63 protein-coding genes and 1 tRNA gene (1 of these 64 cut by a window edge) are annotated in these 54603 nt (G+C 69.0%); 58 read left to right on the top strand and 6 right to left on the bottom strand.

Annotation, left to right across the window (positions count from 1 at the left end; all coding sequences use genetic code 11):
• Window positions 1-8: 8 nt before the first annotated feature.
• A complete protein-coding gene (locus tag ACY1JX_RS07800) occupies window positions 9-566 on the bottom strand; it encodes a DUF4190 domain-containing protein (RefSeq protein WP_462565764.1) in 558 nt (185 codons plus the stop codon).
• The gene (locus ACY1JX_RS07795) at window positions 563-1594 is read right to left on the bottom strand and encodes an adenosine deaminase (RefSeq protein WP_181754395.1); all 1032 of its coding nucleotides are present in this window, start codon (window positions 1592-1594) and stop codon (window positions 563-565) included. The genes ACY1JX_RS07800 and ACY1JX_RS07795 overlap by 4 nt, the downstream gene beginning before the upstream one ends.
• Window positions 1595-1731: 137 nt before the next feature.
• On the opposite strand from ACY1JX_RS07795, the gene ACY1JX_RS07790 reads away from it, so the two are divergent.
• The 11 genes from ACY1JX_RS07790 to ACY1JX_RS07740 all read left to right on the top strand — a co-directional run bounded on the left by ACY1JX_RS07790 (window position 1732) and on the right by ACY1JX_RS07740 (window position 14676).
• Window positions 1732-1804, top strand: a tRNA-Trp gene (locus ACY1JX_RS07790).
• Window positions 1805-1846: 42 nt separating this feature from the next.
• Window positions 1847-2068: a preprotein translocase subunit SecE gene (secE, locus tag ACY1JX_RS07785; protein ID WP_181754397.1), complete on the top strand. Its 222-nt coding sequence runs from the start codon at window positions 1847-1849 to the stop codon at window positions 2066-2068.
• Window positions 2069-2087: 19 nt separating this feature from the next.
• Window positions 2088-2912: a transcription termination/antitermination protein NusG gene (nusG, locus tag ACY1JX_RS07780; RefSeq protein WP_462565763.1), complete on the top strand. Its 825-nt coding sequence runs from the start codon at window positions 2088-2090 to the stop codon at window positions 2910-2912.
• 83 nt (window positions 2913-2995) lie between these two features.
• A complete protein-coding gene (gene rplK, locus ACY1JX_RS07775; protein ID WP_181754402.1) occupies window positions 2996-3427 on the top strand; it encodes a 50S ribosomal protein L11 in 432 nt (143 codons plus the stop codon).
• Window positions 3428-3536: 109 nt separating this feature from the next.
• Window positions 3537-4253, top strand: a complete 717-nt coding sequence (rplA, locus tag ACY1JX_RS07770; RefSeq protein WP_181754404.1) for a 50S ribosomal protein L1 — start codon at window positions 3537-3539, stop codon at window positions 4251-4253.
• Between the two features lie 93 nt (window positions 4254-4346).
• Window positions 4347-4703: a YidH family protein gene (locus ACY1JX_RS07765; protein ID WP_462565762.1), complete on the top strand. Its 357-nt coding sequence runs from the start codon at window positions 4347-4349 to the stop codon at window positions 4701-4703.
• Window positions 4704-4761: 58 nt separating this feature from the next.
• The gene (locus ACY1JX_RS07760) at window positions 4762-5583 is read left to right on the top strand and encodes an SCO4651 family lipoprotein (RefSeq protein WP_462565761.1); all 822 of its coding nucleotides are present in this window, start codon (window positions 4762-4764) and stop codon (window positions 5581-5583) included.
• A 216-nt stretch (window positions 5584-5799) separates the two neighbouring features.
• Entirely contained in the window at window positions 5800-6435 is a 636-nt protein-coding gene (gene rplJ / locus ACY1JX_RS07755; protein WP_181754410.1) for a 50S ribosomal protein L10, read from the top strand.
• Between the two features lie 56 nt (window positions 6436-6491).
• Window positions 6492-6884 carry a 50S ribosomal protein L7/L12 gene (gene rplL, locus ACY1JX_RS07750; RefSeq protein WP_181754411.1) on the top strand — a complete coding sequence of 131 codons (393 nt, stop codon included), beginning with the start codon at window positions 6492-6494 and terminating at the stop codon, window positions 6882-6884.
• Between the two features lie 365 nt (window positions 6885-7249).
• Window positions 7250-10792 carry a DNA-directed RNA polymerase subunit beta gene (gene rpoB, locus ACY1JX_RS07745; RefSeq protein WP_462565760.1) on the top strand — a complete coding sequence of 1181 codons (3543 nt, stop codon included), beginning with the start codon at window positions 7250-7252 and terminating at the stop codon, window positions 10790-10792.
• A 59-nt stretch (window positions 10793-10851) separates the two neighbouring features.
• Window positions 10852-14676 (top strand): DNA-directed RNA polymerase subunit beta', encoded by a 3825-nt coding sequence (locus ACY1JX_RS07740; protein WP_181754416.1) that lies wholly within the window; start codon window positions 10852-10854, stop codon window positions 14674-14676.
• 72 nt (window positions 14677-14748) lie between these two features.
• Here ACY1JX_RS07740 and ACY1JX_RS07735 read toward each other — a convergent pair whose 3' ends face one another.
• Together ACY1JX_RS07735 and ACY1JX_RS07730 are read right to left on the bottom strand one after the other, a co-directional pair.
• On the bottom strand, window positions 14749-15903 hold the full coding sequence (locus ACY1JX_RS07735) for an acyltransferase family protein (protein ID WP_462565759.1): 1155 nt from the start codon (window positions 15901-15903) through the stop codon (window positions 14749-14751).
• A 57-nt stretch (window positions 15904-15960) separates the two neighbouring features.
• On the bottom strand, window positions 15961-17070 hold the full coding sequence (locus ACY1JX_RS07730) for a hypothetical protein (protein ID WP_462565758.1): 1110 nt from the start codon (window positions 17068-17070) through the stop codon (window positions 15961-15963).
• A gap of 81 nt (window positions 17071-17151) precedes the next feature.
• Here ACY1JX_RS07730 and ACY1JX_RS07725 point away from each other — a divergent pair, with 81 nt between their 5' ends.
• From ACY1JX_RS07725 to ACY1JX_RS07565, 33 genes are all read left to right on the top strand, one after another.
• On the top strand, window positions 17152-17901 hold the full coding sequence (locus ACY1JX_RS07725; protein ID WP_462565757.1) for a GntR family transcriptional regulator: 750 nt from the start codon (window positions 17152-17154) through the stop codon (window positions 17899-17901).
• Window positions 17898-20732: an FAD-binding and (Fe-S)-binding domain-containing protein gene (locus ACY1JX_RS07720; protein ID WP_462565756.1), complete on the top strand. Its 2835-nt coding sequence runs from the start codon at window positions 17898-17900 to the stop codon at window positions 20730-20732. Before ACY1JX_RS07725 ends, ACY1JX_RS07720 begins: the two co-directional genes overlap by 4 nt.
• A 104-nt stretch (window positions 20733-20836) precedes the next feature.
• Window positions 20837-21568 (top strand): maleylpyruvate isomerase family mycothiol-dependent enzyme, encoded by a 732-nt coding sequence (locus ACY1JX_RS07715; RefSeq protein ID WP_462565755.1) that lies wholly within the window; start codon window positions 20837-20839, stop codon window positions 21566-21568.
• A 231-nt stretch (window positions 21569-21799) separates the two neighbouring features.
• On the top strand, window positions 21800-22174 hold the full coding sequence (gene rpsL / locus ACY1JX_RS07710; RefSeq protein WP_019143662.1) for a 30S ribosomal protein S12: 375 nt from the start codon (window positions 21800-21802) through the stop codon (window positions 22172-22174).
• A complete protein-coding gene (gene rpsG, locus ACY1JX_RS07705) occupies window positions 22174-22644 on the top strand; it encodes a 30S ribosomal protein S7 (RefSeq protein WP_078699135.1) in 471 nt (156 codons plus the stop codon). The genes rpsL and rpsG overlap by 1 nt, the downstream gene beginning before the upstream one ends.
• A 114-nt stretch (window positions 22645-22758) precedes the next feature.
• On the top strand, window positions 22759-24819 hold the full coding sequence (fusA, locus tag ACY1JX_RS07700) for an elongation factor G (RefSeq protein WP_194956400.1): 2061 nt from the start codon (window positions 22759-22761) through the stop codon (window positions 24817-24819).
• A gap of 103 nt (window positions 24820-24922) precedes the next feature.
• Complete coding sequence (gene tuf / locus ACY1JX_RS07695; RefSeq protein WP_286927698.1) at window positions 24923-26116, top strand: elongation factor Tu; 1194 nt, start codon at window positions 24923-24925, stop codon at window positions 26114-26116.
• Between the two features lie 104 nt (window positions 26117-26220).
• Entirely contained in the window at window positions 26221-27129 is a 909-nt protein-coding gene (locus tag ACY1JX_RS07690) for a cation diffusion facilitator family transporter (protein ID WP_462565754.1), read from the top strand.
• 340 nt (window positions 27130-27469) lie between these two features.
• Window positions 27470-27778, top strand: a complete 309-nt coding sequence (gene rpsJ / locus ACY1JX_RS07685) for a 30S ribosomal protein S10 (protein ID WP_078699131.1) — start codon at window positions 27470-27472, stop codon at window positions 27776-27778.
• A gap of 16 nt (window positions 27779-27794) precedes the next feature.
• Window positions 27795-28448 (top strand): 50S ribosomal protein L3, encoded by a 654-nt coding sequence (gene rplC, locus ACY1JX_RS07680; protein ID WP_181754437.1) that lies wholly within the window; start codon window positions 27795-27797, stop codon window positions 28446-28448.
• A gap of 5 nt (window positions 28449-28453) precedes the next feature.
• A complete protein-coding gene (rplD, locus tag ACY1JX_RS07675) occupies window positions 28454-29437 on the top strand; it encodes a 50S ribosomal protein L4, sunset domain variant (protein WP_462565753.1) in 984 nt (327 codons plus the stop codon).
• On the top strand, window positions 29437-29739 hold the full coding sequence (gene rplW, locus ACY1JX_RS07670; RefSeq protein WP_078699128.1) for a 50S ribosomal protein L23: 303 nt from the start codon (window positions 29437-29439) through the stop codon (window positions 29737-29739). Before rplD ends, rplW begins: the two co-directional genes overlap by 1 nt.
• Window positions 29740-29754: 15 nt before the next feature.
• A complete protein-coding gene (gene rplB / locus ACY1JX_RS07665; protein WP_181754440.1) occupies window positions 29755-30582 on the top strand; it encodes a 50S ribosomal protein L2 in 828 nt (275 codons plus the stop codon).
• A 20-nt stretch (window positions 30583-30602) separates the two neighbouring features.
• On the top strand, window positions 30603-30884 hold the full coding sequence (rpsS, locus tag ACY1JX_RS07660) for a 30S ribosomal protein S19 (RefSeq protein WP_078699126.1): 282 nt from the start codon (window positions 30603-30605) through the stop codon (window positions 30882-30884).
• The gene (gene rplV / locus ACY1JX_RS07655) at window positions 30881-31297 is read left to right on the top strand and encodes a 50S ribosomal protein L22 (protein ID WP_181754448.1); all 417 of its coding nucleotides are present in this window, start codon (window positions 30881-30883) and stop codon (window positions 31295-31297) included. The genes rpsS and rplV overlap by 4 nt, the downstream gene beginning before the upstream one ends.
• A gap of 1 nt (window position 31298) precedes the next feature.
• On the top strand, window positions 31299-32108 hold the full coding sequence (rpsC, locus tag ACY1JX_RS07650) for a 30S ribosomal protein S3 (protein WP_078699124.1): 810 nt from the start codon (window positions 31299-31301) through the stop codon (window positions 32106-32108).
• Entirely contained in the window at window positions 32108-32527 is a 420-nt protein-coding gene (gene rplP, locus ACY1JX_RS07645; RefSeq protein ID WP_181754450.1) for a 50S ribosomal protein L16, read from the top strand. Before rpsC ends, rplP begins: the two co-directional genes overlap by 1 nt.
• Window positions 32527-32745, top strand: coding sequence for a 50S ribosomal protein L29 (rpmC, locus tag ACY1JX_RS07640; protein WP_078699122.1), 219 nt, complete (start codon window positions 32527-32529; stop codon window positions 32743-32745). The genes rplP and rpmC overlap by 1 nt, the downstream gene beginning before the upstream one ends.
• On the top strand, window positions 32742-33023 hold the full coding sequence (rpsQ, locus tag ACY1JX_RS07635) for a 30S ribosomal protein S17 (RefSeq protein ID WP_078699121.1): 282 nt from the start codon (window positions 32742-32744) through the stop codon (window positions 33021-33023). Before rpmC ends, rpsQ begins: the two co-directional genes overlap by 4 nt.
• A 7-nt stretch (window positions 33024-33030) precedes the next feature.
• Window positions 33031-33399, top strand: a complete 369-nt coding sequence (gene rplN, locus ACY1JX_RS07630; RefSeq protein WP_078699120.1) for a 50S ribosomal protein L14 — start codon at window positions 33031-33033, stop codon at window positions 33397-33399.
• A 1-nt stretch (window position 33400) separates the two neighbouring features.
• Window positions 33401-33712, top strand: a complete 312-nt coding sequence (rplX, locus tag ACY1JX_RS07625) for a 50S ribosomal protein L24 (RefSeq protein WP_181754454.1) — start codon at window positions 33401-33403, stop codon at window positions 33710-33712.
• Between the two features lies 1 nt (window position 33713).
• Window positions 33714-34271, top strand: a complete 558-nt coding sequence (gene rplE, locus ACY1JX_RS07620) for a 50S ribosomal protein L5 (protein ID WP_181754456.1) — start codon at window positions 33714-33716, stop codon at window positions 34269-34271.
• 1 nt (window position 34272) lies between these two features.
• A complete protein-coding gene (locus tag ACY1JX_RS07615) occupies window positions 34273-34458 on the top strand; it encodes a type Z 30S ribosomal protein S14 (protein WP_078699117.1) in 186 nt (61 codons plus the stop codon).
• Between the two features lie 101 nt (window positions 34459-34559).
• Window positions 34560-34967 carry a 30S ribosomal protein S8 gene (rpsH, locus tag ACY1JX_RS07610; RefSeq protein WP_181754458.1) on the top strand — a complete coding sequence of 136 codons (408 nt, stop codon included), beginning with the start codon at window positions 34560-34562 and terminating at the stop codon, window positions 34965-34967.
• 16 nt (window positions 34968-34983) lie between these two features.
• Window positions 34984-35526: a 50S ribosomal protein L6 gene (rplF, locus tag ACY1JX_RS07605; protein WP_078699115.1), complete on the top strand. Its 543-nt coding sequence runs from the start codon at window positions 34984-34986 to the stop codon at window positions 35524-35526.
• A 3-nt stretch (window positions 35527-35529) separates the two neighbouring features.
• On the top strand, window positions 35530-35913 hold the full coding sequence (rplR, locus tag ACY1JX_RS07600; RefSeq protein WP_181754462.1) for a 50S ribosomal protein L18: 384 nt from the start codon (window positions 35530-35532) through the stop codon (window positions 35911-35913).
• A 31-nt stretch (window positions 35914-35944) separates the two neighbouring features.
• On the top strand, window positions 35945-36541 hold the full coding sequence (rpsE, locus tag ACY1JX_RS07595; protein ID WP_078699113.1) for a 30S ribosomal protein S5: 597 nt from the start codon (window positions 35945-35947) through the stop codon (window positions 36539-36541).
• Entirely contained in the window at window positions 36541-36723 is a 183-nt protein-coding gene (gene rpmD / locus ACY1JX_RS07590; RefSeq protein ID WP_078699112.1) for a 50S ribosomal protein L30, read from the top strand. The genes rpsE and rpmD overlap by 1 nt, the downstream gene beginning before the upstream one ends.
• Before the next feature lie 2 nt (window positions 36724-36725).
• On the top strand, window positions 36726-37166 hold the full coding sequence (gene rplO, locus ACY1JX_RS07585) for a 50S ribosomal protein L15 (RefSeq protein ID WP_462565752.1): 441 nt from the start codon (window positions 36726-36728) through the stop codon (window positions 37164-37166).
• A gap of 116 nt (window positions 37167-37282) precedes the next feature.
• Window positions 37283-38587, top strand: coding sequence for a preprotein translocase subunit SecY (gene secY / locus ACY1JX_RS07580; RefSeq protein ID WP_181754468.1), 1305 nt, complete (start codon window positions 37283-37285; stop codon window positions 38585-38587).
• A gap of 14 nt (window positions 38588-38601) precedes the next feature.
• A complete protein-coding gene (locus tag ACY1JX_RS07575) occupies window positions 38602-39156 on the top strand; it encodes an adenylate kinase (RefSeq protein ID WP_181756186.1) in 555 nt (184 codons plus the stop codon).
• 13 nt (window positions 39157-39169) lie between these two features.
• Complete coding sequence (gene map / locus ACY1JX_RS07570) at window positions 39170-39985, top strand: type I methionyl aminopeptidase (RefSeq protein ID WP_462565751.1); 816 nt, start codon at window positions 39170-39172, stop codon at window positions 39983-39985.
• Window positions 39986-40105: 120 nt separating this feature from the next.
• Window positions 40106-40534 (top strand): hypothetical protein, encoded by a 429-nt coding sequence (locus ACY1JX_RS07565; protein WP_462565750.1) that lies wholly within the window; start codon window positions 40106-40108, stop codon window positions 40532-40534.
• A gap of 19 nt (window positions 40535-40553) precedes the next feature.
• Here ACY1JX_RS07565 and ACY1JX_RS07560 read toward each other — a convergent pair whose 3' ends face one another.
• On the bottom strand, window positions 40554-41372 hold the full coding sequence (locus ACY1JX_RS07560) for a helix-turn-helix domain-containing protein (RefSeq protein WP_462565749.1): 819 nt from the start codon (window positions 41370-41372) through the stop codon (window positions 40554-40556).
• Between the two features lie 50 nt (window positions 41373-41422).
• On the opposite strand from ACY1JX_RS07560, the gene ACY1JX_RS07555 reads away from it, so the two are divergent.
• Window positions 41423-41959: a maleylpyruvate isomerase N-terminal domain-containing protein gene (locus ACY1JX_RS07555; RefSeq protein WP_462565748.1), complete on the top strand. Its 537-nt coding sequence runs from the start codon at window positions 41423-41425 to the stop codon at window positions 41957-41959.
• A 7-nt stretch (window positions 41960-41966) separates the two neighbouring features.
• On the opposite strand, the gene ddaH is transcribed toward ACY1JX_RS07555, so the two are convergent.
• The gene (gene ddaH / locus ACY1JX_RS07550) at window positions 41967-42824 is read right to left on the bottom strand and encodes a dimethylargininase (RefSeq protein ID WP_462565747.1); all 858 of its coding nucleotides are present in this window, start codon (window positions 42822-42824) and stop codon (window positions 41967-41969) included.
• A gap of 126 nt (window positions 42825-42950) precedes the next feature.
• Between ddaH and ACY1JX_RS07545 the strand changes: the two genes are divergently transcribed.
• The 13 genes from ACY1JX_RS07545 to ACY1JX_RS07485 form a co-directional block, all read left to right on the top strand.
• Window positions 42951-43409, top strand: a complete 459-nt coding sequence (locus ACY1JX_RS07545; RefSeq protein WP_181754479.1) for an Lrp/AsnC family transcriptional regulator — start codon at window positions 42951-42953, stop codon at window positions 43407-43409.
• A gap of 49 nt (window positions 43410-43458) precedes the next feature.
• Entirely contained in the window at window positions 43459-44898 is a 1440-nt protein-coding gene (locus ACY1JX_RS07540) for an MFS transporter (RefSeq protein WP_462565746.1), read from the top strand.
• Window positions 44895-46202: a M20/M25/M40 family metallo-hydrolase gene (locus tag ACY1JX_RS07535; protein ID WP_462565745.1), complete on the top strand. Its 1308-nt coding sequence runs from the start codon at window positions 44895-44897 to the stop codon at window positions 46200-46202. Before ACY1JX_RS07540 ends, ACY1JX_RS07535 begins: the two co-directional genes overlap by 4 nt.
• A gap of 19 nt (window positions 46203-46221) precedes the next feature.
• Window positions 46222-46587: a DUF1330 domain-containing protein gene (locus ACY1JX_RS07530; protein WP_462565744.1), complete on the top strand. Its 366-nt coding sequence runs from the start codon at window positions 46222-46224 to the stop codon at window positions 46585-46587.
• A 133-nt stretch (window positions 46588-46720) separates the two neighbouring features.
• The gene (gene infA, locus ACY1JX_RS07525; protein WP_007078610.1) at window positions 46721-46942 is read left to right on the top strand and encodes a translation initiation factor IF-1; all 222 of its coding nucleotides are present in this window, start codon (window positions 46721-46723) and stop codon (window positions 46940-46942) included.
• 49 nt (window positions 46943-46991) lie between these two features.
• Window positions 46992-47105, top strand: a complete 114-nt coding sequence (gene rpmJ, locus ACY1JX_RS07520) for a 50S ribosomal protein L36 (RefSeq protein ID WP_008361054.1) — start codon at window positions 46992-46994, stop codon at window positions 47103-47105.
• 173 nt (window positions 47106-47278) lie between these two features.
• On the top strand, window positions 47279-47647 hold the full coding sequence (gene rpsM, locus ACY1JX_RS07515) for a 30S ribosomal protein S13 (protein WP_078699100.1): 369 nt from the start codon (window positions 47279-47281) through the stop codon (window positions 47645-47647).
• 8 nt (window positions 47648-47655) lie between these two features.
• Window positions 47656-48054, top strand: a complete 399-nt coding sequence (rpsK, locus tag ACY1JX_RS07510; protein ID WP_078699099.1) for a 30S ribosomal protein S11 — start codon at window positions 47656-47658, stop codon at window positions 48052-48054.
• 35 nt (window positions 48055-48089) lie between these two features.
• Window positions 48090-48698, top strand: a complete 609-nt coding sequence (gene rpsD / locus ACY1JX_RS07505; RefSeq protein ID WP_181754489.1) for a 30S ribosomal protein S4 — start codon at window positions 48090-48092, stop codon at window positions 48696-48698.
• Window positions 48699-48759: 61 nt separating this feature from the next.
• The gene (locus ACY1JX_RS07500; protein ID WP_181754490.1) at window positions 48760-49770 is read left to right on the top strand and encodes a DNA-directed RNA polymerase subunit alpha; all 1011 of its coding nucleotides are present in this window, start codon (window positions 48760-48762) and stop codon (window positions 49768-49770) included.
• Between the two features lie 34 nt (window positions 49771-49804).
• Window positions 49805-50359, top strand: coding sequence for a 50S ribosomal protein L17 (rplQ, locus tag ACY1JX_RS07495; RefSeq protein WP_462565743.1), 555 nt, complete (start codon window positions 49805-49807; stop codon window positions 50357-50359).
• Window positions 50360-50513: 154 nt separating this feature from the next.
• The gene (locus ACY1JX_RS07490) at window positions 50514-52529 is read left to right on the top strand and encodes a S8 family serine peptidase (protein WP_286927722.1); all 2016 of its coding nucleotides are present in this window, start codon (window positions 50514-50516) and stop codon (window positions 52527-52529) included.
• Between the two features lie 90 nt (window positions 52530-52619).
• Window positions 52620-54603, top strand: the 5' portion of a protein-coding gene (locus tag ACY1JX_RS07485; protein WP_462565742.1) for a S8 family serine peptidase. Its footprint extends 182 nt past the window's final position; the window shows 1984 of its 2166 coding nt (coding positions 1-1984); the start codon lies at window positions 52620-52622; its stop codon lies off the right edge, out of view.

The raw sequence follows: 54603 nt of genomic DNA, 5'->3' as shown, positions 1-54603 counted from the left end.
GACGGCGCTCAGGCGAACAGCGAGATGAGCGAGAGCTCGGAGTAGTCCGAGCTGGTGTCCGAGGACGCGACGCCGGCGATGATCAGGACGATGAAGAACGCGAACGCGACGATGCCCAGGATCAGCAGCACGGTGCCGATGATGCCCAGGATGCGTCCGGCCTGCGCCTCGCCGCGACCGTCGTAGACGCCCGGGTTGGCGTCGATCTCTGCGACGGCGCGGTTGCCCATGACCCACGCGAAGGGCGCGAGGACGCTGCAGACGATGAGGCCGAGGATGCCCAGGATCAGCACCAGGGTGGCCTTCGGGTGCTTCGGCGGGGGACCGCCCCATTGCGGCTGGCCGGCGTAGGGCTGGCCGGGGCCGGGAGGCTGCGCGCCGTAGGGCTGCTGGCCGGGGTACGGCTGCTGCTGGCCCGGGTACGGCTGCTGGCCCGGGTACGGCTGCTGCTGCCCGGGGTACGGCTGCTGCTGCGGAGGCTGGGAGGACTGCTCGGGACCCGTCGGGTCGTTCGGCTGCTGGCCGGAGGGGTCGCCCGGGTACGACGGCGGCTGGTTCTCGCTCATGGGGTCATCGTTCCACGTTCGTCGGCCAGCCAGGCCTCGACACCCGCGAGTGCCGACGTCCTCAGGTCCTCGGGCGCCTGTGAGGCGCGCAGCGAGCGACGCGCCAGCTCCGCGAGCTCCTCGTCGCTGAAGTTCTGGGCCGCGCGCAGCAGGGCGTACTGGCCGGCCAGCCGGGTGCCGAACAGCAGCGGGTCGTCGGCCCCGAGGGCCACGTCGACCCCGGCCGCCATCAGCTCGCGCACCGGCACCTCGTCGATCGTGGCGTAGACGCCGAGCGACACGTTGGAGGCCGGACAGACCTCGAGCCCGATGCCGGCGTTCGCGATCGACTCGAGCAGGCGCGGGTCCTCCGCGGCGCGCACGCCGTGGCCGAGCCGGTGCGGAGCCAGGTGGGTGAGGCACTGGCGTACGTGCTCGGGGCCGCGGAGCTCACCGCCGTGGGGCACCAGCACCAGTCCCGCCCGGTCGGCGATGCGGAACGCAGGGCCGAAGGCCGAGGTGTCGCCGCGCCGCTCGTCGTTCGACAGCCCGAAGCCGTGGACGCCGCGCCCCGCGTACTGGCCGGCGAGCCGGGCGAGGGTGCGGGCGTCGAGGGGGTGGCGCGTCCGGTTCGCCGCGATGATCACGCTCATCCCGAGGCCCGTCGAGGCGGAGGCGTCGCGGACCGCGTCGATGACCAGGTCGGTGAACGCGGTGATCCCGCCGAACTTCGCGGCGTACCCTGAGGGGTCGACCTGGATCTCGGTCCAGACGCAGCCGTCGGCGCGATCGTCCTCGGCGGCCTCGCGGACGAGCCGGCGCACGTCGCCCTCGGTGCGCAGCACGGAGCGGGCCACGTCGTAGAGCCGCTGGAAGCGGAACCAGCCCTTCTCGTCGGCCGCGGAGAGCTGCGGCGGCCACTCCTCCACGAGGGCCGAGGGCAGGTGCACGCCGTCGCGCTCGGCCAGCTCGATCAGCGTGCCGTGGCGCATCGAGCCGGTGAAGTGCAGGTGCAGATGTGCCTTGGGGAGAGTCGTCAGCGGCCGCACGCGGCCATCGTGCCACGCGGCCCGGACGGGGGTTCGGGCAGCGCCGGGGACGCCCGGTTTCGCTTTCGTGGGCGAGGTGCGTACACTTGACGAAACCGGCGGAACTACCCTGTTTCGTCATGCCCGGAATCGGGCGGAGGGCACTGGCGCAACTGGTAGCGCATCGGTCTCCAAAACCGAAGGTTGGGGGTTCAAGTCCCTCGTGCCCTGCAAGGTCGGCCCCGAGCCGGCACCGTTCGACGAAGGAGCACCGTGAGCGAGAATCACGAACTGGCAGGGACGCGCACCAAGCGCACGTCCCCGCTGACGTTCTACCGCCAGGTGGTCGCCGAGCTGCGCAAGGTGGTGTGGCCGACCCGTCCGCAGGTCGTCAACTACTTCTTCGTCGTGCTCGTCTTCGTGCTGATCATGATGGCGTTCGTCGCCGCGCTGGACTACGGGTTCGGCAAGGCCGCCTTCGCCATCTTCGCCTAGACCAAGGACTGAAACCTCTGTGACCTCCGAATTCGACGAGAACGACGCGCCCGTGGACCAGACGTCCACCGAGGAGGCGTCGGTCGACGAGACCCCCGCCGCCGACGGCGTGGACGAGGTCGCTGACGTCGACACCGACGCCACCGACTCCGACGACACCGCGGCCGACGAGACCGAGGGCGCCGACGACACCGCCGAGGCCCCCGCGGCCGAGGACGAGGCCGCCGCCGACCCGCTGCAGGAGTTCCGCGACCGCCTCTGGAGCCAGCCCGGCGACTGGTACGTGATCCACACGTACGCCGGCATGGAGAAGCGCGTCCAGCAGAACCTCGAGAACCGCAAGGTCGCCCTCAACGCCGAGGACTTCATCCACGAGATCGTCGTCCCCACCGAAGAGGTCGCCGAGATCAAGAACGGCCAGCGCAAGCTCGTGCGCCGCACCGTGCTCCCGGGCTACGTGCTCGTGCGCATGGACCTCACCGACGACTCCTGGGGCGTCGTGCGCCACACCCCGTCGGTCACCGGCTTCGTCGGCAACGCCCACCAGCCGGTGCCGCTCAGCCTCAGCGAGGTCGAGAAGATGCTGGCCCCCGCGGTCGAGGCCGAGGTCGCCGCCGAGGCCACCGAGAGCGCCGAGAAGACCCAGCAGGCTGCCGCCGCCAAGGTCGAGTTCAGCGACTTCGCCGCGGGCGACTCGGTGCTCGTCATCGACGGCCCGTTCGCCACGCTGCACGCCACGATCACCGAGATCAACATCGACGGCCAGAAGGTCAAGGGCCTCGTCGAGATCTTCGGGCGCGAGACCTCGGTCGAGCTCCCGTTCGACTACATCCAGAAGGTTTGATCGCCCCGCGATCAAAGGTCAGGTCACCGCACTGAACGAGCGGTGACGGACTCAGAACGAACAACCAGTTAGAAGGACCCGAAATGCCTCCCAAGAAGAAGGTCGCGGCTGTCGTCAAGGTGCAGCTGCAGGCCGGCAAGGCCAACCCGGCGCCGCCCGTCGGCACCGCGCTCGGCCCGCACGGCGTCAACATCATGGACTTCTGCAAGGCGTACAACGCCCAGACCGAGTCCATGGCCGGCAACGTCATCCCCGTCGAGATCACGATCTACGAAGATCGCTCGTTCACGTTCGTCACCAAGACGCCCCCGGCCGCCGAGCTGATCAAGAAGGCCGCCGGCCTCTCCAAGGGCTCGTCCGTGCCGAACACCGACAAGGTCGGCAAGCTGACCAAGGATCAGGTGCGCGAGATCGCCCAGACCAAGATGCCCGACATCAACGCCAACGACATCGATGGCGCGATGAAGATCGTCGAGGGAACCGCCCGCTCCATGGGCGTCACCGTCGAGAAGTGATCACCCTCGGCGGTCCTCCGACCGCCGATCCCCGTGGGAGGGCCAGCTGGGCCCGCACCACACCTGGTAGCAACAGACAGCAATGTCTTGGAAATGAAGGAAACCAGTCATGACACAGCACAGCAAGGCGTACCGCGCCGTCGCCGAGAAGATCGACCGCGACGCCCTGTACACGCCCCTGCAGGCCACCACCCTGGCCAAGGAGTCCGGCTCCAAGAAGTACGACTCGACCGTCGACGCCGTCGTGCGTCTCGGCGTCGATCCCCGTAAGGCCGACCAGATGGTGCGCGGCACCGTCAACCTGCCGCACGGGACCGGCAAGACCGCCCGGGTCCTGGTCTTCGCCACCGGCGCCAACGCCGATGCCGCTCGTGAGGCCGGCGCCGACTTCGTCGGTGCCGACGAGCTCGTCGACAAGATCAACGGCGGCTGGCTCGACTTCGACGCCGTCGTCGCCACGCCCGACATGATGGGCAAGGTCGGCCGCCTGGGCCGCGTCCTCGGTCCGCGCAACCTGATGCCGAACCCGAAGACCGGCACCGTCACCACCGACGTCGCCAAGGCCGTCGGCGACATCAAGGGCGGCAAGATCGAGTTCCGCGTCGATCGTCACGCCAACGTGCACTTCGTGGTGGGCAAGGCGTCGTTCACCGCCGAGCAGCTCGCCGAGAACTACGGCACGGCGATCGAGGAGATCCTGCGTCTCAAGCCGGCCAGCTCGAAGGGCCGCTACATCAAGCGGGCCACCATCTCCACCACGAACGGCCCCGGCATCCCGGTCGACCCGACGCGCGCGCGCAACTTCGCGTCCGACGACGAGGCCTGAGCCAGCAGTTCAGCCGACGACGCCGCCCTCCGCACGGAGGGCGGCGTCGCGTCTTTCCCGGGCCCGGGCCCGCGGGCCGGGCATGATGGGGCGATGACCGATCGACGCCCCCGCTGGGTCTACGAGGCCGGCGACGAGCCCGACCCGCGCTTCAGCCTGGCCAACGAGCGCACCTTCCTGGCCTGGGTCCGGACGTCGATCGCGGTCATGGCCGGCGCCGTCGCGCTGTACAGCCTCGAGCTGCCCGGGCCCGACGGCCCCCGCACCGTCGTGCTCGTGCTCCTGCTCATCTTCGCGGCCGGGTGCGCGGTGATGTCGTGGCTGCGCTGGGCCAAGGTCGAGCGCGCCATGCGCCGGCGCGAGCCCCTGCCGGCCTTCACGTCCGCGCCGGTGGTCGCGCTCGCGCTCGTTCTCATGGCCATCGTCCTGGCGTTCGTGGTCGTCGTCTGAGCGAGCTGAGCACGGCGAACGCCCTCTCGGTGAGGAAACGGCGAGTACTGTCGCAGGCATGAGGAAGTCGCTCAAGGTCTCGCTCGCCGCCACGATCCTGGCGCTCACTTCCGCGTGCGGCGCCGGTGGTGCCGATCTCACCGCCGCCGACGGCACGTCGAGCCCGGCGAAGGCAGCAGCGGCCGCGGCCGCTGCCGATCCGCTCACGCAGGAGAACTTCGTCGAGCGGCTCACGGCGGCCCAGCTCGCCGCCGGCAGTGCCCACGTCGAGATGGACGACGGGGTCGACATGCGCGGCGACGTCCGTCTGGCCGAGGACCTCGAGGGCACGGAGGCGCGGGTCACGATGGGCGCCGGGTCGATGCTGATGGACCTGCGGGTCGTCGACGGCATCGTCTACCTCAAGCTGGGCGAGCTCAGCGGTGGCAAGTTCATCCGGGTGGACCTGAACGATCCGAAGGACCCCGTCGGCCAGCACTTCGGATCCATGGCCGGGCAGGTCGATCCCACGAAGCATCTGAAGGTGTTCAGCGACGCGCTCGTCGAGTTCGACGACCAAGGGCCCGGCGGCGAGATCGACGGCGTCGAGACCATGAAGCTGCGGCTCGTGCTCGACGCCTCCAAGGCGCTCCAGGACCACGAGGCAGGCGGCCCCGGCCTCGGCGCCAAGGCCCCGAAGCAGCTCGAGTACACCCTCTACGTCGGCTCGGACGACCTGCTGCGCCGACTGACGATGGACATCGCGGGCTCCACGAAGACGATGGACTGGTCCAAGTGGGGCGAGCCCGTCGAGGTGAAGGCCCCGCCGGCCGACCAGGTCACCGACAGCAGCCGGCTGGGCGACCTGGGGCGCCTCATGGAGGGCTCCCGGAAGAGCTGATCCGGGCCCGATTTGGAGGAACGGCGGGCCGCCACCTAGACTGGCAGAACCGAAGACCGCCGGTGGTGTCTCCCACGAGTCACCCGAAGTGCCCGTCAGGGCGACCCGCGCAGGTGCAGATCAGGGTCCGTCCCTGCGTTCACATGAGCGTCCTGTGCCCACGCACGGGGCGCTTTTCTCGTGCAGGCGTTCTTCGCATGACAGTGAAGGAGACCCATGGCACGCCCGGACAAGGCAGCAGCCGTCGCCGATCTCGCGGAGAGCTTCCGCGAGTCCAACGGCGCGGTGCTCACCGAGTACCGCGGCCTCAACGTCAAGCAGCTGCAGGATCTGCGGCGCGCGCTTGGCGATGCCGCGAGCTATGCCGTCGCCAAGAACACGCTGACCAAGATCGCCGCCAAGGACGCCGGAATCGAGCTCGACGAGTCGCTGCTCACCGGCCCCACCGCGATCGCCTTCATCACGGGCGACGCGGTCGAAGCGGCAAAGGGTCTGCGCGACTTCGCGAAGGCTAACCCCTCTCTCGTCGTCAAGGGCGGCTTCCTCGATGGGAAGCAGCTCGACGCCGAGGAGATCACGAAGCTGGCCGACCTCGAGTCGCGCGAGGTCCTCCTCGCCAAGCTCGCGGGTGGCTTGAAGGCCAACCTGGCCAAGGCCGCGGGGCTGTTCAACGCTCCGCTGTCGCAGGCAGCCCGCACCTTCGCGGCGCTGCAGGCGAAGGCCGAAGCCGATCCGTCGGTCCTGGCTGCGGGTGCTCCCGCCGCCGAGACCGCCGAGCAGGCACCTGCCGACGAGGCCCCCGCGGCCGAGTCGGCCACCGAGAACGTCGAGACCGACGTCACCGAGGGCTGAACCGCCCGATTCCCATCGGGACCCCCTCGGGGTCTCATTGCAGAAAGGACGCCAAAATGGCGAAGCTGAGCACCGACGAACTGTTGGACGCCTTCAAGGAGATGACGCTGATCGAGCTCTCTGAGTTCGTGAAGCAGTTCGAGGACACCTTCGAGGTCACCGCTGCTGCCCCGGTCGCCGTGGCCGCTGCGGGCGCCCCCGCCGCTGGTGGCGGCGATGCCGCCGCTGCCGAGGAGAAGGACGAGTTCGACGTCGTCCTCGAGGCCGCCGGCGACAAGAAGATCCAGGTCATCAAGGAGGTCCGTGGCCTCACGAGCCTGGGCCTCAAGGAGGCCAAGGATCTCGTCGAGAGCGCCCCCAAGGCCGTCCTGGAGGGCGTCAACAAGGACGCTGCCGAGAAGGCCAAGGAGGCCCTCGAGGCCGCCGGCGCCACGATCACCCTCAAGTGATCCACGGCTGACTGCTCGCGCGAGAGCGCTCGTTCCCCTCGGGGGACGGGCGCTCTCGCCGTTTCCGGGGGAGTTCGAATTCACCGGGAGGAAAGGGGAAACGAAAGATCGTTCCCGATCATCGCGACGATGTCAAGGCCCGGGGTTGATTTCGGTGTGTCGTCGCGATAGCATGAAGGTTCGCGCCTACTTTGTCATGCCCTTGAACGGTCCTGCCCGCTGTGTGCAGGACTTGACGGGGTCCCCGAAGCATGCGCGCGCACGGCACCAGTCGTGCGGGTTGGGCGGCGTGAGCCGCGCAACACAACTGAAGAGTACAGAACCGCCACGTTCATCGCATGCGAGTTCCTTCGGAAGGACTTCTCTTGGCCGCCTCGCGTACCGCCGCACCCACGAACACCACCTCGCGCATCTCGTTCGCGAAGATCGCAGAACCGCTCGAGGTTCCTGAACTTCTCTCCCTGCAGACCGACAGCTTCGACTGGCTGATCGGCAGCGACGCCTGGCGCGAGCGCGTCGAGGCCGATCTGGCCGCCGGACGCAACGACGTCTCGGCCAAGTCCGGTCTGGAGGAGATCTTCGAGGAGATCAGCCCCATCGAGGACTTCTCCGAGACGATGAGCCTGTCCTTCCGCGACCACCGGTTCGAGCCGGCGAAGTACTCGGTCGAGGACTGCAAGGACCGCGACGTCACCTACGCCGCCCCGCTGTTCGTCACCGCCGAGTTCATGAACAACGAGACCGGCGAGATCAAGAGCCAGACCGTCTTCATGGGCGAGTTCCCGCTCATGACCGACAAGGGCACCTTCATCATCAACGGCACCGAGCGTGTCGTCGTCTCCCAGCTCGTCCGCTCGCCGGGCGTGTACTTCGAGCGCACCCCCGACAAGACGTCCGACAAGGACATCTTCACGGCGCGCGTCATCCCGTCGCGCGGTGCGTGGCTGGAGTTCGAGATCGACAAGCGCGACATCGTCGGCGTCCGTCTCGACCGCAAGCGCAAGCAGTCCGTCACGATGCTGCTCAAGGCGCTGGGCTTCACCGAGGACGCGATCCTCGAGCAGTTCGGCCAGTACGAGTCCATCCGCATCACGATGGAGAAGGACTCGGTCCGCAGCGAGATCGTGCGCGAGGAGCTCGAGAAGAAGGCTCGCGACGCCGCCGTCACCACCGAGATGGTCGACGCCGAGGTCACGCGTCGCTCGCTCATCGACATCTACCGCAAGCTGCGTCCGGGCGAGCCGCCGTCGGTCGAGGCCGCGCAGACCCTGCTCGAGAACTACTACTTCAACCCGAAGCGGTACGACACGGCCAAGGTCGGTCGCCACAAGATCAACAAGAAGCTCGGCACCGACGCGGCGTTCGACCAGCAGACGCTGACGCTCGACGACGTCGTGGCCACGATCCGCTACGTCGTGGCCCTGCACGACGGCGCCGCCGAGCTCGAGACCCCGGCCGGCACCGTCCCGGTCGAGGCCGACGACATCGACCACTTCGGCAACCGTCGCATGCGCACGGTCGGCGAGCTGATCCAGAACCAGCTCCGCACCGGCCTGGCCCGCATGGAGCGTGTCGTGCGCGAGCGGATGACGACCCAGGACGTCGAGGCCATCACGCCGCAGACCCTGATCAACATCCGTCCGATCACGGCCGCGCTGAAGGAGTTCTTCGGCACCAGCCAGCTGTCGCAGTTCATGGACCAGAACAACCCGCTCGCGGGCCTGACGCACAAGCGTCGTCTGTCGGCCCTCGGCCCGGGTGGTCTGTCGCGTGAGCGCGCCGGCTACGAGGTCCGCGACGTCCACCCGTCGCACTACGGCCGCATGTGCCCGATCGAGACCCCGGAAGGCCCGAACATCGGCCTGATCGGCTCGCTCGCGTCGTTCGGACGGATCAACCCGTTCGGCTTCGTCGAGACGCCGTACCGCCGCGTCATCGACGGCAAGGTCAGCACGCAGATCGACTACCTGACCGCCACCGACGAGGACCGTTTCATCGTCGCCCAGGCGAACTCGATCCTCAACGAGGACGGCTCGTTCGCCGAGGACGCCGTGCTGGTGCGCCAGCGCGGCGGCGAGGCCGAGCTCCGCCCGGCCGAAGAGGTCGACTACATGGACGTCTCGCCGCGCCAGATGGTGTCGGTCGCGACCGCCCTGATCCCGTTCCTCGAGCACGACGATGCGAACCGCGCGCTCATGGGCGCCAATATGCAGCGTCAGGCCGTCCCGCTGATCCGCAACGACGCCCCGCTCGTCGGCACCGGCATGGAGTTCCGTGCCGCCGTCGACGCCGGTGACGTCACCGTCGCCAAGAAGCCCGGCGTCGTCAAGGAGGTCTCGGCGGACTCCGTCGAGATCATGGAGGACGAGGGCACGTACACCACGTACCGCCTGGCGAAGTTCCGTCGCTCGAACCAGGGCACCTGCACGAACCAGCGCCCGCTGGTCCGTGAGGGGCAGCGGGTCGAGGTCGGCACGCCGCTGGCCGACGGTCCCTGCACCGACGAGGGCGAGATGGCGCTGGGCACCAACCTGCTCGTCGCCTTCATGCCCTGGCAGGGTCACAACTACGAGGACGCGATCATCCTGTCCCAGCGTGTCGTCCAGGACGACCTGCTGACCTCGATCCACATCGAGGAGCACGAGGTCGACGCCCGCGACACCAAGCTGGGCCCGGAGGAGATCACGCGCGACGTCCCGAACGTCAGCGAGGAGACCCTCGCCAACCTCGACGAGCGCGGCATCATCCGCATCGGCGCCGAGGTCGGCAACGGTGACATCCTCGTCGGCAAGGTCACGCCCAAGGGCGAGACCGAGCTGACCCCCGAGGAGCGCCTGCTGCGCGCGATCTTCGGCGAGAAGGCGCGCGAGGTGCGCGACACCTCGCTCAAGGTCCCGCACGGCGAGTCCGGCACCGTCATCGGCGTGCGCGTCTTCGACGCGTCCGAGGGTGACGAGCTCAGCCCCGGCGTGAACCAGCTGGTGCGTGTCTACGTGGCCCAGAAGCGCAAGATCAGTCACGGTGACAAGCTCGCCGGCCGTCACGGCAACAAGGGCGTCATCGCGAAGATCCTGCCCGTCGAGGACATGCCGTTCCTCGAGGACGGCACCGCGGTCGACATCGTGCTCAACCCGCTGGGCGTGCCCGGTCGAATGAACGTCGGTCAGGTCCTGGAGAACCACCTCGGGTGGATCGCCAAGGCCGGCTGGGAAGTTCCGGCCGAGAACAAGGAGGAGTGGGCCGAGCGCCTGCGCAAGATCGGTGCCGACACGGCCCCCGCGAACACGAACATCGCCACCCCGGTGTTCGACGGTGCGCGCGAGGACGAGATCTCCGGTTTGCTCTCCAACACGCGTCCGAACCGCGACGGCGACCGCATGGTCGGCCCGGACGGCAAGGCACGTCTGTTCGACGGTCGCACCGGCGAGCGGTTCCCCGATCCCATCAGCGTCGGCTACATGTACATGCTGAAGCTTCACCACCTGGTCGACGACAAGATCCACGCGCGCTCGACCGGCCCGTACTCGATGATCACCCAGCAGCCGCTCGGCGGTAAGGCCCAGTTCGGTGGCCAGCGCTTCGGTGAGATGGAGGTCTGGGCCCTCGAGGCCTACGGCGCCGCGTACGCGCTGCAGGAGCTGCTGACGATCAAGTCCGACGACATCGTCGGTCGCGTCAAGGTGTACGAAGCCATCGTGAAGGGCGAGAACGTCCCCGAACCGGGTATCCCCGAGTCGTTCAAGGTTCTCGTCAAGGAGATGCAGTCCCTGTGTCTCAACGTCGAAGTGCTCTCCGCCGACGGCTCCGCCGTCGAGATGAAGGACTCCGAGGAGGAGTTCTTCCGCGCTGCCGAAGAGCTCGGTATCGACCTGTCCCGCCGCGAGCCGTCGTCCGTCGACGAGCTCTGAGCACCACCGATACCGACCACTTCGACTCTGCTCCATCTTTGAAAGGGAAAGAAGACACCGTGCTCGACGTGAACTTCTTCGATCAGCTCAAGATCGGTCTCGCGACCGCCGACGACATCCGCAACTGGTCGTTCGGCGAGGTCAAGAAGCCGGAGACGATCAACTACCGCACGCTCAAGCCCGAGCGTGACGGACTCTTCTGCGAGAAGATCTTCGGTCCCACCCGGGACTGGGAGTGCTACTGCGGCAAGTACAAGCGCGTGCGCTTCAAGGGCATCATCTGTGAGCGCTGCGGCGTCGAGGTGACCCGCTCCAAGGTGCGCCGTGAGCGGATGGGCCACATCGAGCTCGCCGCCCCGGTCACGCACATCTGGTACTTCAAGGGCGTGCCGAGCCGGCTGGGCTACCTGCTGGACCTGGCGCCGAAGGACCTGGAGAAGGTCATCTACTTCGCGGCCTACATGATCACCTCGGTCGACGACGATGCGCGTCATCGTGACCTCGACAGCCTCGAGGGCAAGATCCGCCAGGAGATCGACCAGATCGAGAACCGCAAGAACGGCGCGATCAACGCCCGGGCGATCAAGCTCGAGGAGGACGTCGCGGCGCTCGAGGCCGAGGAGGCCAAGGCGGCCGAGCTGCGCAAGGTCCGCGATGCGGCCGAGCGTGAGATGGGCCAGCTGCGCGATCGCCATGACCGTGAGATCGCGCGCATCCAGGAGGTCTGGGACCGGTTCAAGAACCTCAAGGTCCAGGACCTCGAGGGTGACGAGCTGCTGTTCCGCGAGATGCAGTACCGCTTCGGCAAGTACTTCGAGGGCTACATGGGCGCTGCGGCGATCCAGAAGCGCCTGCAGGACTTCGACCTCGACGCCGAGGCCGAGCTGCTGCGCGAGATCATCGCCACGGGCAAGGGTCAGCGCAAGACCCGTGCCCTCAAGCGCCTCAAGGTCGTCTCGGCCTTCATGGGCAGCGAGAACAACCCGGCGGGCATGGTCCTGGACGCCGTCCCGGTGATCCCGCCGGAGCTGCGCCCGATGGTCCAGCTCGACGGTGGCCGTTTCGCGACGTCCGACCTGAACGACCTGTACCGCCGCGTCATCAACCGCAACAACCGCCTCAAGCGACTGCTCGATCTCGGCGCGCCCGAGATCATCGTCAACAACGAGAAGCGGATGCTGCAGGAGGCCGTGGACTCGCTGTTCGACAACGGCCGTCGTGGCCGTCCCGTCACGGGTCCGGGCAACCGCCCGCTGAAGTCGATCTCCGACATGCTCAAGGGCAAGCAGGGTCGCTTCCGTCAGAACCTGCTCGGCAAGCGCGTCGACTACTCGGGCCGTTCGGTCATCGTCGTCGGCCCGCAGCTCAAGCTGCACCAGTGCGGTCTGCCCAAGCAGATGGCGCTCGAGCTGTTCAAGCCGTTCGTGATGAAGCGTCTGGTCGACCTGAACCACGCGCAGAACATCAAGAGCGCCAAGCGCATGGTCGAGCGTGCTCGCCCGGTCGTGTGGGACGTGCTCGAAGAGGTCATCACCGAGCACCCCGTGCTGCTGAACCGCGCGCCCACCCTGCACCGTCTGGGCATCCAGGCGTTCGAGCCGCAGCTCATCGAGGGCAAGGCCATCCAGATCCACCCGCTCGTCTGCTCGGCCTTCAACGCCGACTTCGACGGTGACCAGATGGCCGTGCACCTGCCGCTGTCGGCCGAGGCGCAGGCCGAGGCCCGCGTCCTGATGCTCTCGACGAACAACATCCTCAAGCCGTCGGACGGCCGACCGGTCACCATGCCCACCCAGGACATGATCATCGGTCTGTACTTCCTCACGCTCGACCGTGACGGTCACGTGGGCGAGGGCCGTGCGTTCAGCTCGCCCTCCGAGGCGACGATGGCGTTCGAGCGGGGCGAGATCACGCTGCAGAGCAAGGTCAAGATCCGCATCAACGGCGAGATCCGCGACACGACGCTCGGCCGGGCGATCTTCAACGACACGCTCCCGGACGACTACCCGTTCGTGAACTTCCAGGTCGGCAAGAAGGAGCTCGGCGTCATCGTCAACGACCTCGCCGAGCGCTACAGCAAGGTCGACGTGGCCGTCGCGCTGGACAACCTGAAGGACGCCGGCTTCCACTGGGCGACCCGCTCGGGCGTCACCATCTCGATGGACGACGTGGTCAGCCCGCAGGAGAAGGGCAAGATCCTCGAGAAGTACGAGGGTCAGGCCGCCAAGGTGCAGCAGCAGTTCGACCGCGGTCTCATCACCGAGGACGAGCGTCGCCAGGAGCTCATCGAGATCTGGACCCAGGCCACGGCCGAGGTCGCGGGCACGATGGAGGAGATGTTCAAGGCCAGCGGGGACAACCCGATCTGGATGATGGTCAACTCCGGTGCTCGAGGCAACATGATGCAGCTGCGTCAGATCGCCGCCATGCGAGGCCTGGTCGCCAACCCGAAGGGCGAGATCATCCCGCGCCCGATCAAGGCGAACTACCGCGAGGGCCTGTCGGTCGTCGAGTACTTCATCGCGACCCACGGCGCTCGTAAGGGCCTGGCCGACACCGCGCTGCGTACGGCCGACTCGGGTTACCTGACCCGTCGTCTGGTCGACGTCAGCCAGGACGTCATCATCCGCGAGGAGGACTGCGGCACCGAGCGTGGTCTGCCCAAGGTGATCGCGACGCGCCTCGACGACGGCACCCTTGTGGCCGCCGAGAACGTCGAGACCTCGGCCTACGCCCGCAACGCCGCGGTGGACATCGTCCACCCGGAGTCGGGCGAGGTGCTGGTCGGTGCGGGCGAGGACCTCGGCGACGTCGAGATCCACCAGCTCATCGCCGCCGGCGTCGAGTCGATCAAGGTGCGCACGGTCCTGACCTGCGACGCCAAGACCGGCACGTGCGCCAAGTGCTACGGCCGTTCGCTGGCCACCGGCAAGCTCGTCGACATCGGCGAGGCCGTCGGCACCATCGCGGCCCAGTCGATCGGTGAGCCCGGCACCCAGCTGACGATGCGTACCTTCCACACCGGCGGTGTGGCCGGTGACGACATCACTCACGGTCTGCCGCGCGTCGTCGAGCTCTTCGAGGCTCGTCAGCCCAAGGGCAAGGCGCCGATCACCGAGGCCGCCGGTCGCGTCACGATCGACGACTCCGACAAGGGTCGCAAGATCGTGGTCACGCCCGACGACGGTGCCGAGCCGATGGAGTACCCCGTCACGAAGCGCGCGCGCCTGCAGGTGCAGGACGGCGACTCGGTCGAGGTCGGCGACCAGCTCACGCACGGTACGCCCGATCCGCAGGAGGTCCTGCGCATCCTGGGTGTCCGCAAGGCGCAGGAGCACCTCGTGGACGAGGTCCAGGAGGTCTACCGCAGCCAGGGTGTGGCGATCCACGACAAGCACATCGAGATCATCGTGCGCCAGATGCTCCGTCGCGTGACGGTCATCGAGCAGGGTGACGCGAAGCTGATCCCCGGCGATCTCGCGGACCGCGCGATCTTCGAGGAGGAGAACCGTCGCGTCGTCGCCGAGGGTGGCACCCCCGCCTCCGGCCGTCCGGTGCTGATGGGCATCACGAAGGCCTCGCTGGCCGTCGAGTCCTGGCTGTCGGCCGCCTCCTTCCAGGAGACGACCCGCGTCCTCACCGAGGCCGCGATCCAGGGCAAGTCGGACTCGCTGCGCGGTCTGAAGGAGAACATCATCATCGGCAAGCTGATCCCGGCCGGCACCGGCCTGGAGCGGTACCGCAACATCCGGGTCGAGCCGACCGAGGAGGCGCGTCAGAACGCCTACGCGGTCACCGGCTACGACAGCTTCGACTACCAGTTCGGAGCCTCGGACGCGGCGCCGGTGGCGTTGGACGACTACGACTTCAGCTTCGACAAGTGAGTCACTGAGTCACGCGAAGGGGCCCTGCCGATCCGGCAGGGCCCCTTCGTCGTGCCCGGGATGGGCGGTGGGTCAGCGGAGGTGGTGTCCCAGCGGGCGGTGGTGCCGCGACGGGTAGGCCGGCTCGAGGCCGCGGTCCCACACGTCCGGGTGCTCGCCCTGGAAGTGGTCGGTGTCCTCGCTGGGGTCGCGGAACATCCAGGTCAGGCGCGGCTCGAAGACCGGCCGGAACACCGTGGCCACCGGCTTGGTCATCAGCAGGTTCGCCACGATGAGCGCCGTGACGATGCAGCCGAGCACGGCGGTCGCGCCGTAGGGCTCGATGCGGGCCCACAGGTCGTAGTGGCGGTCGAGCCACAGGATCACGAACCCGTGCAGCAGGTAGCAGTAGAAGGTGCGGCCGCCGAGCGTCGTGGTCCACGAGCGACCGCGGGGGATGAGCGACAGGGCCGCGAGGGTCAGCACCAGCGCGATGACCATCAGCAGCGCGCGGATCGCGACGCCCTCGAGCGGCGCCGCGTCGAGCTCGTCGTAGCGCGCCTTCCACAGCAGCCAGGTCGTGGTGGGCCAGCGGTCCGCCCACGACTGGGCGAAGAGCTGGCAGGCGACGAACGCACCGACCAGCAGCGCCACCGAGACGACGCGGATCCGGGTGCGCCCGAGCCGCAGGAACATGTCGCGGTCGAAGTGCAGGCCGATCACGTAGAACGGCAGCAGGCCCAGCACCTTCGGCAGGGCCAGGACGTTGGGGATCTCGATCAGGCCGGCCAGCAGGGAGATCAGCACCGCGGTGGTGATCGGGTACTTCAGCGCCCGCCAGATCGGGGTGGTGAGCCGCCAGATGAACAGCGCCGCGAGGAACCAGCCGAGCCACTGCGGCGACAGGATCATCAGGTGCTCGGGCTCGCCGTCGTAGTGGCGGGTGATCAGCTGCAGGCCGGTCTCGACGATCAGGTACGGCACGATCAGGGTGGAGACGATGCGGCGGATCTGGCGGAAGTCGCCGACGTAGTGCCGGGCGGTGTAGCCCGAGATCAGCACGAAGAACGGCATGTGGAACGAGTAGATCCACGTGTAGACGCCCCGGGCGGAGTCCATCACCACCAGCTCGGTGAGCGAGTGCCCGATCACGACCAGGAGCATGACCCAGTACCGCGCGTTGTCGAGGTACGCGACACGTTCCTTCGGCGCTGAGGTGCTGACCGGCAGCGGATCGAGGCGGCTCATCGCCTCGACTCTAGTAGTTCCCGGCCGCGCCGCAGCCCGTGCGATTCCGCGGTGGGATCAGGCCGGAGGCGTCAGGAAGAGCGAGAGGTAGTTGCCCCGCGCCGAGAGCGTGTGCACCGTGCGCACGCCCGTGCCGTCGGCCCTCGTGCCCCACGTCGTGATGATGACCTCGTTGAGGTCGGCCACGACGTCGCGCTCGAGGGCGCCCTCGACGCGCTCGCTGGTGAAGGTCTCGGCGACCTCGGTGGCGATGGAGGCGCGCAGCGTGGTCATCGTGGCGAACGGCGGACGCTGGCCCGACAGCAGGACGGTGGCGCTCGACGGCGGCAGGTAGCCGTCGATGACGGGCTCCGTGGCGGGGGCGTCCTCGTCCATCTTGGGCCAGATCCAGTCGGTCTTCTCGGTGGTGTCCTCGACCTCGACGGGGTCCTCGAGCTCCTCGGGAGTGCGATCCTCCTGGCCGGTGCGGGGATCGCCGACGTAGGAGAGGTCGAGGCGCATCACGGGCCGCTCGAGCGAGGCGAAGTTGCCGGTGCGGGTGGAGACGCGTCCGGGATCCACGGTCAGGTGCACGCGCAGGTCGCGCCCGCCCGGGCTCGTGCCGGTGATGTCGAGGTCGCAGCCCGTGACGCGGCGGTCCTTCGCCTGGCAGTACGCGGACAGGTCGTCGGTGACGATGTCGGACTCGGGCAGCAGGACGTCGAGCTCGGCGAGCATCCGGCGCACGACGAGCGTCGGGTTCCCGTCGACGCGCATCAGCGAGACGAACGTGTCGGGCTTCGGCGGATCGTCGAGGTCCTCGAAGAGGTCGCCCTCGGGGCGGGTGTCCACGGTGGGAGTTGGTGTGGGGGTGGGCGTGGTGTCGGTGCCCTCCTCCTCGGCCTCCTCGGCGTCCTCCAGCGCCTGCTCCGCGCGCACGGCGTCGAGCTCGGGCTTGAAGGCGTCGATCAGGCGCTCGCTGCGGTAGCGAACCAGGGGACCGAGCTGAGTGGCGCCGGCGGGAACGCTCAGCCCGTAGGCGATCGGGCTCGCCGGACCGGACTCGTGCGAGTCGATCTCGGGCGGCACGGTGGTGCGGTCGGCGCTGGGCACACCCCCGTCGGACGTGCAGCCGGTCAACGTCAGGAGCGCCGTCGTCGCGGCGATGGCAGCAGTCAGACGGCGCATCGAATCCCTTGGTAGATGTGGACCACCCAAGGTTACAAGGTGGCGCCGTATGGTTCTGTCCATGATCGTCCCGAGGCGACCGTGACCACACGGACGACCGCCACCGACCGGGTCTTCGCGCTGCTGCGCGAGCAGATCGTCGGCGGCGAGCTCGCGGCGGGATCGCAGCACTCCATCTACCGGCTGTCCGAGCAGCTCGACGTCTCCCGCACCCCGGTCCGCGAGGCCGTGCTGCGGCTGGCCGACCTCGGTCTGGTCGAGATCGAGCGCAACCGGGGCGTGCGCATCCGCGGCGTGACCGTGGCCGACGTCCGCGAGGTCTTCGAGCTGAGGCTGCTGCTCGAGGTGCCGGCCGCCGCGGCAGCGGCGCGCCTCGCCGACCGCGCCCTGCTGGACGAGCTGGCCGCCAACGTCGAGGCGACCCGGGCCCACGCGGAGGCCGGGCGCCGGACCGACTTCACCCGGGTCGACCGCGACTTCCACTCGCTCGTGGCGTCCGCGGTGCGCAATCCACGGCTGGAGGCGGAGGTCACCCGCCTGCGCGACTCGATCCAGGCGCGGGGCGTCTCCACCTTCGGGCGCTCGCGCCCCCTGGGTGAGGTGGCCGCCGAGCACGCTCCCGTGGCGGAGGCGGTCGCGGCCCGCCAGCCCGAGGCCGCAGCCGCACGGATGGCGGCGCACCTCGAGCGCACCGGGACGCTGCTGATGCGCCAGGTGGCGGGACCGGGGGAGACCGTCGACCTGGCGTGGGCCGACGACGTCCGCGGAGCCACCGCGGCCGCGGGGAGTAGCATGCTACTGACGGACTCCGCGGACGAAGGACACCGATGACCACGCCTCCCCTCGAGCGCACGCACACTGCCGGCGACGTCCTGTCGGCGCTGGACCGCGCCGGGGTGCGCGACGTCGACTCCTCGTCGCTGGCGCGCGCGCTCTACAGCTCCGACGCCTCGCTCTACCGGGTCGAGCCGACCGTGGTCGTCCGCCCGCACGACATCGACGAGGTCCACGCCGTCGTCGAGGCGTGCCGCACCACCGGTACCCCGCTCACCTCCCGCGGCGCCGGCACCTCGATCGCCGGCAACGCGATCGGCACGGGCGTCGTGCTCGACTTCTCGCGCCACATGAACCGCATCCACGCGATCGACGAGGCCACGCGCACCGCGCAGGTCCAGCCGGGGGTCGTGCACGCGACGCTCCAGCGCGCGGCCGCGCCGGCGGGACTGCGCTACGGGCCCGATCCGTCCACCCACACGCGGTGCACGGTGGGCGGGATGATCGGCAACAACGCCTGCGGCAACCGCGCGCTGGGCTACGGGCGCAGCGCCGACAACGTGGCCGCCCTCGACCTGCTGACGATGTCGGGGGACCGGTTCCAGGTGGGCCGCGACGTCACGGTGGCGTCCGACCGGCTCGAGCGGCTCCGCTCGCTCGTGGGCGCCAACCTCTCCACCGTCCGCACCGAGTTCGGCCGCTTCGGCCGCCAGGTGTCGGGCTACAGCCTCGAGCACCTGCTGCCCGAGCGCGGCTTCGACGTCGCCTCCTTCATGGCCGGCACCGAGGGCACGCTCGCGGTGATGCTGGGCGCCACGGTCGACCTCGTCGCCGACGCGTCGGTCCGCCACCTCGTCGTGCTGTCCTTCCCCTCGATGGCCGAGGCCGCCGACCACGTCCCGGCGATCCTGCCGTTCGAGCCGATCGCGTGCGAGGGGCTCGGCGGTCGCATCGTCGAGGTCTACCGCGCGGCGAACGGCGTCTCGTCCGTTCCGGAGCTGCCCGAGGGCGACGGCTTCCTCTACGTCGAGCTGGCAGGGGACGACGCGGCCGAGCTGCGCGCCCGGGCCGATCGGGTCGTCCGCGCCTCGGGTGCGCTCGGCCACCGCCACGTCACCTCCCCGATCGAGCAGTCGGTCCTGTGGAGGATCCGCGAGGAGGGCGCCGGCCTGGCGTCCCGCGCCTGGGACCGCCCGGCGCTCGCCGGCTGGGAGGACGCCGCCGTCCCGCCCGAGCGGCTGGGGGAGTACCTCCGCGGCTTCGAGGCACTGCTCGACCAGCACGGCCTGCACGGCACCCTGTTCGGCCACTTCGGCGACGGCTGCGTGCACGTGCGCATCGACTTCCCGCTCGACGCGCCCGACGGCCGCCGGGGGTTCCGGTCCTTCCTCACCGATGCCGCCACGCTGACCGCCTCGTACGGCGGCTCCTTCTCCGGCGAGCACGGCGACGGCCGGGCCCGGTCCGAGCTGCTGCCCCTCATGTACTCGCCGGAGGCCGTCTCCCTGTTCGAGCAGGTCAAGGCGGTCTTCGACCCCGACGACCTGATGAACCCGGGCGTCCTCGTGCGACCCCGTCCGCTCGACGCCGACCTGCGCGGCATGGGCGCCGGCTGGCCCGCCGGCCTTCCCGGGCAGCGGCGCGGACTCAAGCTGCTGCACGACGACGGCGACTTCGGCGCCGCGGTGCACCGGTGCACGGGAGTGGGCAAGTGCCTCGCGGCGCCCGCGTCCGGCGTCATGTGTCCCTCGTTCCAGGCCACCCGCCAAGAGAAGGACTCCACGCGTGGTCGAGCCCGCGTGCTGCAGGAGATGATCGACGGGCGTCTCGTCGACGGCGGCTGGAGCAGCCCGGAGGTGCACGAGGCGCTCGACCTGTGCCTGTCGTGCAAGGGGTGCCTGGGCGACTGCCCCACCGGTGTGGACATGGCCAGCTACAAGTCCGAGGTGCTGCACCAGACCTACCGCGGCAAGCTGCGGCCCCGCAGTCACTACGTCCTGGGCCGGCTCCCGTTGTGGGCGCGACTCACCGCACCGGTCGCGCGCCTGGCGAACCTGGCCCTGCGCACGCCGGGCGTCGCGCACCTCGCCCGTTGGGTGGCGGGCGTCGACCAGCGCCGCAGCCTGCCCGCCTTCGCGACCCGCACCTTCTCCAAGGTCCTGGCGCGGGAGGAGCGTGCCACCGGCGGCGATCCCGTGCTGCTGTGGGCCGACTCCTTCACCGAGTACTTCTCCACCGACGCCGGCCGGGCGGCCGTGCGCCTGCTCGAGTCGGCCGGGTACGAGATCCGGCTGCTCGAGCGCCAGCAGTGCTGCGGGCTCACCTGGATCTCGACCGGCCAGCTCGACCAGGCCGCCGAGCTGGCGGGCGCTGCCGTCGACCAGCTGCACCCCTACGTCGCGGCCGGGATCCCGGTGGTCGGCCTCGAGCCCTCGTGCCTCGCGGTGCTGCGCACCGACGCCGTCGAGCTCGTCGACGACCCGCGCGCGGCGGAGGTGGCCAAGGGCGTGTTCACCCTGGCCGAGCTGCTGGCCGACCGCGAGGATCTCGAGGTGCCCGACCTGTCCGGGCGCACCCTCGTGGTCCAGCCGCACTGCCACCAGGCGTCGGTCATGGGCTTCGAGGCCGACCTGCGCCTGCTGTCGCGGACCGGCGCGAGCGTCGTCCGGGTGGGCGGGTGCTGCGGTCTCGCCGGCAACTTCGGCGTCGAGCAGGGGCACTACGAGGTCTCGGTCGCCGTGGCCGAGCAGCAGCTGCTCCCCGCCGTACGCGACGCCGGTCCCGACGCGATCGTCGTCGCCGACGGCTTCAGCTGCCGCACCCAACTCGACGACCTCGCCGACGTCCAGGCCGTCCACCTCGCCCAGCTGCTCCTCGGCGACCGCTGACCACCGCCCCCAGGGGCAACTTTTGTGACACCGTTCGGTTCGATCCGGCTCGGCGTGCCGAACCGCGTCACAAAAGTCGGGCGTGGAGCGGGAGGATGGGCGCCATGGAAGACCCGCTGATCCTGCTCGGCCGCGAGATGGCCGGCTTCGCCGCCCTCGTCGGGGACATCGAGGGCGACGAGCCCGTGCCCGCCTGCCCCGGCTGGACCTCGGCCGACGTCGTCCGTCACCTCGGCTCGATCCACCGGTGGGCGGCGGCCATCGTGCTGTCGGGCCAGCGGATCCCCGACGAGCCGGCCGCGCGCGCGAGCGAGCCGCTGGACGAGTGGTACGCCGGCACCGCCACGGCCCTCATCGCGGCGCTGCAGGCGGTGGATCCCGACGAGCCGGTGCCGAACTTCTCCCGCACCGACGAGGTCGCCGCCTTCTGGCCGCGGCGCCAGCTGCACGAGACCTGCATCCACCGGGTCGACCTGCTCCAGGCGTGCGGCCGCCCGGACCTCACGTGGGACGTCGATCCCGAGGTCGCGGGGGACGGGATCGCCGAGGTGATCCGCGTCTTCGGCCGCCGGATGACCGACCGCGGGAGGCGGCCCCACGTCCACGCGCCCGTCCGTCTCGTCGCCACCGACCTGGAGCGCAGCTGGACCGTCGCGCCCGACGAGGACGACCCCGAGGGGCCGCCGCGCCTCGTCCAGCGCGAGATCGACGTCGAGGGCGAGGCCGTCGGCACGGCGACCGACCTGTACCTCGCCCTGTGGGGCAGGGCGCCGGCGTCCGCGGTCGCCCCCTCGGGCGCGGCCATCGCCTGGTTCGACGGGCCGCGCGTCCCCTGACGCCCGGCCGCTGCCGGCCGGCGGAGGCGATTTGTCCCGACGCGGCGGGCTCAGGTAGTATGGGGAGCCGTGCCCGACGTGAGTCGGTGCGACGTTCGAACGGACAAGGGCCCCTGGCCCGATGATCCGTGACCACGGTGGTCGGATGCCCCCGTGGTGGAGATCGAGAAAGACCCGCGAGGCGGTATGCGCGCCCGCGACTGCACGGGAGAATTCCCAGGAAGAGGCATAGTGCCCACCATCAACCAGCTTGTCCGCAAGGGCCGCCAGAGCAAGGTCGTCAAGACCAACACCCCGGCCCTGAAGGGTTCGCCCCAGCGGCGTGGCGTGTGCACCCGCGTGTACACCACGACCCCCAAGAAGCCGAACTCCGCGCTGCGGAAGGTCGCTCGTGTCCGCCTCTCCAGCGGCACCGAGGTGACCGCCTACATCCCCGGTGAGGGCCACAACCTCCAGGAGCACTCGATCGTGCTCGTTCGCGGTGGTCGTGTGAAGGACCTCCCGGGTGTCCGCTACAAGATCATTCGCGGCTCCCTCGACACGCAGGGTGTCAAGGGCCGCAAGCAGGCTCGCAGCCGTTACGGCGCGAAGAAGGAGAAGAGCTGATGCCTCGCAAGGGTCCCGCTCCGAAGCGTGCCATCGAGACCGATCCGGTCTACGGCAGTCAGCTGGTCACCCAGCTGATCAACAAGGTGCTGTTCGACGGCAAGAAGCAGGTCGCACAGCGCATCGTCTACAGCGCCCTCGAGGGCACGCGTGAGAAGTCCGGCACCGATCCGGTCATCACCCTCAAGCGCGCGCTCGACAACGTCAAGCCCGCCCTGGAGGTCAAGAGCCGCCGCGTCGGTGGCGCCACCTACCAGGTCCCGGTCGACGTCCGTCCTGGCCGTCAGACCACCCTCGCGCTGCGCTGGCTCGTCAAGTACAGCTCCGAGCGTCGCGAGAAGACCATGGCCGAGCGTCTCCAGAACGAGCTGCTCGACGCCAGCAACGGCCTGGGTGCCAGCGTGAAGAAGCGCGAAGACACCCACAAGATGGCCGAAGCCAACAAGGCGTTCGCCCACTACCGCTGGTGACCGTGAGCGCGGTGACCCCGCGCTCGCCCACCCACCCCCATCTCTGCGAAGGCTGATCCTCACGTGGCAACCGACATCACCACCGACCTGACCAAGGTCCGCAACATCGGCATCATGGCGCACATCGATGCCGGTAAGACCACCACCACCGAGCGCATCCTGTTCTACACCGGCATCACGTACAAGATCGGTGAGGTCCACGAGGGTGGCGCCACGATGGACTGGATGGAGCAGGAGCAGGAGCGCGGCATCACGATCACGTCGGCCGCGACGACCTGCTGGTGGAAGAACCACCAGATCAACATCATCGACACCCCCGGTCACGTCGACTTCACCGTCGAGGTCGAGCGCTCGCTGCGCGTCCTCGACGGCGCGGTCGCGGTGTTCGACGGCGTCGCCGGCGTCGAGCCCCAGTCCGAGACCGTGTGGCGTCAGGCCGACAAGTACGGCGTCCCGCGCATGTGCTTCGTCAACAAGCTCGACCGCACGGGCGCCTCGTTCGACTTCTGCGTCAAGACGATCCGCGAGCGCCTCGGCGCGACCGCGCTCGTCCTGCAGCTGCCGATCGGTGCCGAGTCGGACTTCCTGGGCGTCGTCGACCTCGTCGGCATGCGTGCCCTAACGTGGCGCGGCGAGACGACGATCGGTGAGGACTACACGGTCGAGGAGATCCCGGCCGACCTGGCCGACGCCGCCGCCGAGGGTCGCGAGAACCTTCTCGAGACTCTGGCCGACGTCGACGACGAGATCGCCATGGCGTACCTCGAGGGCGAGGACATCTCGGTCGAGGACCTCAAGGCCGCGATTCGTCGCGCCACCCTGGCCGCGAAGCTCAACCCGGTCCTGTGCGGCACGGCGTTCAAGAACAAGGGCGTCCAGCCCCTGCTCGACGCGGTCGTCGACTTCCTGCCCAGCCCGATCGACGTCGGCGACATCGTCGGCCTCGATCCGAAGGACGAGTCGAAGAACGACACGCGCCCGCCGTCCGACGACGCGCCGTTCGCCGGTCTGGCCTTTAAGATCGCCACGGACCCGCACCTGGGCAAGCTGACCTTCGTGCGCGTCTACTCCGGTCGCCTCGAGGCGGGCACCCAGGTGCTCAACGTCACGAAGGGCCGCAAGGAGCGGATCGGCAAGGTCTACCAGATGCACGCCAACAAGCGTGAGGAGATCGCGTCGGTCGGCGCCGGCCAGATCGTGGCCGTCATGGGCCTCAAGGACACCACCACGGGCGAGACGCTGGCCGACTCGGCCAACCCGATCGTGCTCGAGTCGATGACCTTCCCGGACCCGGTGATCCAGGTCGCGATCGAGCCCAAGACCAAGAGCGACCAGGAGAAGCTGGGCGTCGCCATCCAGAAGCTCGCCGAGGAGGACCCGACGTTCCAGGTCCACACGGACGAGGAGACGGGTCAGACGATCATCGCCGGCATGGGCGAGCTCCACCTCGACATCCTGGTCGACCGCATGAAGCGGGAGTTCCGGGTCGAGGCGAACGTGGGCAAGCCGCAGGTCGCCTACCGCGAGACCATCCGCAAGGCCGTCACGGGTCACAGCTACACGCACAAGAAGCAGACCGGTGGCTCGGGTCAGTTCGCCAAGGTCGTCATCGGCCTGGCGCCCAACGGCCCCGAGGCCGGTGGCGAGGGCGGCTACGAGTTCGTCAACGAGGTCACGGGTGGTCGCGTCCCGCGCGAGTACATCCCCTCGGTCGACGCCGGCGGCCAGGCCGCCATGGAGTTCGGCGTCCTCGCCGGCTACCCGATGGTCGATGTCAAGTTCACCCTCGAGGACGGCGCCTACCACGACGTCGACTCCAGCGAGCTCGCTTTCAAGCTGGCCGGCAACATGGCCTTCAAGGAAGCAGCGCGCAAGGCCAACCCGGTTCTCCTCGAGCCGATGTTCGCCGTCGAGGTCACGACGCCCGAGGACTACATGGGCGACGTGATCGGCGACCTCAACTCTCGTCGTGGACAGGTTCAGTCCATGGAGGAGGGCTACGGTGGCGCCAAGATGATCAAGGCGCTCGTGCCGTTGTCCGAGATGTTCGGGTACGTGGGTGACCTGCGGTCGAAGACCTCAGGCCGCGCGTCGTACTCGATGCAGTTCGATTCCTACGCCGAGGTCCCCAAGGCCGTGGCCGAAGAGATCGTCAAGAAGGCCCGCGGCGAGTGAGCTTCGGCCCCATCGCATAGGGTGGCCTGAGGTTCGCTCCGACGCGTTCCACACGGCGTTTCAGTCAAACAAGATCTAGAGAAACCAAACCAGGAGGGCCCCAGTGGCTAAGGCGAAGTTCGAGCGGACCAAGCCGCACATGAACATCGGCACCATCGGTCACATCGACCATGGCAAGACGACGCTGACCGCGGCGATCACCAAGGTGCTGCACGACAAGTACCCCGACCTGAACGAGGCCTCGGCCTTCGATCAGATCGACAAGGCTCCCGAGGAGCGCCAGCGCGGCATCACGATCTCGATCTCGCACGTCGAGTACCAGACCGAGAACCGCCACTACGCGCACGTCGACTGCCCGGGTCACGCCGACTACGTCAAGAACATGATCACCGGCGCGGCTCAGATGGACGGCGCGATCCTCGTTGTCGCCGCCACCGACGGCCCCATGCCCCAGACGCGTGAGCACGTGCTGCTCGCCCGCCAGGTCGGCGTGCCGGCCATGGTCGTGGCGCTCAACAAGTGCGACATGGTCGACGACGAGGAGATCCTGGAGCTCGTCGAGCTCGAGGTTCGCGAGCTGCTCAACGAGCAGGACTTCGACGGCGACAACGTCCCCGTCGTCAAGGTTGCGGCCCACCCGGCCCTGACCGGCGACGAGAAGTGGGCCGAGTCGATCCTCGAGCTGATGAACGCGGTCGACGAGTACATCCCGCTGCCCCCGCGTGAGACGGACAAGCCGTTCCTCATGCCGGTCGAGGACGTCTTCACGATCACCGGTCGTGGCACCGTCATCACCGGTCGTATCGAGCGCGGCATCGTGAAGGTCAACGACACCGTCGACATCGTGGGCATCCGTGAGGACAAGCAGACCACGACCGTCACCGGTATCGAGATGTTCCGCAAGCTGCTCGACGAGGGTCAGGCCGGCGAGAACGTCGGACTGCTCCTGCGTGGCACGAAGCGCGAGGACGTCGAGCGCGGCATGGTCGTGATCGCTCCCGGCTCGACGACTCCCCACACGGAGTTCGACGGCCAGGTGTACATCCTGTCCAAGGAGGAGGGTGGCCGTCACACGCCGTTCTTCAACAACTACCGCCCGCAGTTCTACTTCCGCACCACGGACGTCACCGGCGTCGTCACGCTGCCCGAGGGCACCGAGATGGTCATGCCCGGCGACAACACCGAGATGTCGGTCGTGCTGATCCAGCCGATCGCCATGGAGGAGGGCCTGCGCTTCGCCATCCGCGAGGGCGGCCGCACCGTCGGCGCCGGCCGTGTCACGAAGATCAGCAAGTGATCTGACCTGACACGCACTGCGTGAGAACCCCCGGGGCTTCGGCCCCGGGGGTTCTGTCATGTCCGGGTGCCGTTCGGGGGAGGGGCCTGCCGTACCCTCGCGGTGTGGGACACGATCACGCGCACGGCGCCGGGGTCCGGCACCGCGGACGACTGCTCACCGTGCTGGCGCTGACCCTCGGGGTCCTGGTCGTGCAGGTCGTCGTCGGCCTGATGACCGGTTCGCTCGCCCTACTCGCCGACGCCGGCCACATGCTCAGCGACTCCCTCGGTCTGGTGCTCGCGCTGGCGGCGATCGCCGTGGCCCAGCGGCCCGGCGGTCCGCGCAGCACCTACGGCTGGCACCGCACCGAGGTCCTCGCCGCCGGCGCCAACGGGCTGATCCTGCTGGGCATCTGCGTCGTCATCGCTGTCAACGCCGTCGCTCGGCTCGATGACCCACCGAGCATCGAGGGTGGCTGGGTGCTGGTGGCGGGCGCGGTCGGACTCGCGGTCAACATCGTCGGACTCGTCATCCTGCGCGCCGGCTCGAAGGAGAGCCTGAACGTCCGTGGCGCCTACCTCGAGGTGCTCGGCGACGCCGTCGGCTCGGTCGTGGTGATTGTGTCCGCGGTCGTCATCCTCCTCACCGGCTGGCACGAGGCCGACCCGATCGCCTCGCTGGTGATCGCGGCACTCGTGATCCCGCGCGCGGTGTCGCTGCTGCGCGACGTGGCCGAAGTCCTGCTGGAGACCAGTCCTCGCGACGTCGACCTCGACGAGGTGCGCGGCCACATCCTCGGCGTGGAGGGCGTGGTGGACGTGCACGACCTGCACGTCTGGACCATCACCAGCGGGATGCCGGTGATGAGTGCGCACGTCGTCGTCGACGACTCGGTCGTCGACATGGCCGACGCGCACCACGTGCTCGACCACCTGTGCACGTGCCTGAGCCACCACTTCGACGTGGCCCACTCGACGTTCGAGCTGGAGCCCGCCGGGCACCTGGAGTCGGAGCGCCACGGGCACGACTAGGGCAGGTGTCGCAGCCCACGGTCACACCCGTACGACCCGATTTGTGTTACGCGGGCGGAGTCTGTCAGAATGGTCAGGTTGCCCCGGCATGTTCGCGGTGGCGCCTGCGGTTGGGAACTCACGCCCAGCTCAACGTCGGTGCCGAACCCGAGACCATGTTGTCCGGCCAGTCGCACCGCATCGGCGGGGCGGAGCCGGTCCAACCACCTAACTCGAGAAGTGTGTGTTCCTTTGTGCGCGTCAGCGCCGCGACACGCCCGACCTCGGGGAACGGAGACGGGGGCCTGCCTACCCCGAACCCGGGGGCTGGCGAAGACGAATGTAAAGGACGAGCGAGAGCATGGCGGGACAGAAGATCCGTATCCGGCTCAAGGCCTACGACCACGAGGTCATCGATTCCTCGGCGAAGAAGATCGTCGACACCGTGACCCGCACCGGCGCCAAGGTTGCCGGCCCCGTGCCGCTGCCGACGGAGAAGAACGTGTACTGCGTCATCCGTTCGCCGCACAAGTACAAGGACAGCCGCGAGCACTTCGAGATGCGCACCCACAAGCGGCTCATCGACATCATCGACCCGACGCCCAAGACCGTCGACTCGCTCATGCGACTCGACCTGCCGGCCGGCGTCGACATCGAGATCAAGCTCTGAGGGAGGGACGCACACCATGAGCAGCAGCACACTCACCGCGCGCGGCCTCCTCGGTCGCAAGCTCGGGATGACGCAGGTCTGGGACGAGAACAACCGGGTCATTCCGGTCACCGTCCTCGAGGCCTCGACCAACATCGTCACCCAGATCCGCACCCGCGAGACCGACGGCTACAGCGCCATCCAGCTCGGCTACGGCGAGATCGACGGCCGCAAGCTGAACAAGCCGCAGGCCGGTCACTTCGCGAAGGCCGGCGTCACGCCGCGCCGCCACGTCGTGGAGATCCGTACCGAGGCCGTCGCCGACTACACCCTGGGCCAGGAGATCTCCCCGGAGATCTTCGCCAACGGTGACAAGGTCGACGTGACCGCCACCAGCAAGGGCAAGGGCTTCGCCGGCGTCATGAAGCGTCACGGCTTCGCCGGCGTCTCCGCCTCGCACGGCGCGCACCGCAACCACCGCAAGCCCGGCTCCATCGGTGGCTGCGCCACCCCCGGCCGGGTCTTCAAGGGCCTGCGCATGGCGGGCCACATGGGCACGGACACCGTGACCACCCAGAACCTCACCGTCCACGCGGTCGACACCGAGCGGGGCCTCATCCTGGTCAAGGGCGCAGTGCCCGGGGCCAAGGGCGCTCTCGTCGTCATCCGCTCCGCTGCGAAGGGGGCCTGACCGACATGGCACAGACCATCGACGTCGACCTGCCCGTCGACATCTTCGACGCCCGCGTCAGCATCCCGCTGATGCACCAGGTCGTCACCGCACAGCTCGCGGCTGCCCGTCAGGGCACGCACAGCGTCAAGACGCGCGCTGAGGTCCGCGGCGGCGGCAAGAAGCCGTACCGCCAGAAGGGCACCGGCCGCGCTCGCCAGGGCTCGATCCGCGCTCCCCAGTACGCCGGTGGTGGCGTCGTGCACGGCCCCACGCCGCGCTCGTACGACCAGCGCACGCCCAAGAAGATGAAGGCCGCCGCCCTGCGTGGCGCCCTCACCGACCGGGCCCGCAGCGGTCGCCTGCACGTCATCGACTCGCTCGTCTCCGGTGACGCGCCGTCCACCCGGACCGCGCTCGCCGCGGTGCGTGGCCTCTCCAACCGGGCGCGCGTGCTCGTGGTCGTCGACCGCGACGACGCGCTGACGGTCAAGAGCCTGCGCAACGCCGAGTTCATCGCCACGCTCACCTTCGACCAGCTCAACACGTACGACGTGCTGCTGGCCGACGACGTGATCTTCACGAAGGCCGCGTTCGACGCCTTCGTGGCGGCGCGCTCGACCGAGGGTGCCGAGACGGTCAAGCTGAGCCAGGCGGTCGTCGAGGCTGACGCCCCCGCGGCCAAGCCGGCCAGGAAGTCCGCCCCGAAGCAGGCTGCCGCGAAGGCCGAGGCCAAGGCCGAGGTGGTCGAGGCTCCCGCCGAGGACGACGCGAAGTCCGGCGCCACCAAGACCCAGCCGTACGGCCCGGGTTCGAAGGCGCCGCTGGCCAGCGGCAACGCGCCCAAGGGTCACGAGATCAAGGGCAACGAGAACTCGAAGAAGTACCACGTGCCCGACAGCCAGTGGTACGACCAGACGGTCGCCGAGGTCTGGTTCGACTCGGTCGAGTCCGCCGAGGCCGCGGGATTCGCTCCGGCCGGTGGCGCTGAGGCCCAGGAGGAGAACTGATGACCAACCACGGAACCTTCGCGCGGGACGTCCTGATCGCCCCCGTGGTCAGCGAGAAGAGCTACGGCCTGCTCGACGACAACAAGTACACGTTCCTGGTCCACCCGGACGCCAACAAGACCCAGATCAAGATCGCCGTCGAGGAGATCTTCGGGGTCAAGGTCACCGGTGTGAACACGATCAACCGCAAGGGCAAGACCCGTCGCACCCGCAACGGCGAAGGCAAGCGCAAGGACACCAAGCGCGCCGTCGTCAGCGTGGCCGCGGGCCAGAGCATCGACATCTTCTCGAGCCCGAGCTGAAGGACTGACTGAGACATGGCTATTCGCAAGTACAAGCCCACCACGCCGGGCCGTCGCGGCTCGAGCGTGGCGGACTTCGCCGAGATCACGCGTACGACGCCCGAGAAGTCGCTGGTCGAGCCGCTGCCCAAGAAGGGCGGCCGCAACAACCAGGGCCGGATCACCACCCGTCACCAGGGTGGTGGCCACAAGCGCGCCTACCGCGTCATCGACTTCAAGCGCTACGACAAGGACGGCGTGCCGGCCAAGGTCGCTCACATCGAGTACGACCCCAACCGCACCGCCCGCATCGCGCTGCTGCACTACGCCGATGGCGAGAAGCGCTACATCATCGCGCCCGAGGGCCTGAAGCAGGGCATGGCGGTCGAGGCCGGTACCGGCGCCGACATCAAGCCCGGCAACAACCTGCCGCTGCGCAACATCCCGGTCGGCACCACGATCCACGCGATCGAGCTCCGTCCCGGTGGCGGCGCCAAGATGGGCCGCTCCGCCGGTGCCAAGGTGCAGCTCGTCGCCAAGGAGGGCTCGAAGGCGCAGCTGCGCCTGCCCTCCGGCGAGATGCGCTACGTCGACGTCCGCTGCCGCGCCTCCATCGGTGAGGTCGGCAACTCGGAGCAGTCGAACATCAACTGGGGCAAGGCCGGCCGCAACCGCTGGAAGGGCAAGCGCCCGACCGTCCGCGGTGTCGCCATGAACCCGATCGACCACCCGCACGGTGGCGGTGAGGGCAAGACCTCCGGTGGCCGTCACCCGGTCAGCCCGTGGGGCAAGCCCGAGGGCCGTACGCGCAAGCGCAAGGCCAGCGACCAGATGATCGTCCGCCGCCGCAAGAGCGGTCGCTGAGAGAGGACCTGGAGAAAAAGATGCCTCGTAGTTTGAAGAAGGGTCCCTTCGTTGACGGCCACCTCGAGAAGAAGGTGGACGCTCAGAACGCGGCCGAGACCCACAACGTGATCAAGACCTGGTCCCGTCGCTCGATGATCCTGCCGTCCTTCATCGGACACACGATCGCCGTGCACGACGGCCGCAAGCACGTTCCCGTGTTCATCACCGACTCGATGGTTGGCCACAAGCTGGGGGAGTTCGCTCCCACCCGCACGTTCAAGGGCCATGAGAAGGACGACCGGAAGGCGAAGCGCCGATGAGTGCCACCACCCGTGACAACGTGAGCGAGCGCCGCGCGCGCCTGCTCGGCGACCGCCCCGGCGCCTTCGCCGTGGCGCGGTACGTCCGCGTCACCGCGCAGAAGTCGCGCCGTGTCGCCGACCTGATCCGCGGATCGCGCGTCGAGGACGCCCTGACCATGCTGAAGTTCCAGCCGCAGGCTGTGGCCGAGAACTTCTACAAGCTGGTCGACTCGGCTGCCTCGAACGCCGAGACCACCGAAGGACTGGATCGTTCGACCCTGGTCATCACCACCGTGCTGGTCGACGAGGGCCCGACGATGAAGCGCTGGCGCCCGCGCGCCAAGGGTGCGGCCAACCGCATCCTCAAGCGCACGAGCCACCTGACGGTGGTCGTCGAACCCGCAACCGACGAGAAGAAGGGTGGCAACTGACATGGGTCAGAAGATCAACCCGCACGGTTTCCGCCTGGGCATCTCCACGGATCACAAGAGCCGCTGGTACGCCGACAAGCTGTACTCCAGCTACGTCGGCGAGGACGTCAAGATCCGCCGCCTGCTCACCAAGGGCATGGATCGCGCCGGCATCAGCCGCGTCGAGATCGAGCGCACCCGTGACCGTGTCCGCGTGGACATCCACACGGCGCGTCCGGGCATCGTCATCGGTCGCCGTGGCGCCGAGGCCGACCGCATCCGCGGCGACCTGGAGAAGCTGACCGGCAAGCAGGTCCAGCTGAACATCCTCGAGGTCAAGCAGCCCGAGATGGACGCCCAGCTCGTCGCGCAGGGCGTGGCCGAGCAGCTGTCCGGTCGTGTGCAGTTCCGTCGTGCCATGCGCAAGGCGATGCAGACCACGATGCGTTCGGGCGCCAAGGGCATCCGGATCCAGTGCTCGGGTCGTCTCGGCGGCGCCGAGATGAGCCGCTCGGAGTTCTACCGCGAGGGTCGCGTCCCGCTGCACACGCTGCGCGCCGACGTCGACTACGGCTTCTACGAGGCCAAGACGACCTTCGGCCGCATCGGCGTGAAGGTCTGGATCTACAAGGGCGAGGTCGCCGGTACCCGGGCCGAGCGCGAGGCCGAGGCGGCCCGTCGCGCGGCTGCTCCGGGCAGCCGTCGTCCCGGCCGTGGTGAGCGTGGCGGCGCCCGTCGCCCCGCTCGTGACGCCGCTCCCGCCGCTGCTCCGGCCGCCACCGAGGCGGCTCCCGCAGCTGCTCCCGCGGCCACTGAAGGAGTTGAGTCCTGATGTTGATGCCTCGTCGCGTCAAGTACCGCAAGCAGCACCACCCCAAGCGCCGCGGCATGGCCAAGGGCGGCACCGAGCTGGCCTTCGGCGAGTTCGGCATCCAGGCGGTCGAGGGTCACTACGTGACCAACCGTCAGATCGAGTCCGCTCGTATCGCCATGACCCGTCACATCAAGCGTGGCGGCAAGGTCTGGATCAACATCTACCCGGACCGTCCGCTGACCAAGAAGCCCGCCGAGACCCGCATGGGCTCCGGCAAGGGCTCGCCCGAGTGGTGGGTGGCGAACGTCAAGCCCGGCCGTGTCATGTTCGAGCTCTCCGGTGTCACCGAAGAGGTCGCCCGTGAGGCGATGCGCCGCGCGATCCACAAGCTGCCCATGAAGGCACGCTTCATCACCCGCGAGACAGGAGACCTGTGATGGCAAGCAACACCGCAGAGCTCCGCGACCTCACTGCCGATGACCTGGCCGCGAAGCTGAAGGAGGCCAAGGAGGAGCTGTTCAACCTGCGCTTCCAGAACGCCACCGGTCAGCTCGACAACACCGCGCGTCTGCGCACGGTGCGCAAGGACATCGCGCGCATCTACACGGTCATCCGTGAGCGCGAGCTCGGCATCATCGAGGAGGTTCAGGCATGAGCACGAAGGACACTGAAGTGAGCAACGAACGTTCCTCGCGCAAGATCCGTGAGGGTCTGGTCGTCAGCGACAAGATGGACAAGACCGTCGTCGTCAGCATCGAGGAGCGCTTCAAGCACCCGCTGTACGGCAAGGTGCTGCGCCGCAACATCAAGCTGAAGGCCCACGACGAGGCCAACGCGGCCGGCATCGGCGACCGTGTGCTCCTGTCGGAGACGCGTCCGCTCTCGGCCACCAAGCGTTGGCGGGTCGTGGAGATCCTCGAGAAGGCGAAGTGAGAGACAGATGATTCAGCAGGAGTCGCGACTCAAGGTCGCCGACAACACGGGTGCCAAGGAGATCCTCTGCATCCGCGTTCTCGGCGGCTCCGGTCGTCGCTACGCCGGTATCGGCGACACGATCGTCGCCACCGTCAAGGACGCGATCCCCGGAGGCAACGTCAAGAAGGGCGATGTCGTCAAGGCGGTCATCGTGCGCACCACCAAGGAGCGCCGCCGTCCTGACGGTTCGTACATCAAGTTCGACGAGAACGCTGCCGTGATCCTCAAGACCGACGGCGATCCGCGTGGAACCCGCATCTTCGGCCCCGTGGGCCGCGAGCTGCGCGACAAGAAGTTCATGCGCATCATCTCGCTCGCTCCGGAGGTGCTCTGAGATGGCAGGAATCCGCAAGGGTGACCAGGTCAAGGTCATCGCCGGCAAGGACAAGGGCGTCGAGGGCAAGATCATCGGTGTCCTGGAGAACGACCGCGTCGTCGTCGAGGGCGTGAACCGCGTCCAGAAGCACACGCGTGCCGGCCAGACCGGGACCGAGGGCGGCATCATCACCGCCGAGGCCCCGATCCACGTCTCGAACGTCATGCTCGTGGTCGACGCCGACGGCGGCAAGACCACCACCAAGATCGGCTCGGGCGTCGTCGACGGCAAGAAGACCCGCATCAGCCGCAAGACCGGAAAGGAGATCTGAGATGGCAACCACCACCGCGCCTCGCCTGAAGGCGAAGTACCGCGAGGAGATCGTGGCCGCGCTGCGGGAGCAGTTCGACTACGACAACGTCATGCAGGTCCCCGGCCTGACCAAGATCGTCGTCAACATGGGCGTCGGTGAGGCGGCCCGCGACGGCAAGCTCATCGAGGGTGCCATCAAGGACCTCACGGCCATCACCGGCCAGAAGCCCCAGGTCACGAAGGCCCGCAAGTCCATCGCCCAGTTCAAGCTGCGTGAGGGCATGCCGATCGGCGCGCACGTCACGCTGCGTGGCGACCGCATGTGGGAGTTCCTCGACCGCCTGCTGACGCTCGCGCTGCCGCGCATCCGCGACTTCCGCGGTCTGTCGCCCAAGCAGTTCGACGGCCGGGGCAACTACACGTTCGGCCTGACCGAGCAGGTCATGTTCCACGAGATCGACCAGGACAAGATCGATCGCAGCCGGGGCATGGACATCACGGTCGTCACCACGGCCACCAACGACGATGAGGGCCGCGCTCTGCTCAAGCTGCTCGGCTTCCCGTACAAGGAGAACTGACATGGCGAAGACCGGTCTGAAGGTCAAGCAGTCCCGTACGCCGAAGTTCGGCGTCCGTGGCTACACGCGCTGCCAGCGCTGCGGCCGTCCCCGCTCCGTCTACCGCAAGTTCGGCCTGTGCCGCATCTGCCTGCGGGAGATGGCGCACCGGGGCGAGCTGCCCGGCGTGACGAAGTCCTCTTGGTAATCGCGCGACTTTAAGAAACCACTTCACACCGCAGCAGGTCCCCTCCCACGGCCCACGGCCGGACGAGACGGAAACCGCAGCGAGAAACGGAACACACTGAAATGACGATGACCGATCCGATCGCGGACATGCTCACGCGTGTCCGCAACGGCAACCAGGCGTACCACGACGCCGTCACGATGCCGCACTCCAAGCTGAAGGAGGGCGTCGCCGCCATCCTGAAGCAGGAGGGCTACATCACCGACTACGCCGTGGCCGAGCCGACCGAGGGCGAGGTCGGCAAGTCGCTGACCATCACCCTCAAGTACGGCCCGCACCGCGAGCGCTCGATTGCCGGCATCCGCCGCATCAGCAAGCCGGGGCTGCGCGTCTACGCCAAGTCCAACAACCTTCCGAAGGTCCTCGGCGGCCTGGGCGTGGCGATCATCTCCACGAGCCAGGGTCTGCAGACCGACCGTCAGGCCAACAACAACGGAGTGGGTGGGGAAGTCCTCGCCTACGTCTGGTGACGAGAGAGGACTGAACATGTCGCGCATCGGCAAGCTCCCCGTCGCCGTCCCCTCCGGCGTCGACGTCAACATCGACGGCCAGACCGTCACGGTCAAGGGTCCCAAGGGCCAGCTCTCGCACACCGTCGCCGAGCCCATCACCGTCCGCAAGGACGATGACGGCGCGCTGGCGGTCGAGCGTCCCAACGACGAGCGTCGCAGCAAGGCCCTTCACGGCCTGTCCCGCACGCTGGTCAACAACATGGTCATCGGTGTCACCGAGGGCTACGAGAAGAAGCTCGAGATCGTCGGCGTCGGTTACCGCGTGCTCCCCAAGGGCCCGTCGGAGATCGAGCTGAACCTCGGCTTCAGCCACCCGGTGCCGTTCACGGCGCCCGAGGGCATCACGTTCACCGTCGAGGGTCCGACCAAGCTGACCGTCTCGGGCATCGACAAGCAGGTCGTGGGCGAGGTCGCCGCCAACATCCGCAAGATCCGCAAGCCGGAGCCCTACAAGGGCAAGGGCGTGCGGTACGCGGGAGAGCGCATCCTGCGCAAGGCCGGAAAGGCTGGTAAGTAAGCCATGGCAATCTCGATCAAGCACGCCAAGCACACTGCGGGTCGGGTCGCGTCGCGTCAGCGCCGCCAGATCCGTGGCCGCAAGAAGATCCAGGGTTCGGCCGAGCGTCCTCGCCTGGTCGTCACCCGCTCGAGCAAGCACATCGTCGCGCAGGTCGTCAACGACCTCGAGGGACACACGCTCGCGTCGGCTTCCACCATGGAGTCGGACCTGCGTTCGTTCGAGGGCGACAAGACGGCCAAGGCCAAGAAGGTCGGCGAGCTGCTCGCCGATCGCGCCAAGGCTGCCGGTGTCGGCTCGGTGGTGTTCGACCGCGCGGGCAACAAGTACGCCGGTCGCGTCGCCGCGCTGGCCGACGGCGCCCGCGAGGGCGGACTGGAGTTCTGATGACCATCACGACGAACAAGGGGAGTGCCGCATGAGCACGCGCCGACAGGGTGGCGAGCGTCGCGGAGGCCGCGGCGACCGCAACGCCGAGAAGTCCAACTACATCGAGAAGGTCGTCACGATCAACCGTGTGGCCAAGGTCGTCAAGGGCGGCCGGCGCTTCAGCTTCACCGCGCTGGTCATCGTCGGTGACGGCGACGGCCAGGTCGGTGTCGGCTACGGCAAGGCCAAGGAAGTTCCCACGGCCATCGCCAAGGGTGTCGAGGAGGCGAAGAAGTCGTTCTTCCGCGTCCCCCGCATCCAGGGCACCATCCCGCACCCGGTGCAGGGTGAGAAGGCGGCCGGTGTCGTCTTCCTGCGCCCGGCGTCGCCCGGTACCGGCGTCATCGCCGGTGGCCCGGTCCGCGCCGTGCTGGAGGCCGCTGGCATCCATGACGTCCTGAGCAAGTCGCTCGGCTCCTCGAACGCGATCAACATCGTCCACGCGACGGTGGAGGCGCTGCGCTCGCTGGAGTCGCCGCAGGACGTGGCCACGCGCCGCGGCCTGACGGTCGAGGAGGTCGCCCCCGCCGCCCTGATCAAGGCCGGCAAGCTGAAGCACGGCGAGACCGCGGAGGTGACCGTCTGATGGGCAAGCTCGAAGTCACCCAGGTCCGATCGGGCATCGGTCGCGAGCAGAACCAGCGCAACACGCTGCGTTCGCTCGGGCTCAAGCGCATCGGCGACGTCAAGGTCGTCGAGGACCGTCCCGAAATCCGCGGCATGGTCAACACCATCCCGCACCTCGTCACCTTTAAGGAGGTCGACTGATCATGGCGATCAAGTTGCACCACCTGCGTCCCGCCCCGGGCGCCAAGACCGCCAAGACCCGCGTGGGTCGCGGTGAGGGCTCCAAGGGCAAGACCGCCGGTCGTGGCACCAAGGGCACGAAGGCCCGCTACCAGGTGTCCGCCGGCTTCGAAGGCGGCCAGATCCCGCTCCACATGCGCCTGCCGAAGCTCAAGGGCTTCACGAACCCGTTCCGGGTCGAGTACCAGGTCGTCAACGTGGGCCGGATCGCCGAGCTCTTCACCGAGGGCGGCACGGTCGACGTGGCCACGCTCGTCGAGAAGGGTGCGGTCCGCAAGGGCCGTCCCGTCAAGGTGCTCGGTGGCGGCGACATCGACGTCGCGGTCCAGGTGACCGTCGACAAGGTGTCCGCCTCGGCCCAGGCCAAGATCGAGGCCGCCGGCGGTTCCGTCAGCGCGTCCTGACGCCAACTGCAGGATCCGAAGCGATCGTCGGGCGGGTTCTCCCCATGAGGAGAGCCCGCCCGTTTCGCTCACTGTTACAGTCAGACGGCGTCATGCCGTGAAGCGGGAGGAAGTTCGTGCTCAAAGTCTTCGTGAACGCGTTCAGGACACCTGAACTGCGTCGCAAGATCCTCTTCGTCCTGGGGATCGTGGTGCTCTTCAGGATGGGCTCGATGCTGCCCGCGCCCGGCGTCAACGTGGCGAACGTGCGCGAGTGCGTCGACCTCGCCGCGGGCGGCGAGAACGCCGGCCTGTTCGCCCTCATCAACGTCTTCTCCGGCGGTGCGCTGCTGCAGCTGACCGTGTTCGCGCTCGGCATCATGCCCTACATCACCGCGAGCATCATCCTGCAGCTGCTCGTCGTGGTGATCCCGCGGCTGGAGGCCCTCAAGAAGGAGGGCCAGTCCGGCCAGGCGAAGATCACGCAGTACACCCGCTACCTCACCGTCGGCCTGGCGATCCTGCAGGCGGCGGGCATCGTGGCGCTGGCGCGCAGCGGCGACCTCTTCCAGGGCGCCTGCAACCTGCCGCTGCTCTACAGCCCCGACAGCATGGCCTCGTACCTGCTGATCGTCACGGTCATGGTCGCCGGCACCACCGTCATCATGTGGTTCGGCGAGCTCATCACCGACCGTGGCGTCGGCAACGGCATGTCGATCCTGATCTTCACGCAGGTCGTCGCCACCTTCCCCGGCGCGATGTGGAACATCCGCCAGACGAACGGCTGGACCACCTTCGCCATCGTCGTGGCCGTCGGCCTGGCCGTGGTGGCGCTGGTCATCTTCATCGAGCAGGCCCAGCGCCGGATCCCGGTCCAGTACGCCAAGCGCATGGTCGGCCGCCGCATGTTCGGTGGCTCCTCCACCTACATCCCGCTCAAGGTGAACCAGGCCGGCATCATCCCGGTCATCTTCGCCTCCAGCCTGATGTACCTGCCGGTGCTGTGGGTCAACTTCAACTCCGACTCCTCGGCCGCCAGCTGGATCCAGGACCACTTCGTCACGGGCGACCACCCGTACTACATGGCCACGTTCTTCGCACTGATCGTGTTCTTCACGTACTTCTACGTGTCGATCACCTTCAACCCCGAGGAGGTCGCCGACAACATGAAGAAGTACGGCGGCTTCATCCCGGGCATCCGCGCCGGCAAGCCCACGCAGGACTACCTGGGCTACGTCCTCTCGCGCATCACCGCGCCGGGCGCGCTGTACCTCGGCCTGATCTCCTTGATCCCGATGCTGGCGATCGCCCTGGTCGGGGCCAATCAGAACTTCCCGTTCGGCGGCACGACGATCCTGATCATCGTGGGCGTCGGGCTCGACACGGTGAAGCAGATCGAAAGCCAGTTGCAGCAGCGCAACTACGAAGGGTTCCTGAAGTGACGCGACTCCTCATCATGGGTCCGCCCGGCGCGGGCAAGGGCACGCAGGCCGTGGCGCTCGCCGAGCGCATCCACGGTGCGCACGTCTCCACCGGCGACATCTTCCGCGAGAACGTCGCGAAGGAGACCGAGCTGGGCCAGGCCGCCAAGCGCTACATGGACGCCGGCGAGTACGTGCCGGACGAGGTCACCAACGCGATGGTGGCCGACCGGCTCGCGCAGGACGACGCCCGCGAGGCGTTCCTGCTCGACGGCTACCCGCGCACCCTCGACCAGGTCGCCAAGCTCGACCAGATCCTGGCCGACCTCGGCTCGGGCCTCGACGGCGTCATCGCCCTGACGGTCGTCGAGGACGAGCTCATCGGCCGCCTGCTCGAGCGGGCCAAGGTGAGCGGTCGCTCCGACGACACCGAAGAGGTCATCCGGCACCGCCAGGAGGTGTACCGGAACGAGACCGCGCCCCTGCTGGCCGTGTACCGCGACCGTGGCCTGCTGATCGAGGTCGACGGCATGGGCACTCCGGAAGAGGTCGGCGCGCGCATCGCCGAGGCTCTCTCCACCCGCGCCTGAGTGGCGGTTCTCGATGTTCGGTGAGTCGATCGAGCTGAAGACCGCCGAGCAGTTGGTCACCATGCGCCAGGCCGGCCTGGTGGTGGGCCGCACCCTCGAGGTGCTGCGCAGCGCTGTCGCCCCCGGAGTCAGCACGGGCGACCTCGACGCGCTGGCGCGCGAGCGTCTGGCCGCCGAGGGCGCCACGTCCAACTTCCTGGGCTACCACGGCTTCACGGGCGTCATCTGCGCCTCGGTGAACGACGAGATCGTCCACGGCATCCCCGGCGACCGTGTGCTCGCCGAGGGCGACCTGGTCTCGATCGACTTCGGCGCGGTGGTCGACGGCTGGCACGGCGACGCCGCGATCAGCGTCCCGGTCGGCGAGGTCGCACCCGAGGTCGCCGAGCTCAACCGGGTCACCGAGGAGTCGCTGTGGCGGGGCATCGCCGCCGCCCGCATCGGTGGTCGGGTCGGCGACATCTCGCACGCGATCGAGTCCTACGTCCGCAGCCAGGGACGCTACGGCATCACCGACGGGTTCACGGGGCACGGGATCGGGTCCGAGATGCACCAGGCCCCCGACGTGCCGAACAGCGGCCGCCGCGGCAAGGGACCGAAGCTCGCGCTCGGCATGGCGCTGGCCATCGAGCCGATGATCACGCTGGGCACCTCGCGCGCCGCGATCCTCGAGGACGACTGGACCGCCGTCACCACCGACGGCACCTGGGCGGCGCACCACGAGCACTCGATCACGGTGACCACCGAGGGCGTCTGGGTGCTCACCGCTCTCGACGGCGGAGCCGCACGTCTCGCCGAGCTCGGCGTGCCCTGCGCCGAACCTGCCTGAGCCTCCCACTGACCGCGAGTGGCGCAGTTTCGCCCGCCACTCGCCGAGTGGTGGGCGATTCTGCGCCATTCGGCGTGAGTGCGCGCTGGGCGGGGTTGGGTCGCGGGGGAGACTGAGGGCATGAGTCTTCGCTCGGTCGTCCCGTTCCTGCTGGCCGTCGTCCTGCTCGCGGGGTGCGGTCAGGGCGAGTCGTCGGGTGACGGCGCCGACCCGAGTCCCAGCGCCTCGGCCGAGGGCGCGGACCAGCAGCAGGCCGCCGAGGCCCTCCTGCGGCGCCATCTCCTCGCCGCGGACGCGGGCGACTGCGACACGGTGAAGGAGACGGTCCTTGTACCCGAGCAGGTCGAGTGTGGTGACGTCCGCGAGCAGGAGGGCCGGTGGAGCGCCGACGGCACCGACCTGGAGGAGGTGCCGATGAGCGTCGAGGTCTTCGACGACAGCGCCACGGTCACGGTGCAGTGGCCGAAGGGCCCGGAGGACACCTGGGACCTGCAACGTGCCGAGGGGGAGTGGCTGGTCCTGTCGGCCGACAGCGGGGACGACGTCTGAGCGACGTCTCAGCGACGACTCACCCGTCGGACTCGGCGGCGAACTCCCCCGGTGTCAGGCCGGTGACGGCGCGGAAGTCCCGTCCGAAGTGGGCCTGGTCGGCGTAGCCGAGGTCGGCTGCGACGCGCGCCAGGTCGGGGCGGGGCTCCTCACGCAGTCGCTCGGCGGCCTCGTGGAGCCGCCGGCGCTGGACGAGCCATTTCGGCGAGAGCCCGATGCGCCGCGCGGTGAGCCGCTGCAGCGTGCGCTCGGTGAGGGCGAACTTCTCGCACACCTGGCTCACCCGCTGGACGTCGGTGTCGCCCTCGACGTACTCGACGATCGCGTTGACGAGCAGGCCCTCCTCGTCCACGGGCAGGAGCGCCGCCAGCCACGCCTCCATCACAGCGACGGCGGCTCGCTGCCGCTGCGGATCGTGCGGGTCCTCGCCGACCGCCGAGCGGATCCCGGTGACCAGCTCCTCGTCGGCGAGGGGGACGGATCCGTCCGTCAGCCGGTCCACCGGCCCACCGGCGAGCGCGAGTCCGGCCGCGGGCTGGAGCATCGTGCCCAGCGCCCAGCCGGAGCCTCCGAGCTCGGTGGTCGACAGCCCGCTGCTCGGCCCCACGAGGAGTGCGTACTCGTGCGAGACCACCAGGAGGCAGACCGGGTACTGCAGCACACGTTGCACCGACACCGCGCCTTCGGGCAGCGACCAGACGGGCATCCAGTACCGCCGGACGACCGACGCGAGCCCAGGGGAGGGGGCGAAGCGGTGGATCGGCGGCGTGTAGCCCGACGCGTCGAGCAGGTGGGCCCGCTCGGTCGGGTCGATGCGCCGCACGTCCTCTCCGGTCATGTGTCGGATTCTTTCAAGAGTCGAGGTCGTCCCGCGACCATGCTGGGGGCATGACCTCCTACTTCGACGCAGCCGACCGCTTCTCCGCCACCGTGGCCGCCACGACCGACTGGTCCGCCGCGTCCCCGTGCGCGGACTGGACCGCCGCCGACGTGGTCGCCCACGTGATCGACTCGCAGCGCGACTTCTTCGCGCGGCACGAGATCGACCTCGGCGAGCGGCCGACGGGCCCTCCCGCGCAGGCCTGGGCCGCCCACCTCGACGCCGTCCGCCCCTACGCCGCCGACCCGGCAGTGACCTCGCGCGAGTTCGACGGCTTCTTCGGCCGGACCACCATCGGCGCCACGCTGGACGCCTTCTACGGCTTCGACCTCGTGGTGCACGGCTGGGACCTCGGCGCGTCCAACGGGCGGCCCACCACGTTCTCCGAAGCGGACATGGACGCGCTGGACGCCGCGTTCGTGGGCTTCGGCGACCACGCCTACGACGACGGGGTGTTCGGCCGGCCGGTCGACGTGCCGGACGACGCTGACCGGCAGACGAGGCTGCTGGCACGGATGGGCCGCCGCCCCCGGGTCACGGCCTGAGGCGGGTTCAGCGGTGCAGCTCGGCGGTGCAGCACTTCACGCTGCCACCGCCCTTGACGAACTCCGAGAGCTCGACCGGCACCGGGTGGTAGCCGCGATCCCGCAGTGTCGCGGCGAGCTCCGGAGCCTCGCTCGGGAGCACGACGTTCGCGCCGTCGCTGACGAGGTTCAGTCCGAACGCGAGCGCCTCGGCCTCCGAGCACTCCAGCGACGCGGGGAACAGGCGTCGCAGCGTACGACGCGCCGCCGCGCTGAAGGCGCCGGGGAACCACGCGATGTCAGCGGGTGCGTCGCCCCAGCCGTCGTCGAGCACACCGAGCGCGACGTCGAGGTGGTAGAACCGCGGGTCGACCAGCTCGAGCGAGACGACCGGGCGTCCGAGCGCCGCCTCGGCCTCGTGGTGGGCGTCCCGCGACGTGCGGAAGCCGTGGCCGGCGAGCACGACGTCGCGCGTCACGAGGAAGTCACCCTCGCCCTCGTTGATGTGGCTCGGACGCTGGACCTCACGGCCGCACGCCCGGAGGAAGTCGACGTGCGCGTGGGCCTCGGCCTGGCGCTGCGGGAAGGCGAAGGCCGCCCCGTACGTGCGGTCCCCGACGGACACGGCGCCGTTCGCGGCGAACACCATGTCGGGCAGACCCGGGACCGGCTCGAGCAGGTCGACGCGGTGCCCGAGCGCCCGGTACACGTCCCGCAGTCCCTGCCACTGCGCCTGCGCGAGGCCGGCGTCCACCGGGTTCGTGAGGTCCATCCACGGGTTGATCGAGTAGACGACCTCGAACTCGGTGGGTGGGCACATCGCGTAGTGGCGCGTGCGCGCGCTGCGGGCCGGGGCGGCCTGCGGCGTGGTCAGGATCTGCGTCATGGATCTCCTCGGGCGGGGGATGACACGAGCGTAGGGACTCCGGACGACGGGAACCAGCCGTTTATCCCTCGCATGACCTGCGCTTTCTTGTGCGTTTCGCTTGTCATGGTTTGATACGTTGCGCCCATGAGCCTGGACCAGATCGATCGTTCCCTTCTGGACGCCCTCACCGAGGACGGTCGCGCGAGCTATGCCGCACTCGGCTCGCGGGTCGGGCTGTCCGCGCCGGCGGTCAAGCGCCGGGTGGACCGGCTCGTGGAGACGGGCGTGATCAGCGGGTTCACCGTGGTCGTCGACCCGCACCACCGCGGCTGGACCACCGAGGCCTACGTCGAGGTGCACTGCCAGGGCACGATCTCGCCGCGCGTGCTGCGCGAGGCGTTCCTGCAGGTGCCCCAGGTCCACGCGGCAGCCACCGTCTCCGGTGCCGCGGACGCGATCCTGCACCTGGTGGCCGAGGACGTGCGCGACCTCGAGTCCGCGCTGGAGCAGATCCGCGTCGGCGCCGCCAGCGTGAGCCAGACCGAGACGTCGATCGTGCTGTCGCGGCTCATCCACGACCGGCACGGGGTCGAGGGGGACTGACCCGGCGATCCACGGTCCGGACCCCGGCCGAGGGTCTAGCCTGTGGCGCATGGGACGACATCGCGCTGCCTCCGTCGGGGCCGGACTCGTCGGCGCGCTCGTCTTCGTGGAGTTCGTCAGCGGATTCCTCCAGGGCTACTACACGCCGCTGGCCACCGACATCGCGCGTCACCTCGACATCAACGACGCCGACGTCAACTGGTTCGAGGCGGCGCAGCTGCTCCTCTCGGCGCTGTGCGTGCCGCCGCTGTCCAAGCTCGGTGATCTCATCGGCCACCAGCGGGTGCTGGTCTGGGCGGCCGTCCTCACGGCGGTCGCCACGTGCGGCATCGCCTTCTCCACCTCGTTCCAGAGCTACCTCGTGTTCTGGGCGCTGCAGGGCGTCTTCACCGTGTGGCTGCCGCTCGAGGTGGCGCTGATCTACCGACGCAGCGCGGGCCTGCCCCAACGGGCCGCCGCCACCCGGCGGGCGACCGGAGTCATCGTGGCCGCGCTGCAGGCCGGTGCGATCGCCGGAGCGCTCTCGGCCGGTGCGACCTCGGCGCTGTTCGACTCGCTGTGGATGGTGCTCGCCGTGCCCGGCGTCCTGACCGTGGTGGTCGTGTTCGTCATCGTCGGCTTCGTGCCGGGCACGCACGAGCGCCAGGCCGGCAGCCTCGACGTTCCCGGACTCCTGCTCCTGAGCGCCAGCCTGCTGCTGGTGACCGGCGGCCTCTCGCTCGTGCGGATCGTCGGCGTCGCCTCGCCCTGGCCATGGCTCGCCATCGCCCTGGGTGCGCTGGTCCTGGTGCCGTTCGTCCAGCACGAGCTGGGGGCGGCCGATCCGATCATCGACCTGCGGGTCATGCGCCAGGCGTCGATGTGGCCCGTGCAGTTCACGGCGCTGCTGTTCGGCGTCAGCGTGCTCGGCGCGCAGATCCCGCTCTCGACGTTCGCCCAGACCGATCCCGACGTGCACGGCTACGGGCTCGGCCTCACCGCGAGCTCCGTGGCCCCGGTGATCGGCGGCTACGTACTGTCGATGCTCATCGGCGCGCTCGTGTTCGCGCGACTCAGCCAGCGCTTCACCCCGCGTGCGTGCCTCATCGCGGCGGCGGGTCTCGTGGGCCTGGGCTACGCCGCGCTGGTGCCGCTGCACTTCTCGGTGGCCCAGATGGCCGTGTGCATGGTCGTCGCCGGCCTCGGTTCGGGAGCGCTCGTCGCCGCCCTGCCCGCCGCCGCGGCCGCCGCCGCGCCCGAGGGGCGCACCGCCGTGGCTACCGGACTGACCAACACCACCAAGACGATCGGCGGCTCCTTCGCCTCGTGCATCTTCGGTGTGGCCCTGGCCGCCGGCGCCACCCACGCGGCCGCCGCGTCGATGTCGGGCTACTACACCGTCTGGATCGTGTGCTCGGCCACGGCGTTCGTGGCCGCCGTCGGACTGACCTTCGTGCCGCGGCTGGCGTTCGCCGACCCGGCCGGGATCGAGGAGGAGATCGGGCGATGAACGCCGCCGCACGCCTGGCCGAGCTGATCGGCTGTCGCACCGTGTCTGCCCCGGACGAGCGGGACGAGGCCGAGTTCGTGGCCTTCCGCGAGACGTTCGCGCGGCTGTACCCGAGCCTGCACACCGCCCTGGAGCTCACCGAGTTCCCGGGTGGCACGCTGCTCTTCCGCTGGCCCGGTCGCAGCACCGAGCGGCCGCTCGTGCTGATGGCGCACTACGACGTGGTGCCCGCCCCGGCGGAGCAGTGGGACCGCGATCCGTTCGCAGGAGTGATCGAGGACGGCTTCGTCCATGGCCGCGGCGCCCTCGACGACAAAGGACCGCTGGTCTGCATCGCCGAGGCGGTGGAGTCACTGCTGGCCGAGGGCTTCGAGCCCGCCCGCGACGTCTACCTCTCGTTCGGGTCCGACGAGGAGGTGTTCGGGCACGGTGCGGCCGAGGTGGTCGACCACCTCGACTCGATGGGCGTGCGCCCGTGGCTCGTCTCGGACGAGGGTGGCGCGATCGTGGACGACGGGCTGCCGGGAGTGTCGGCGACCACCGCGATGGTCGCGATCGTCGAGAAGGGCACGGTCGACGTCGGCCTGCTCGCGCGCGGGGGAGGAGGTCACGCCTCCACGCCGGCGAAGAACGGCGCCACCGCGCGCCTGGCCCGCGCCATCGTGCGGATCGACCGGCATCCGGCGAGGCCGCACCTGTCCGACCCGGTCCTGCAGATGCTCGACGCGCTGTCGGGTCTCGTGCCGAAACCGCTGGCTCCGGTGCTCCAGCACGCCGGCCGGGCCAACCGCCCGGTGGCCGAGCTGCTGGCGCGGCTCGGCAAGGAGACCGGCGCCATGGTCCGCACGACGATGGCGGTCACGCAGGTCAGCGGCAGCCCGGCCCGCAACGTCCTCGCCACCGAGGCACGCGCCAACGTCAACGTCCGGCTCGCCGTGGGCGACACCCGCGAGCGACTGCGCCGCCGGCTCGAGAGGCTGTTCCGCGGGCTCGACGTCGAGATCGAGCGGATGGACGGCGAGGACCCGCCGCCGGCCTCGCGCACCGACAACGACGCGTGGCGCGCCCTGGGCGAGGCCATCGCGGCGCTCGGTCCCGGGATCTCGGTCGTGCCGTACGTGCAGACCGGTGGTACCGACTCTCGGCACTTCACGCGGATCAGCGACTCGGTCTACCGGTTCGCACCCCTGCACATGAGCCGGGCGCAGCGCGACTCGATCCACGCGCCGAACGAGAAGGTCGCGATCGACACGCTCGAGCGTGGCAGCGCGTTCCACCGCGCACTCATCACCGGCATGGGCTGAACCGGGCTAGGGTCAGGTCATGCCTGTCGATCCCACCGGAGCCGACCTCAAGCGCTTCCTCGCCGAGGACCCCGGCGGCCCCGTCGTGATGCTCAACCTGCTCCAGTTCCGCGAGGACGGGGCGTCGTCCTACCGCGAGTACACCGAGCGCATCGGCCCGTTCCTGGAGAAGGTCGGCGGCGAGGTGATCCACGCCGGTGACCTGGGCACCGCGCTGGTCGCCCCCGACGGGTGGTCGTGGGACGCGCTCCTGCTCGTGCGCTACCCGTCACGCCAGGCGTTCAGCGAGATGGTCGCCGACCCGGAGTACCAGCAGATCACCGGTCTGCGCACCGCCGCGCTCGACGAGGCCGTCCTGCAGGCCGGCGTCCCCTGGCCGATTTGAGTCCAGCACCCCTTTCGGCGTAGACTTGTGTGTCGGCCTTGTCGGGCCGTATCCCCATGCCCTCCGGCAGACCTTTCGAGGTGGGGACACGTGCGTGTCAGGTCGATCAGTCGATACGAAGAAGTTGAGGTGTATGGCGAAAAAAGAAGGCGTCATCGAGATGGAGGGTGCGGTCGTCGAGGCCCTGCCCAACGCGATGTTCCGGGTCGAGCTGGCCAATGGCCACAAGGTCCTGGCGCACATCAGCGGCAAGATGCGCCAGCACTACATCCGGATCCTCCCCGAGGACCGGGTCGTGGTGGAACTCTCGCCGTACGACCTCAGCCGCGGACGCATCGTCTACCGCTACAAGTGACAACTAAAAATCCCCCACGTTCAGTTCGTACCGAAGAGAGAGCTTCTCGATGAAGGTCAACCCGAGCGTGAAGAAGATCTGTGACAAGTGCAAGGTGATTCGTCGCCACGGCCGCGTCATGGTGATCTGCGAGAACCCGCGCCACAAGCAGCGCCAGGGCTGAGCAGAGAGCTTCTTCTTCAACGCAGCACCCTGAACATCTGACGGCTCATCCGGGCCCCGCCACCAGGCGGAGTCCCGGGTGTCACCTCCGGCGCAGAGGCCGGAGCTCGATCGAGGCGATCGAGGTGCCCCAGGTGACGACACCTCTGCCGAACCGAAAGGAACTGCCAGCACATGGCACGCCTCGTCGGAGTGGATCTGCCGCGCGAAAAGCGCGTGGTGATCGGACTCACGTACATCTTCGGTGTCGGTCGCACTCGTGCGATCGAGACCCTCGCCGCCACCGGCATCGACCCCAACACCCGCGTTCACGAGTTGAACGACGACCAGCTCGTCGCACTCCGTGACCACATCGAGGCGAACTACCAGGTCGAGGGTGACCTGCGCCGCGAGGTCACCGCGGACATTCGCCGCAAGATGGAGATCGGCTCGTACCAGGGCCGCCGTCACCGTGCGCACCTGCCCGTTCGCGGCCAGCGCACCAAGACCAACGCGCGCACCCGCAAGGGCCCGAAGCGCACCGTCGCCGGAAAGAAGAAGTGAGGTAGCCGATGCCCCCGAAGAACTCCGGCGCCAAGAAGGTGCGCCGCAAGGAAAAGAAGAACGTCGTTCAGGGCGAGGCCCACATCAAGAGCACGTTCAACAACACGCACGTGACGATCACCGACCCCAGCGGTGCGGTGATCGCGTGGGCCTCCGGCGGAACCGTCGGCTTCAAGGGCTCGCGCAAGTCGACTCCGTACGCCGCCGGCATGGCCGCCGAGGCCGCCGGACGTCAGGCGATGGACCACGGCATGAAGAAGGTCGACGTCTTCGTCAAGGGCCCCGGCTCCGGACGTGAGACCGCGATCCGGTCGCTCAGCGGCGTCGGCCTCGAGGTCGGCACCATCTCTGACGTGACCCCCAGCCCGCACAACGGCTGCCGTCCGCCCAAGCACCGTCGTCTCTGACGCGTCGTCGACTTTTCCTCAAGGAGTAATCAACCATGGCCCGTTACACCGGACCTCTCACCAAGAAGTCGCGCCGTTACGGCGTCGACCTCGTTGGTGGGGACAAGGCCTTCGAGCGCCGTCCGTACGCGCCCGGCCAGCACGGCCGCACCCGCGTCAAGGAGTCGGAGTACCGCACCCAGCTGCAGGAGAAGCAGAAGGCGCGCTACACCTACGGCGTCCTCGAGAAGCAGTTCCGCAAGTACTACGAGCTGGCCTCGCGCCGTCCCGGCAAGACCGGTGACAACCTGCTCAGCCTGCTCGAGAGCCGCCTGGACAACGTCGTCTACCGTGCCGGCCTGGCCCGCACGCGTCGTCACGCCCGTCAGCTGGTGACCCACGGTCACTTCCTGGTCAACGGCGTGAAGACGAACATCCCGTCGTTCCAGGTCAGCAAGCACGACATCATCGACGTCAAGGCCAAGAGCCTGGAGACCACGCCGTTCATCGTCGCGCGTGAGACCCACGACGCCGACACCGTGCCCGGCTGGCTCGACGTCTCGCCCGATCGCGGTCGCATCCTGGTGCACCAGCGCCCGGTCCGCGAGCAGATCACCGTGCCGATCCAGGAACAGCTCATCGTCGAGTTCTACTCGAAGATCTGATCCACCTCATCTGTCCACTTACCCGGCCCTCAAATAGCGGTGGGTCCGGAAAGGAAGAACCATGCTGATCGCCCAGCGCCCCGTCCTGTCCGAAGAGGTCGTCGACGAGTTCCGTTCGCGGTTCGTCATCGAGCCCCTGGAGCCCGGATTCGGCTACACCCTCGGCAACTCGCTGCGTCGTACGCTGCTGTCGTCGATCCCGGGTGCGGCCGTCACCTCGATCAAGATCGACGGTGTCCTCCACGAGTTCTCGACCATCGAGGGCGTCACCGAGGATGTCACCGAGATCATCCTCAACCTGAAGAACCTCGTGGTCTCCTCGACCATCGACGAGCCCGTCGTGATGTACCTGCGCGCCGACGAGGCCGGTGACGTCACCGCCGCCGCGATCACGCCGCCGGCCGGTGTGGAGGTCCACAACCCGGACCTGCACGTCGCCACGCTGAACGGCAAGGGTCGCCTCGAGATCGAGCTGGTCGTCGAGCGTGGCCGCGGCTACGTCTCGGCCGTCCAGAACAAGACCGGCGACGAGGAGATCGGCCGCATGCCGGTCGATTCGATCTACAGCCCCGTGCTGAAGGTCACCTACAAGGTCGAGGCCACCCGAGTCGAGCAGCGCACCGACTTCGACAAGCTGATCATCGACGTCGAGACCAAGGCCTCGATCCTGCCGCGCGACGCGATCGCGTCGGCCGGGTCCACCCTGGTCGAGCTGTTCGGACTGGCCCGCGAGCTGAACGTCGAGGCCGAGGGCATCGACATCGGTCCCTCGCCGGTCGACGAGCAGCTGGCTGCCGACCTCGCCCTGGCGATCGAGGACCTGGACTTCACCGTCCGTTCCTACAACTGCCTCAAGCGCGAGGGCATCCACACGGTGGGTGAGCTGATCACGCGCAGCGAGCAGGACCTGCTGGACATCCGCAACTTCGGATCGAAGTCGATCGATGAGGTCAAGGCCAAGCTCGCCGAGCTCGGTCTCTCCCTCAAGGACAGCCCGTCGGGATTCGACCCGTCCGCCGTCATCGACAACTTCGACGAGGACGCCAGCTTCGCCGAGGACGAGCAGTACTGAACTGCTCTGACACCACTGATTCAGGAGTAACGACATGCCCACCCCCACCAAGGGTCCTCGCCTCGGCGGCAGCCCCTCGCACCAGCGGCTGATCCTGGCGAACCTGGCCCAGAGCCTGTTCGAGCACGGCCGCATCACGACGACCGAGGCCAAGGCGAAGCGCCTGCGCCCGTACGCCGAGCACCTCATCACCAAGGCCAAGACCGACACGGTGGCCAACCGCCGCCACGTCGTGAAGGTCATCCGTGACAAGGGTGTCCTGCACACCCTCTTCACGGAGATCGGCCCGGCCATGGCCACCCGTCCGGGCGGCTACACGCGCATCACGAAGATCGGTCCGCGCAAGGGCGACAACGCCCCCATGGCCGTCATCGAGATCGTCGAGGCCAAGGAGTTCGAGCCCCAGTCGCAGAAGAAGGCGACGAAGGCCGAGTCCGCTCCGGTCGTCGAGGAGGCCCCGGTCGAGGAGACCGTGACCGACGAGACCACCGAGGCGCCCGCCGAGGAGACCGTCGAGGTCACCGAGGCTCCCGCCGACGAGGCCGTCGCCGAGGAGGCCCCCGCGGCCGCCGGGGACGAGACCAAGTAACAGCTCCGCACGCAGCGCCCACCCCGCACGGGGTGGGCGCTTCGTCGTTCCCGGGCCCTTCGTCGATCGAGGCAGGGAATCGGGCGCTTTCGGGATATGATCTGCGGGGCCCCTCGGCGGTGAGGCGCCAGTTGACTCGGGGAAGGCCCACCACATGACGCAGCGCCTGCGCCGTCCACTCACTCTCGTCGTCCCGCTGGTGACGTCGCTCGCCCTGGCCGGGGGTGCGATGGCAGCGGTGGCCCAGACCGAGCCGGTCGAGCCGGCGCCGCTCAACACCACCGAGCTGGAGCAGCCCGCGCGCGGCATCATCGTCAAGCTCGCTGACGACACCGACGCCGAGGTCGCCGACCTCGCCGACGACGTGGCCGCCGAGCTGCCCGACGGCGTCGGCGTCGCCGACTCGACGTCCGGCACCCAGGACCTCGGCGTGCTCGACCTGTCCGAGCAGGTCGACGCGACCGACCTCGACGATGCGATCGAGGAGCTCAACGCCGATCCCGCGGTCGAGTGGGCCGTGCCCAACGGCGTGCGCCTGCCGTCGGCCACCGCCAACGACCCGTACTTCACGAACAACTCGCTGTGGAACCTCACCGGCTCCTGGGGCGTCCAGGCGAACCGCGCCTGGGACATCAGCACCGGCTCGCCGAACGTGCGGGTGGCCGTGCTCGACACCGGAGCGATCCTGGGCCACCCCGACCTGTCGGGTCAGTTCGTGGCGGGCCGCGACTTCGTCGACGACGAGTACGACTGCATGAACCGCTCGTGCTCGCGCATCGCCTACCGTCGCTCCTACGTGAGCGCGAACGATCGCAGCAGCTGGGACGCGAACGCCGCCGACCCGGGCGACGGACGCCAGAACGGCAGCATGTGCCCGTACCTGTCCGGCGGCCGCAGCAGCTGGCACGGCACCCACGTGGCGGGCACGATCGCCGCGAAGCGCAACAACAGCACCGGCGTGGTCGGCATCGCCCCCACCGTGAAGGTGCAGCCCGTGCGCGTCCTGGGCCGCTGCGGCGGCACCGACTGGGACATCGCGATGGGCATCCTGTGGGCCTCCGGCGCGAACGTGACCTCCTACGACGGGCGTCGTCACGGCTCGATCCCGGTGAACCGCGCACCCTCGAAGGTCATCAACCTCTCGCTGGGCGGGTACACCCCCGACCGGGCGTACGTCCGTGAGATGTGCCAGTTCTACGGCCAGATCTCCTCGATCGCACGCAAGCGCGGCTCGACGCTCGTCGCGGCTGCCGGCAACAACTTCGGCAACCACGCCTACAACGTCCCGTCGTCGTGCCCGGGCTTCATCTCCGTGGCCGCCACGGACAGGAACGGCAACCGCGCGTCGTTCTCGAACCACGGTGCCGGTATCGACGTCGCGGCGCCGGGTGTCGGCATCCCGTCGACCTACAACGACGGCCAGTACGCGCCGGGCGGAAACACCTACGCGGCGATGGACGGCACCAGCATGGCTGCCCCGGCGGTCGCGGCGACCGCGGCGCTGGCCTACTCGGTGGGCATCACGAGCCCCGATGTCGTCGAGCGGGTCCTGAAGGCCACCGCGCGCCGTGCGGCGAGCTGCGCCGCCTCCTCCTGCGGGGCCGGTGTCGTGAACGCGCACGGCGTGCTGACCGCGAAGGCGCCCCTCACGGCGCCCGGCCTCAGGGGCTCGGCGCGTCCGGGACGCACTCTCGTGGCGAGTCCCGGTCGCTGGCGCAACGGCGCGACGGTCCGCCTCACCTGGTTCCGCGGCTCGAAGGCTGTGCGCACCGGCAGCACGTACCGCGTGACGAAGGCCGACCTCGGCAAGCGGGTCACCGTGCGGGCCACGGCCACGAACGGCTCGGGCGGCATCTTCCACCAGCGCTCGGTCGTGGTGAAGTCCAAGTCGCGCCTGAAGTTCGCGGTGCCGTCGAAGTTCAGCAAGTCCAAGCGCGTGAAGCTGACCGTCAAGGTGACGGCGCCCTACGTGCGGGCCACCGGCACGATCCGCGTGTACGACGGCAAGAAGCGGATCGCGGTCAAGAAGATCTACTCGAAGAACAAGGGCAAGGTCACGATCAAGCTGCCCAAGATCAAGAAGAAGGGCAAGCACCGGATCCGCGTCATCTACTCCGGTAGCGCCAAGGTCAGCAGCGCCCAGAAGAGCAAGGTCGTCCGCGTCCGCTGAGCTGAGGGCGGTGGGGCTTCTGTGACACGTGGGATTTGCCCTATCCTGCTGAGGTCGTTCCCGTCGGGGAACCCTCGAGTCAGGACCACCGTGCGCCGCAGCCTCGCCCTCTCCGCCCTGCCCGCTCTCCTCGTCGCGTCGGCGCTGGTGTCCACGGGCGCGTCCGCGGCCCCGTCGCCCGAGCCGGCGGGGGCGCAGTCGCCCGCCGCGAAGCAGGCGCCACGCGTCGCGCGCGGCCTGATCGTGAAGGCCACGTCCGCGACGAAGGCGCGCCGCACCTCGCTGGCGCGCAGCGCCGAGACCGAGTTGCCGACCGCAGTCGACGTGGCCACCACCGTGCCGGCGCCCCAAGGGCTTTCACTGCTGCGCTTCGAGCGGCCGGTGCCGGTCGAGGACCTCGCGGCGGCCGTCGAGGCGGTCGAGGATCGCGCCGACGTGGAGTGGGTCCTGCCGGACACCCTGCGCACGGTCTCGAGCGCACCCCCGGTGAGTGTGAACGACCCGTACTTCACCCAGCAGGGCAACCTGTGGGACACCCGCGACGAGATCGACGGGGTGTCGACCAATGGTGGCTACACGACGAAGGCCCCGGCGCTCTGGCGTGCCACCCAGGGCAGCAGCTCTGTGGTCGTCGCCGTGATCGACACGGGCATCACGAGCCACCCCGACCTCGCCGGCCAGACCGTGGCGGGCTACGACTTCGTCGACGACGAGTGCACGCCGGTGGAGGAGAACTGCTACTACGACGAGACCTACGTGAACGCCGGAGACGGCAGCGGCTGGGACGCCGACCCCTCCGACCCGGGCGACTGGCTGGACGAGGACCTCGTGACGCGGTGCGGGCTTCCCGAGGGCGAGGACCCCGCGGACTACGTCATGCCGAGCTCATGGCACGGCACGCACGTCGCAGGCACCATCGCCGCGAAGGCGAACAACGGCATCGGTGTGGCGGGGGTGGCGCCGGGCGTGAAGGTGCAGCCGGTGCGGGTGCTCGGTCACTGCGGCGGGTGGGACTCCGACATCGCGGCGGGCATCCTCTGGGCCGCCGGGTACGACCTGCGTGACTACGGCGTGCCCCTGAACCGGACGCCGGCCCGGGTCATCAACCTCTCGCTCGGCGGGGAGTCCGAGGACCCGGCCGAGGTGGAGTACTTCTGCGAGTACTACGGCGGCGTGGCCGCCGACGCTCGCGCCAAGGGTGCCACCCTGGTGGCCGCGGCGGGCAACGCGTCGTGGGACGAGATCTTCCCGGTCGCGAACAGCGTCCCCGCGTCCTGCGAGGGCTACCTGACCGTCACGGCGACGAGCGACACGGGCCACCGGGCCTGGTACTCGACGGCCGGCCCCGGGTCCGACCTCGCCGCCCCCGGCGGTGACCAGCAGGTCGACGGGGGCAGCGACGAGCGCGGCATCCTCTCCACGATCAACCAGGGCTCGACCACGCCGGCGGCCGCCGGCTACGGCTGGTACCAGGGCACGAGCATGGCCGCCCCGGCCGTGTCCGCCGGTGCGGCGCTGCTGTACTCACTCGGCCTCACGAGCCCGGCGCAGGTCGAGGCGAAGCTCAAGGCAGCCGTGCAGCCGTTCTCGCCCGTGGACAAGGGTCCGCAGGAGATCGGCGGTGGTGTCCTCACGACCGACACGCTGAACTGCACCACGAGCGGTCGCACCGCGTGCGGCACCGGCATCCTCGACCTCTCGAAGGTCACGGCGCCACTGGGCGCGCCGGCGATCTCGGGCACGCGCAAGCCCGGGGGAGTGCTGCGGGCGACCTCGCGCGGCCTGACGAACCAGGGCGGCACGTCCGCGATCACCTGGTGGCGCGGATCGACGCGGATCGGGTCGGGCGCGAGCTACCGGATCACCGGAGCCGACCTCGGTCGCACGCTCACCGCTCGCGACACGGTCGTGTCGGGGAGCTTCGCGGGCGTGTACCGCGCCGGCTCGGTCGCGGTGCCGAAGACCAAGGCCAGGGCCCGGGTGTCGATGTCCATCTCCTCGAGCCTCAAGCGCACGAAGCGCGCGCGCCTGGTCGTGCGGGTCTCTGCGCCGCTCGTCCGTCCGACCGGCACGA

It is taken from the genome of Aeromicrobium sp. JP4, assembly GCF_054957925.1.
Note: the sequence above shows the minus strand (reverse complement) of the source record. Positions and strands in the feature narration are given on the sequence as shown.

Coding starts and splice junctions, on each gene's coding strand:
- rplF (WP_078699115.1), top strand. CDS start 34,984: ATGTCGCGCATCGGCAAGCTCCCCGTCGCCGTCCCCTCCGGCGTCGAC.
- fusA (WP_194956400.1), top strand. CDS start 22,759: ATGGCGCACATCGATGCCGGTAAGACCACCACCACCGAGCGCATCCTG.
- rplE (WP_181754456.1), top strand. CDS start 33,714: ATGGCAACCACCACCGCGCCTCGCCTGAAGGCGAAGTACCGCGAGGAG.
- ACY1JX_RS07765 (WP_462565762.1), top strand. CDS start 4,347: ATGACCGATCGACGCCCCCGCTGGGTCTACGAGGCCGGCGACGAGCCC.
- rplN (WP_078699120.1), top strand. CDS start 33,031: ATGATTCAGCAGGAGTCGCGACTCAAGGTCGCCGACAACACGGGTGCC.
- ACY1JX_RS07490 (WP_286927722.1), top strand. CDS start 50,514: ATGACGCAGCGCCTGCGCCGTCCACTCACTCTCGTCGTCCCGCTGGTG.
- ACY1JX_RS07530 (WP_462565744.1), top strand. CDS start 46,222: ATGCCTGTCGATCCCACCGGAGCCGACCTCAAGCGCTTCCTCGCCGAG.
- rplA (WP_181754404.1), top strand. CDS start 3,537: ATGACACAGCACAGCAAGGCGTACCGCGCCGTCGCCGAGAAGATCGAC.
- ACY1JX_RS07730 (WP_462565758.1), bottom strand. CDS start 17,070: ATGCGCCGTCTGACTGCTGCCATCGCCGCGACGACGGCGCTCCTGACG.
- rplX (WP_181754454.1), top strand. CDS start 33,401: ATGGCAGGAATCCGCAAGGGTGACCAGGTCAAGGTCATCGCCGGCAAG.
- rplK (WP_181754402.1), top strand. CDS start 2,996: ATGCCTCCCAAGAAGAAGGTCGCGGCTGTCGTCAAGGTGCAGCTGCAG.
- rplP (WP_181754450.1), top strand. CDS start 32,108: ATGTTGATGCCTCGTCGCGTCAAGTACCGCAAGCAGCACCACCCCAAG.
- ACY1JX_RS07545 (WP_181754479.1), top strand. CDS start 42,951: ATGAGCCTGGACCAGATCGATCGTTCCCTTCTGGACGCCCTCACCGAG.
- ACY1JX_RS07735 (WP_462565759.1), bottom strand. CDS start 15,903: ATGAGCCGCCTCGATCCGCTGCCGGTCAGCACCTCAGCGCCGAAGGAA.
- rplO (WP_462565752.1), top strand. CDS start 36,726: ATGGCGATCAAGTTGCACCACCTGCGTCCCGCCCCGGGCGCCAAGACC.
- ddaH (WP_462565747.1), bottom strand. CDS start 42,824: ATGACGCAGATCCTGACCACGCCGCAGGCCGCCCCGGCCCGCAGCGCG.
- rplW (WP_078699128.1), top strand. CDS start 29,437: ATGACCAACCACGGAACCTTCGCGCGGGACGTCCTGATCGCCCCCGTG.
- rplR (WP_181754462.1), top strand. CDS start 35,530: ATGGCAATCTCGATCAAGCACGCCAAGCACACTGCGGGTCGGGTCGCG.
- rpmC (WP_078699122.1), top strand. CDS start 32,527: ATGGCAAGCAACACCGCAGAGCTCCGCGACCTCACTGCCGATGACCTG.
- rpmD (WP_078699112.1), top strand. CDS start 36,541: ATGGGCAAGCTCGAAGTCACCCAGGTCCGATCGGGCATCGGTCGCGAG.
- rpsD (WP_181754489.1), top strand. CDS start 48,090: ATGGCCCGTTACACCGGACCTCTCACCAAGAAGTCGCGCCGTTACGGC.
- rpsE (WP_078699113.1), top strand. CDS start 35,945: ATGAGCACGCGCCGACAGGGTGGCGAGCGTCGCGGAGGCCGCGGCGAC.
- ACY1JX_RS07560 (WP_462565749.1), bottom strand. CDS start 41,372: ATGACCGGAGAGGACGTGCGGCGCATCGACCCGACCGAGCGGGCCCAC.
- rplD (WP_462565753.1), top strand. CDS start 28,454: ATGGCACAGACCATCGACGTCGACCTGCCCGTCGACATCTTCGACGCC.
- ACY1JX_RS07720 (WP_462565756.1), top strand. CDS start 17,898: ATGACCACGCCTCCCCTCGAGCGCACGCACACTGCCGGCGACGTCCTG.
- ACY1JX_RS07800 (WP_462565764.1), bottom strand. CDS start 566: ATGAGCGAGAACCAGCCGCCGTCGTACCCGGGCGACCCCTCCGGCCAG.
- rpsM (WP_078699100.1), top strand. CDS start 47,279: ATGGCACGCCTCGTCGGAGTGGATCTGCCGCGCGAAAAGCGCGTGGTG.
- rplB (WP_181754440.1), top strand. CDS start 29,755: ATGGCTATTCGCAAGTACAAGCCCACCACGCCGGGCCGTCGCGGCTCG.
- map (WP_462565751.1), top strand. CDS start 39,170: ATGTTCGGTGAGTCGATCGAGCTGAAGACCGCCGAGCAGTTGGTCACC.
- ACY1JX_RS07555 (WP_462565748.1), top strand. CDS start 41,423: ATGACCTCCTACTTCGACGCAGCCGACCGCTTCTCCGCCACCGTGGCC.
- rpsJ (WP_078699131.1), top strand. CDS start 27,470: ATGGCGGGACAGAAGATCCGTATCCGGCTCAAGGCCTACGACCACGAG.
- ACY1JX_RS07715 (WP_462565755.1), top strand. CDS start 20,837: ATGGAAGACCCGCTGATCCTGCTCGGCCGCGAGATGGCCGGCTTCGCC.
- ACY1JX_RS07535 (WP_462565745.1), top strand. CDS start 44,895: ATGAACGCCGCCGCACGCCTGGCCGAGCTGATCGGCTGTCGCACCGTG.
- rpsK (WP_078699099.1), top strand. CDS start 47,656: ATGCCCCCGAAGAACTCCGGCGCCAAGAAGGTGCGCCGCAAGGAAAAG.
- rpsG (WP_078699135.1), top strand. CDS start 22,174: ATGCCTCGCAAGGGTCCCGCTCCGAAGCGTGCCATCGAGACCGATCCG.
- ACY1JX_RS07615 (WP_078699117.1), top strand. CDS start 34,273: ATGGCGAAGACCGGTCTGAAGGTCAAGCAGTCCCGTACGCCGAAGTTC.
- rpsQ (WP_078699121.1), top strand. CDS start 32,742: ATGAGCACGAAGGACACTGAAGTGAGCAACGAACGTTCCTCGCGCAAG.
- ACY1JX_RS07500 (WP_181754490.1), top strand. CDS start 48,760: ATGCTGATCGCCCAGCGCCCCGTCCTGTCCGAAGAGGTCGTCGACGAG.
- infA (WP_007078610.1), top strand. CDS start 46,721: ATGGCGAAAAAAGAAGGCGTCATCGAGATGGAGGGTGCGGTCGTCGAG.
- ACY1JX_RS07540 (WP_462565746.1), top strand. CDS start 43,459: ATGGGACGACATCGCGCTGCCTCCGTCGGGGCCGGACTCGTCGGCGCG.
- rplV (WP_181754448.1), top strand. CDS start 30,881: ATGAGTGCCACCACCCGTGACAACGTGAGCGAGCGCCGCGCGCGCCTG.
- rpsS (WP_078699126.1), top strand. CDS start 30,603: ATGCCTCGTAGTTTGAAGAAGGGTCCCTTCGTTGACGGCCACCTCGAG.
- rplL (WP_181754411.1), top strand. CDS start 6,492: ATGGCGAAGCTGAGCACCGACGAACTGTTGGACGCCTTCAAGGAGATG.
- ACY1JX_RS07575 (WP_181756186.1), top strand. CDS start 38,602: ATGGGTCCGCCCGGCGCGGGCAAGGGCACGCAGGCCGTGGCGCTCGCC.
- rplC (WP_181754437.1), top strand. CDS start 27,795: ATGAGCAGCAGCACACTCACCGCGCGCGGCCTCCTCGGTCGCAAGCTC.
- rplJ (WP_181754410.1), top strand. CDS start 5,800: ATGGCACGCCCGGACAAGGCAGCAGCCGTCGCCGATCTCGCGGAGAGC.
- rpsH (WP_181754458.1), top strand. CDS start 34,560: ATGACGATGACCGATCCGATCGCGGACATGCTCACGCGTGTCCGCAAC.
- rplQ (WP_462565743.1), top strand. CDS start 49,805: ATGCCCACCCCCACCAAGGGTCCTCGCCTCGGCGGCAGCCCCTCGCAC.
- ACY1JX_RS07760 (WP_462565761.1), top strand. CDS start 4,762: ATGAGGAAGTCGCTCAAGGTCTCGCTCGCCGCCACGATCCTGGCGCTC.
- ACY1JX_RS07565 (WP_462565750.1), top strand. CDS start 40,106: ATGAGTCTTCGCTCGGTCGTCCCGTTCCTGCTGGCCGTCGTCCTGCTC.
- rpsC (WP_078699124.1), top strand. CDS start 31,299: ATGGGTCAGAAGATCAACCCGCACGGTTTCCGCCTGGGCATCTCCACG.
- rpmJ (WP_008361054.1), top strand. CDS start 46,992: ATGAAGGTCAACCCGAGCGTGAAGAAGATCTGTGACAAGTGCAAGGTG.